The sequence below is a fragment of the Streptomyces sp. NPDC126503 genome, from assembly GCF_040302405.1.
GTDB lineage: Bacteria > Actinomycetota > Actinomycetes > Streptomycetales > Streptomycetaceae > Streptomyces > Streptomyces gulbargensis.
This window is the reverse complement of sequence record NZ_JBEORS010000001.1, coordinates 507,418-564,348: the sequence shown is the minus strand read 5'-3', so window position 1 is coordinate 564,348 and position 56,931 is coordinate 507,418. Positions and strand designations below refer to the sequence as shown.

Here is a 56,931-nt window from a genome sequence, read left to right as displayed (position 1 = left end):
GAGGCCTTCGCCCCGCCCACCCGCTGCCACTCCCGCGCGGCCACCCCACCGGCCACGGCCAGCACGACGCCACCGAGCGGCCGCTTCTTCGTCCACCGCGCGACGGCATAACCCCCGACGAGCCCGGCGGCGGCAACGGCGGAGGAGGGGATGCGGGACATGGGGTGCCTTTCTTCGGACCACTGGTGAAAAGAAGCCTAACGGTTTCCTTTCACCCCGCAGCAATGCTCGAGTAACTCACGACGTCTGCAGGGATCTCGTGCTCCAACTCCCAGGTGATCGCCATCGGGCGGCTCCCCTCGTGCGACAGGTACCGAGCAGGACCCAACAGCATCCACGGTTCCGCACCGCCGAGATCCGTGGTCTTGTACCGGCGGGCGAACAGCAGCACCTGACTTCCTTGCTGGACGTGCTTCTGATAGCGCTGCCCCGTCGGTGAGGTCTCGGAGGTCTGGTTCTGGGACTCCCAATGAAATCGGGTGCTGCTCAGTGCGTAGTCGTGGTATCGAGTCTGCGGAGCGAAATCCTTTTCATCCTTGTGGAGCGTGATGAGTAGGGCATCCGTGGCCACGGATTCACACCACTTCACACCCTCGCGGAAATCGGCTGGCATGAAGCCGCCGACCGCCGACTGCCCGAGGGCAGGCAGGATCTCTTCGCGGCTGTACGACGCGTGGACGGTGAGAGGTACGTCTACCAGTGCCCCGGTCAGGGGGATCGGCACATGTTCGGTGTGCGCGAGGTTGTAGCCCAAGATCTGGCGAAGTTCCTCCCGTACTACGGAATTTTCCCGTAGTACGGCGAAGCCTTCGTCGTAGTGCGTGAATCCCTTACGGGTCCACCCGCCCAGTGGCCAGAACTGGAAAAAGAGCATGCGTGCATAGGCCTGTTCCAGCGGGGTCAGTGCGTCATACGAGGGCAGGTCGTCTTCGAGTAGACGGGTGTACTGGGCAATGCGCTGCGGGTCATCTACGTGAAGGAAAGCCGGCATGCGCTTGAGGAGCGCTGACTCGTCGACGGGTGGAGCGCTGGTCAGGAGGTTGGCCCGACGCAGCAGACCCGTCCAGGAGTTCCCGTTCCCGCGGTAGAGCTCCTTGATTTCTCGACCGCTCTCCTCCAAGTATCGAGCCAAGGAAACTTCCGCGTAACTGCGAACTTCGCGAGCCAGTGCGACGACGTTGACGCCGATCTGCTCCCTGATGTTGGCGAGGACGATGCTCTTCGCCTTCTCCTCCAAGACGATGTGGCAGCCAGAGGGAAGCTGGGGAAAGTCGTTCTCGATGTGGTCGAGCAGACGCTTTCTCGTCAGATTGGTGAGGGCGCGGAACTGGTTCTCGAAGCGAAACTCCTTGCGATGCTGTCCGATGAAGTCGAGAACGGTCAGCACCGCCTTGTTCTCACTGCGCCGCAGTCCGCGCCCGAGCTGCTGGAGGAAGACCGTCGCGCTGGAGGTGGGGCGCAGGAGGAGCAGGGTATCGACGTCGGGGATGTCGACCCCTTCGTTGAGGAGGTCCACCGAGAAGATGACCTGGAGGGCGCCGGAGGCCAGATCGCTGAGTGCCTGTTTCCGCTGGTCCGCGGGGGTCTCCCCGGAAAGGGCGACGGCCCGGAGCCCAGCGTCGCAGAAGTACTGTGCCATGAACTGGGCGTGGGCCACGGTGACGCAGAAACCGAGGGCGCGCATGGTCCCCGGGTCGGCGACCTTCTCCTGGACAGCCTTCACGACGAGTCGGGCCCGGGCGTGATTTCCCGTGAGGACGTTGTCGAGTCCGGTGCGGTCGTAGGTGCCGCCCTTCCACTGGACGGTGGTCAGATCGGTGGTGTCGCTGATCCCGAAGTAGTGGAAGGGGCTCAGAAGATCGTTCTCCAGTGCTTCCCAGAGGCGCATTTCGGCGGCGATACGACCGTCGAAGAAGGCGTCTTGGATGGTGACGCCGTCCATGCGTTCGGGGGTGGCAGTGAGACCGAGGAGTTCCTGGGGGATGAAGTGGTCCAGGACGCGGCGGTAGGTGGCGGACGTCCCGTGGTGGAACTCGTCGATGACGATGACGTCGAAATGATCCGGGGCGAGCTGCTCCAGCGTCTGCGGTCGTGCCAGGGATTGAACGCTCGCAAAGACGTGGGTCCAGCGCTCCGGGATCTGGCCCTCGTGGAAGGACTCACCGAAGTTGGCGTCGATCAGGACGTCTTGGTAGGTGCGGAGGGACTGCTGCAGGATCTCCTTGCGGTGCGCGATGAAGAGAAGGCGCAGATCACGACCGTACATCTTCCGCAGGTGCCGATAGTCGAGCGCTGCCATGACTGTCTTTCCTGTCCCCGTCGCGGCCACGAGCAGATTGCGGTGCCGGTCGTGGACGACGCGTTCCACCTCCAGACGCTCCAGCATGTCCCGCTGATGCGGAAAGGGGCGTACCTCCAGGCCGGAGAGGGTGAGGTGCCGGGGCGATGCGTGGGAGGACGCACCGCCGGCAAGTCCGAGGGCTTCGTCGAGTCGGGCGTGATCCTGGTCGGGGTCGTACGTCTCGAAGGCGGCGTCGCTCCAGTAGGACTCGAAGGTCCCTTCGAACTTCCGTAGTGCGTCGGGTGTGGCGACGGAGGAGAGACGCACGTTCCACTCCAGCCCATCGAGGAGTGCTGCCTTGGAGAGGTTGGAGCTGCCGACGTACGCCGTGTCGAATCCTGTGTCACGCCGAAACAGCCACGCCTTGGCGTGCAGCCGAGTTGACCGTGTTTCGTAGTTGACCTTTACCTCGGCACCGAATTCCCGGACGAGGCGATCCAAGGCACGGCGTTCGGTGGCGCCGATGTACGTGGTGGTGATGACACGAATCGGTATGTTCCGCTCACGGGCGGAGGCGAGAGACTGCTCGATGATGCGCAGGCCGTGCCACTTCACAAAGGCGCAGAGGAGGTCGATGCGGTCGGCAGTAGCAATCTCGGAGCGGAGTTCGTAGCCGAGGCTCGGGTCGTCGGGGGCGTTGGTGATCAGCGCAGTGTCCGACAGAGGTGTGGCCGGGCGGATGGCGTGGGCGCCCGGGGCTTCCTCGCGGGCGAGGGCGAGGAGCTGTTGCGGCCCTTCGGAGACGTTCTCCACCCAGTGGCGGGCCCCGTCGATGGTCGCGACGGAATCGAGAATCCGATTGGCGGCCGCCACCCGATTCTCAGGCGGGAGGCCACTCAGAACCTGCCGCACGGTCGCTGCCACGTGACGGGCGAGGATGTGCGGCGCGGACTCCGCGCCCACGGGGCTCGTGATGGGTTTCCAGCCCAGTCGGGCCAGCTCGGCGAGCTGATGCTCCATCCGTACGGTGATGAGCTGCTCATACAGCCCCGACGACGGGGGCGCCTCACTGTCGAACTGACCCACGGCTCGCTCCTCGTTCATGGTCACCAAGGTCTGGTTCTACCAGGAGCCACGGACAGCAAGTGCCGGTTTTGAACGGTTGAGCTCCCGTCAGGAGCACGGGGTGGGTAGAAGGTGACGTTCTTGCGGTGCATTGTGATCGGCGTCACCGCCGAAAGTGATCGCGTGGGGTTAACGTCCGCGGATGTCGCTTCGTGACCTCCTCCAGGAAATTGCTGCCCTCTACAACCCCGTCGGTACGACCTCTACGAGCCGTGCCGACTGCGCATTGCTCTGGGGGATCAAGGACCTTCAGGACCTGGCCCTGCCTCGGTACTGTCGCGCAGAAGGCTTCGCGGGGAAGGGGAACATGGCGCGGGTTCCCTGGATCGGCGTGTTCCACGAGAAGATCAACACCAATCCGCACCAAGGCGTCTACCTGGCGTACCTCTTCGACGCCGACCGTGCGACGGTGACTCTCTCGCTCCAGCAGGGCGTCACCGTCTTGTCGCGCAAGGACCGCTACGGAACCGGTCAAGAACTTCACCGGTACTTGCAGGAGCGAGGCGACGCGTACCGGCGCGCCCTGCCTCCCCACCGACTCGAGGGTTGGCAGGACGATGTGCGGCTGCACGCGGACCAGTGGCGCCCCCGTGCGTACGAAAAGGCGAACATTGCCGCCCGCCGGTACGAGGTGGCCCATCTGCCCAGCGACGTGGAGCTGGCACGCCACCTTCAGGAAGCGGTCGAGCTGCTTTCGCACGCGGCGGTCGTGGACCGCTACGCCGCGGACCTGGAGTTTCCGACCACCGGTGAGCCGACCGTTTCCTACCTCGCCGGGCACGGGGGCAAGGACGAGCCCGACGTCCCCTTCCTTCCTGGCAACAGTGAGGACTACTTCGTCACCGTGAATGGAGGAACGGACCGCCGGCGGCGGGAGCACGAGACCTTGTTGGCGGCGTTCGCGGCGCACGCGACGGCCCGTTCCTTCGAAAGCCGCAACGTCTCCATCGGGGACAGGGACCTCGTCCTGCGCAGAAACGATTCCTCCACCGAGTGGCTCGTCGAGGTCAAGCAGATCCCCGACGGCGGACACCGTGGAGCCGTACGCGCCGCAGTAGCTCAGCTGCTGGAGTACCGCCACGCGTACTACCGACTCCGTGACCGAGAGGACCCCCACCTCTTGGCCGTCTTTAGCGCCCCCATCGGTGATTTCGGCCCGTACTTGGAAACGCTGGGCATCGCGGCGATGTGGCCGATCGACGACAAGCCCATGTGGTGGGCCGGGACCCCTTCAGCCGCGCAGTGGGGTCTTCTCCCGGTGACGGGCTAAACGCCCCCGGGCCTCCGGCTACTCCGCCCCGTGGCACTTCCCGTACGTCTCCCCCGACCCGCACCAGCAGGCCGCTGTGCGGGCGGGGGGCCAGGGGGTGGCGCGGCCGCGGGCGGCGAGGGTGGTGGCGTACTGGGGGAGGAGGTCGGCGTTGGCGGGGGAGGAGGCCTCGGAGGCGGCGAAGGCCTCGTAGGAGGGGACGGTCGCCGGGACGATGCCGAGGTTGGGGGTGCCGGCCTGGGCGAGTTCGCGGAGGGAGGCCTCGATGTCGGTGAGGTGGGCACGGTACGTGGGGTACTCGGCCTCCAGCTCCGGGTAGGCCGCGAGGAGCTCGTCGAGTTCCGCTTCCGGCCAGTGGAGGACGGCGACCGGGAAGGGGCGGGAGAGGGCCGTGCGGTAGGTGCCCAGCTCCGAGCGGAGGCGGGTGATCTCGGCCTGCAGCTCGGCCGGGTCCGAGGAGCCGAGCGACCACAGGCGCTTCGGGTCGTGCAGCTCGTCCAGCGGGACCTCGGCCGTGTGGAGGCGGTCCGCCAGGTCGTCCCAGTCGTCGTGCGGGAGGGCCAGCATGCGGCGCACCCGGTGGCGGGTGGTGAGCAGGGACCGGGTGGCGTGCGGGAGGTCCTCCGCGGCGGGGCGGGCCGCGAGGAGGCCGGCCCCCTCCGTGAGCGTGGCCTGCGCCGCCTCCAGCTCGTCGTGGGCCTCCAGCGTCTCCGCCGCGATCTGCCACGGCGCCGCGTCCGAGGGCTGCTCCCGGCGCAGGCCGTCGATGATCGCGCGGGCCTCCGCCTCGTGGCCGTACTCCCACAGGTTCGCCGCCTTCAGCGCCCTGATCAGGTGCGGTTGCGCGGGCGTGCCGGCCAGGAGGGAGTCGTAGAGCGTCGACGCGCGCGGGCGGTCGCCCGCCAGCTCCAGGTGGGCCGCGGCCTGGAGCAGCAGGGGCTCGCGGTCGCCGGGGTACTGCGTGGCGGTACGCAGCAGGCGCTCGGCTTCGGTGATGTGGGCTGCAGGCGTGTCGGGGCGCATGTTCTCACCGTACTGCTGTACGGGCCGCGAGAGTTGGCGCCCCCGCGCTTCTGGCGCCCGGCGGACGGGGTACGGCGCACCGTGTGCGGGCGCGGTGGGAACTTCCGGGCGCCGCCGCGCGTCCACAGGGGCAGGGGGCCACGCGAACGGGCCCGCGAGGCGACCAGGGGGTGGGGAACATGGCCGGGAGGGCGCTCCTGCGCGTCGCCGCGCCGCTGTTCTGTCTGCTCGCCCTCGCCGAGCTGTTGTTCTCCGACGGGGCCGCGTTCTCCACCGCCGTGGCCCTCGCCGCGACCGCCGTCCTCTGCGCGCTCACCGGGGCTCGTACGGCTCCGGCCGTACCGCCGACCCGGATCCGTACCGTCCTGCGCGACCGCGAGCGCCGCACCGCCTTCCTGCCCCAGCGCGATCCCGACGCCGCGGGCCGGCGCAGACCCCGGGCTCCCGGCCGTCCCCTCCCGACGGCCGCGTAGGGAGCCCGCCGGAGGGGCCCGGGACACCGGAAGGCCCCGCCCCGCACCGGAAGCGCCGAGACCCCGGAGATGCCGAGGTCCCGGAGATTTCGAGGTCCTCCCCTCAGCCCCGCGGGGGCTCACGCGGAACCGTCATGCCGAGAACCGTTCCTCGCCCGGCACGACGAGATCCCACGGAGGGCTTCTCCATGTCCGCGTTCCTCGATGTTTTCGCCACCCTCGTCCAGCGGCTCGCCGAGCTGCTCCAGCCCCTCTTCGCCTCCGCCGCCACCGCCGCCGCGATCGTCCTCTTCACGGCGCTCGTACGGCTCGCCGTCCACCCGCTCTCCCGCGCGGCCGCCCGCGGCCAGCAGGCCCGCACGCGGATCGCCCCGCAGCTCGCCGCCCTCCGCAAGCGGTACGCCAAGAACCCCGAGCGCCTGAAGAAGGCGGTCATGGACCTGCACGCGAAGGAGAAGGTGTCGCCCTTCGCCGGCATCCTGCCGAGCCTGTTCCAGGCGCCCGCCTTCCTCCTCATGTACCACCTGTTCGCCGGTGACCGGATGGCCGGGCACACGCTGCTCACCGCCCCGCTCGGCGACAGCTGGACCGACGCCCTCGCTCACGGCGGCCCCTTCGGCCCGGCCGGGCGGGTCCACCTCGCCGTCCTCGCGCTCACCGCCGCCGTCGCCGTCGTCAACTACCGCCGCACCAAGCGACAGCTCGCCGAGCAGCCGCTCGACCTGGGGCAGCCCACGCCCGGCGCCGGCGCCGTCACCAAGGTGATGCCGCTGCTCTCCTTCGCCACGCTCGTCACGGTCGCCGTCGTCCCGCTCGCCGCCGCCCTCTACGTCCTCACCAGTACCGCCTGGACCGTCGCGGAACGGGCCTTCCTCTTCCGCGCGGAGAGCGGCTCCGGCTCCCGGTCCGCACCGGCCACGGGCGGCCCGGCTACTCGCGCGTAAGGGTCCAGGGTGTGAACGGGGTCTTGCAGAGTGACCGGTTCTCTTGGAGGATCGGCCAATCCTCCGATGGCCGCACTCCATCGGCCGGGGCACCTCGGGGCCCGCCTCCCGGGCCCACCTCGACCACAAGGAGAAGACCATGAAGCTGCTGCGTGTCGGCCCGGCGGGGGCCGAGCGTCCCGCCCTGCTCGACCAGGACGGAACCCTCCGCGACCTGTCCGCCCTCGTCGACGACATCGACGGCAGTCTCCTCGCCGACGCCTCCGCGCTCGACCGGATACGGGCCGCCGCCGGTGCCGGAGTGCTGCCCGCGCTCGACGCGACCGGCCTGCGGATCGGCCCGCCGGTCGGCCGGATCGGCAAGGTCGTGTGCATCGGGCTGAACTACCACGGCCACGCCGCCGAGACCGGCCAGGCCACCCCGGCCGAGCCGGTCGTCTTCCTCAAGGCCGCCGACACGGTCGTCGGTCCGGACGACACGGTCCTCGTCCCGCGCGGCTCCCTCAAGACCGACTGGGAGGTCGAGCTGGCGATCGTCATCGGCCGCACCGCCCGCTACCTGGAGACCGACGAGGAGGCCCTCGCGCACGTCGCCGGATACGCGGTCGCCCACGACGTCTCCGAGCGCGAGTTCCAGATCGAGCGCGGCGGCACCTGGGACAAGGGCAAGAACTGCGAGACCTTCAACCCGCTCGGCCCCTGGCTCGTCACCGCCGACGAGGTGCCCGACCCGCAGTCGCTCGGGCTGCGCCTGTGGGTCAACGGCGAGCTCAAGCAGGACGGCCACACCTCCGACCAGATCTTCCCGGTGGCGGAAGTGGTCCGGTACGTGAGCCGGTTCATGACCCTCCACCCGGGCGACGTCATCAACACCGGTACGCCGGCGGGCGTCGCCATGGGGCAGCCGGAGCCCAAGCCGTACCTGCGGCCGGGCGACGTGGTGGAGCTGGAGGTCGACGGCCTCGGCCGCCAGCGCCAGGAGCTCAAGAGCGCCTGAGAGGGCAGGGTGCGGCGGCTGGGCGCGACCGTGCGTCCTCCGCCGGCCGGGCGTTCGCCCGTACGGCCGGACGGCTCGCCGTCCCGCGCGCGGAATCGGCGCGCGCCCCGCGCGAGGCTCCGTTCGTTTTGTCCGTTCTTCTGCATATTGCGATGTATGGATAGAACGAAGACCGTACGGGGAGGGCGGCGGACTCCGCGCCGTACGACCGCCTCCGCCGCCCTCGCCGTGGCCGGTGCGGCCGCCCTCGTCGGAACCCTCGCCGCCACCGGGGCCGCCGATCCGCTGCCGGGCGGGCTCGGGCCGTGCAAGCCGGGCAACTGCCCCTCCGCGTACCCGGACGTCAACAACGGCCGGGTCGACCACCGCGACAACAACATCAACGTCTTCGTCGGCGGTGACTTCCGTGTCCGCGAGGCGGCGGCGGAGGCCGAGGGGAAGGTCGTCGTCCTCGGTGACTTCGACCAGAAGAAGCGGGCCGGGGCGTCCGCCGTCTACAACGTCGGTGTCGCCGGCGTCGGCTCCCGCGTCCCGCCCGACGACGGCAGCGACTTCCTCACCGTCGGCAGGAACCTCACGGTGGCCGGCGGACAGCGGCTGCTCGCCGAGGAGGGCGCGGTCCACGGCGTCGTACGGTACGGGGGCACCCTCGCCGGCACCGTCGCGCCGGCCCCGGTCCAGGACGCGACCGCCGCCGGACCGTACACGGACCTGCGGGACCGGCTCACCGCGGCCAGCCGGTGCTACGCGTACGTGGACGGGCGCTCCCGCCCGGCCACCGGCACCGCCGTCAACCACGACTACGAGACCCTCTTCACGGGCGACGGCACCTCGGCGCTCCAGGTCTTCACCGTCGACTTCGACCTGGAGTCGGCGCGCGGCGGCCAGCAGGGCATCCGCTTCGACCGGATTCCGGCCGGGGCGACCGTCCTGGTGAACGTGCTCGGCGCGGACCGGACCGTCGACTCGTTCATCGGCGGGCTGCCGTACGGCCTGCGCGAGCGGGTGCTGTGGAACTTCCCGGACGCGACGAAGGTGACGTTCGAGGGCACGGCCCAGTTCGCGGGCAGCGTGCTGATCGGCAACCAGGCCAGTGCCGCGACCGTGACGATGCCCGGCATGAACGGCCGTTTCTTCACCACGGGGGACCTCACGCACGCCTCGGAGCCCGGGCGCGGCGGCGGACAGGAGCTGCACGCCTATCCGTTCGACGGCGACCTGCCCTCGTGCGGGAAACCGGTCCCGACCCCCACCCCGACGACCCCCACGCCGGACGTCCCCACCCCGACGACCCCCACGCCGGACGTCCCCACGCCGGACGTCCCCACGCCGACCGAGCCGACCCCTACGGCCCCGACCCCGACGCCGACCGAGCCGACCCCTACGGCCCCGACCCCGACGCCGACCGATCCGACCCCCACCACCCAGGCGCCCCCGGACCCGACCCCGACCCCGACCCCGAGTCCCACCGACCCGACCGGCGGCGGTTCCGGAGGTGACTCGGGCGGTTCCGGAGGTGACACCGGCGGCTACGGGGACACCACCGGCGGCGGGGGCCACGGCCCGGACGGCGAGCTGCCGGAGACCGGCGCCGGCGCGGGGGAGGTCGTCATGGGTGCCACCGCCCTGGGCCTGGCCCTCGCCGGTGGCGCGCTCGTCGTCGTCAGCCGTCGGCGCCGGCGTCGCCGTACGAGCTGAGGAACCGTTCCAGCGCCTCGACGACCAGGGCGTGGTCCTCGGCCTGCGGCAGCCCCGAGACCGTGACCGAGCCGATGACGCCCGCGCCCTCGACCGCGACCGGGAACGAACCGCCGTGCGCGGCGTACCGGTCGGGGTCGAGGCGCGAGGACTGCTCGAACGTCGTCCCCTTGGCCCGGAAACGGGCACCGACCAGGAACGAGCTGCAGCCGTACCGCTCGACCACCCGCCGCTTCCGGTCGATCCAGGCGTCGTTGTCGGCGCTCGACCCCGGCAGCGCGCAGTGGAACAGCTGCTGCGGCCCGCGCCGGATGTCGACGGCCACGGGCGCCCGCCGCTCCCGGGCCAGCCGGACGAGCAGGCTGCCGAGCGCCCAGGCGTCCTCGTACGTGAACCGGGGGAGGACCAGGCGTGCCTCCTGGGCCTCCAGGGCCGCCACGTCCGGGACCCCGGGGGCGCTCACAGGGTCACCGTCACGCGCTCGCGGGCGGAGCGCCGTGCCGCCTCCAGGACGTCGAGCGCGGCGGCGGCCTCGTGCGCGGTGACCGGGTTCGGGCCGGTGCCGCGCAGGGCGGCGGCGACGGCCGCGTAGTACGCCGGGTAGTCGCCGGGCAGCGACTCGACCGGTGTGCCGCCGCCGGTCAGCGGGGACTCGCCGGCGCCGAGCCGGCCCCACAGCTCCTCCGGTTCCCTCCCCCAGGCGGGCGCGTCCGGCCCGGGCCGCAGGCCCTCGCGGAGGGCGGCCTCCTGGGGGTCGAGCCCGTACTTCACGAAGCCCGCCTTCCGGCCGAGGACCCGGAAGCGGGGGCCGAGCTGGGCGGTGGTGGCGCTGACGTACAGGTGGGAGCGGACGCCGTTCTCGTGGGTGACGGCGATGAAGGTGTCGTCGTCGGCCTCGGCGCCCGGGCGGCGCACGTCCGACTCGGCGTAGACGGTGACGGCCGGGCCGAAGAGAGCGAGGGCCTGGTCCACGACGTGGCTGCCGAGGTCGTACAGGAGCCCGCCGACCTCCTCCGGGGCGCCGGACTCCCGCCAGCCGCCCTTGGGCTGCGGGCGCCAGCGCTCGAACCGGGACTCGAAGCGCTGGACCTCGCCGAGGGCGTCCTCGTCCAGGAGCGCCCGCAGGGTGCGGAAGTCGCTGTCCCAGCGGCGGTTCTGGAAGACGGAGAGGAGCAGGCCGCGCTCGTCGGCGAGGGCGGCGAGGCCGCGCGCCTCGGCGGCGGTGGCCGCGAGCGGCTTGTCCACGACCACCGGCAGGCCGGCCTCGAGGGCGGCCTCGGCCAGGGGGACGTGGGTCTTGTTGGGGGAGGCGACCACGATCAGGTCCAGCGGGTCGGCCCCCTCCTCCCACAGCCCCTCGGGGCGGGCCGCGACCCGGACGCCGGGGTGGGCGGCGCGGGCGGCGGCGGCGCGCTCCGGGTTGCCGGTGGTGACGGCGACGAGGTCGAGGTCCGCCGAGGCGGCGATCAGCGGCGCGTGGAAGACGGAGCCCGCGAGGCCGTAGCCGACGAGGCCGACGCGGAGGGGGCGGGGACCGTGGGGGGAGTACTCACGCCCCGGGCCCGTGCCAGTGCCTGTACCAGTCATGCCCCCCACTTAAGCAACGCTGTTGCCAAACTGCAAGCGCAGGCGACAATGGGCGTGTGAAGAAGGATCTCGGCCCCGCGGGAGCCAACCTGCCGGCGCTGCGCAGCCACAACGCGGCGCTCGTCCTCGACCTGCTCCGGACGGCGGGCGGGCCGGGCATCAGCCGCCTGGAACTGGCCGACCGGACCGGCCTCACCCCGCAGGCCGTCAGCAAGATCACTGCCCGGCTGCGGGCGGAGGGACTGGTGACGGAGGCCGGCCGGCGCGCCTCGACCGGCGGCAAGCCCCGGACCGTCCTGCGGCTCGTGCCCTCCGCCGGGCACGCCGTCGGCGTCCACCTCGACCGCGACGAGCTGACCGTCCTCCTGGCCGACCTCACGGGCGCCACCGTGGCCGAACGCCGCCGCCCCCTGGACCTCGGCTCGGGCGCCGGGCCGGTCCTCGACGCCGTGGAGTCGGAGGTACGGGCCCTGCTGAACCGGGGCCCGGCTACGGACCCCACCGGCCCCACCGGCCCCACCGACCCCACCGGCCCCACCGGCGGCGCGGGCGGGGTGGCCGGGGCGGCCGCGGCCGGCGGCGCTCCGGGAGCCGTGGTCGGGATCGGGGTCGCGATGCCCGGGCCGCTGGACCACCGGGCCGGGGTGCCGGGGCGCGTGACCGGTTTCCCGGAGTGGGACGGACATCCGGTACGGGACGAACTGGCCCGGCGCCTCGGGCTGCCCGTCGTCCTCGACAAGGACACCAACGCCGCCGCGCTCGGCCTCGCCCTGCGGCCCGCCGCCCCCGGTTCCTTCGCGTACGTCCACCTCGGTACGGGTCTCGGCGCCGGGCTCGTCCTCGGCGGCGCCCTCCTGCGCGGGGACCGCACCGGGGCCGGTGAGCTGGGCCACCAGACCGTGCGGCTCGACGGCCCTCCGTGCGGCTGCGGCGGACGGGGGTGCCTGGAGGTCCTGTGCCTGGCGGCGGTGGCGCGGGGCGACCTGGGCGAGGCCGCCCGGATCCTGGGGACGGGCGCGGCCAACCTCGTACGGCTCCTGGACATCGACCAGGTGCTCCTGGGCGGGCGCGTGGTCCTCGGGGCGCCCGGGGCGTTCGAGGACGGGGTGCGGGCGGTGCTCGCCGGGCTGGGGCTCCCGGCCCCGGTCACGGTGGCGGCCGGCCCCCGGGCCGTGGCGGAGGGTGCTGCCTGGCTCATCCTTGGTCCGATCTTCGGACAATAGGCTGATCGGGCGGACTCGGCGGGCCGTCCGGGGGTGTCGCGCGGTGTCGCTCCCGGGACCGCCCCGGCGCGCCTGGCAGCGTCGCGGCCGACCCGTACGTCCGCCGAGCAGCAAAGGCGCCCGTCCCATGGCACCCGCACCCCCGCGACTGCGCAACGCCCGAGCCCTGCCGCGCCCCGGCCCCCGCCCCGGAGCCCCCGCCCGGCCCCGTACCGCCGGGCTCAGGGCCCCCCTCGTCACCCTCGCCCTGGCCCTCGCGCTGCCCCTGTCCCCGGGGCTCGCCGCCGCACACCCGGCCCCCGCGCCCCCTGCCCTCCCCGGCCCGTCCGCCGTTCCCGCCCCCCTCCGAGCGCCCGCCGTTCCGGCCCTCCCGGGGCCGCCCGCCGTCCCCGCCCCGGCCGCTCCCGACTGCGGCGCGGTCGCAGGGGGTGACTTCCCGCTGGTGTCACGGCTGCACGCCGGCCCCGCCACCTACCCGGCCGGCGGCCCGCTCCAGGGCTGGAAACTCGATCTCACCAACACCACGGCCGCGCCCTGCACCGGCATCCACCCCGTTCTCGTCCTCACCGACCGCCGGCGGGCCCTGCGGCCGGAGCACATCCGGTTCGAGTTCCACGACGCCCGGGCCGACCGCTGGCATCCGGTCGCCTTCGAGGTGACCGAGGAGGCCGAGAACGTCGGCGCGTTCAGCGGGTTCCCCGGCTTCCAGGGCTTCACGGTGCCACCGGGCCGCACCCTCACCGTCCCCGTACGGCTGGCCTTCCGCGCCGACACGGCCCCCGACGAGGTCGTCGTGAACGCGGCCGTGGTCCAGCGGCGCGGCGCCGACGGGGACTGGGTCGGCCAGTCCGGGGACTACCGGCTCGCCATCGGCCCGGCGCGGTCCCCCTCCGCCCCGCCGGCCGACCCGGGGCGGACGCCCGTGCCGCCCTCCGGCGAACCCTCCGGAGCCGCCCCGGACGAACCGGCCTCCAGTCCGCCTTCCGACCCGTCCTCCACCGTCTCCCCCGTCCCCTCCGTCCCCCCGTCCCCCGGGGACGGTCACGACCCGAGCCGGGAACTCGCCCTGACGGGGCGGGAGTACGGTCTCCTCCTGGCCCCGCTCGCCGTCGCTCTGGCCCTCGCCGGCGCGTTCCTGGTCCGAGGGGCCCGCCGCCGTCGCCACCCCTGAGCCCGCGCCTCGGGAGCCCATCGCCCGAGCCCGGAAACCCCCGTGGCCGGCCCCGGCCCCGGCCGCCTTCGACCCGCACCCCCGGGCCACGTGCCGTACACCCTCCCGTTCACCCCCGTCTGCGACCATCGGCCCGTGAATCCCGTGAACCACCAGACCACCCCCGGCGCCCCCGTCCGCTCCGGCGTCCCGGAGCACGGACGGGTGCCCAAGTACTACGCCGTCAAGGCCCGGCTCTCCGCACTGATCGACGAGTTGGGCGACGGCGGCCTGCTGCCCACCGAGCGCGACCTCGCCGTCCGCTACGGGGTCTCCCGCGAGACCGTCCGGCAGGCGCTGCGCGAACTCCTCCTGGAGGGCCGGCTCCGCCGCCGGGGCCGGGGCACGGTCGTCGCGGGGCCCAAGCTCGAACAGCCCCTGTCGCTGGCCAGTTACACCGAGGGGGTGCGCCGCCAGGGCCGCCGTCCCGGCCGCGGTCTCATCTCGCTCGACCGCTTCCCCTGCACCGAGGCCCTCGCCCCCGAGGTCGGGGCCGCGCGCGGTGAACCCGTCTGGCACATGGAGCGGGTGCTGCTCGCCGACGACGAGCGGGTCGGCCTGGAGAGCACGTACGTCTCCGTGGCCCGCGCCCCGCGCCTGGACGCCGACTTCGACCCCGACTCCTCCTTCTACGCCTATCTGCACGACCGGCTCGGCATCGTCTTCGGCGACGCCGACGAACGGATCGAGACGGTGCTCGCCACTCCCCGCGAGGCCCTGCTCATCGGCACTCCGCCCGCGCTGCCGATGCTGCTCCTGCACCGTCTCTCCCGGGACACCGACGGCCGCCCCCTGGAGCGCGTCCGCACCCTCTACCGCGGCGACCGCTTCAGCTTCACCACCCGCCTCGGCCGCCAGGACTGAGCGGGCCCCGGCACCCGCCCCGCCTCCAAGGTCACGGCAAGGTAACGGGTCTGGTCCAAGCTTGGCGGGTCGTTCACCGTCCCGTCGCCCGCCCGATCGGTCCAGGACACCGGCCCCCAGGACCGTTTCGGCCATGAAGGTGATCGTCGTAGGAGCCGGCGTGGTGGGAACCATGCACGCCTGGCACGCAGTGGAACGCGGCCACGAGGTCGTACACATCGAGCGCGAGGCGGAGGCGCGCGGCGCCTCCCTCCGCAACTTCGGCCAGATCTGGGTGAGCGGCCGCGCCGCGGGGGAGGAGCTCGACACCGCCCTGCGCGCCCGCGACCTGTGGGAGGGCGTCGGCGCCCGCGTCCCCGGGCTCGGCTTCCGGGCGAACGGCTCCCTCACCCCCGTGCGCAACGACCTCGAACGGGCCGTCGCCGAGGCCGCCGTGGCCCGCCCCGACGCCGCCGCCCGCGGCTACAAGCTGCTCACCCCGGCCGAGGCGCGCGCCCTCAACCCGGCGTTGCGCGGCACGTTCGAGGCGGCCCTGTGGTGCGAGCGCGACGCCGCCGTCGAGCCCCGCACCGCCCAGCTCGCCCTCCGTGAGGCCCTCCTCGCCACCGGCCGCTACACCTTCCTCGCGCACCGCGAGGTCCGGGACGTGGTGGGCGAGCACGCCGTCCGCGACGACCACGGCGAGGTGCACAGCGGCGACGCCGTCGTCCTGTGCACCGGAGCCTGGCTCTCCGGCCTCGTCCGCGAGGTCGCGGGACCCGTTCCCGTCCGGCGCGTCCGCCTCCAGATGATGCAGACCGAACCGCTCGGCGAGCCGCTCACCACCTCCGTCGCCGACGCCGACTCCTTCCGCTACTACCCGGCCTACGCCTCCGCGGCGCTCGACGCCCTCGACGCCGGACAGCCCCAGGACCCCACCGCCGCGGCCCACCGGATGCAACTGCTCATGGTGCAGCGGCTCGACGGCGGACTGACCATCGGCGACACCCACGAGTACGAGCACCCCTTCGCCTTCGACACCCTCGAAGACCCCTACGAGCACCTCGCCCGGGTCGTCGAGTCCTTCCTCGGCCGCCCCCTGCCGAAGATCCGGCGCCGCTGGGCCGGGGTGTACGCGCAGTGCGCCGACACCACCCGGGTCGTGCACCGCCAGCGGGTCCGCGACGGCGTGTGGCTCGTCACCGGACCCGGCGGACGCGGCATGACCTGCTCGCCCGCCATCGCCGAGACCACCGCGAACGAACTGGGCTGGTGACACCCATGACCTCCCCGCACACCCCCCGGCCCGCGCGCCTCGTCGTCCTCGACATGGCCGGCACGACCGTGGCCGACGACGGCCTCGTCGAAACCGCCTTCACCGCCGCCGCCACCCGCCTCGGCGAGGACCCCGCCCCGATGATCGACCACGTCCGGGCCACCATGGGCGAGTCGAAGATCTCCGTCTTCCGCCACCTCCTCGGCGGCGACGAGTCCCGCGCCCAGCAGGCCAACCGCGCCTTCGAGGAGGCCTACGGCGCCCTCGTCCACGAGGGCAGGATCGCCCCCGTCCCCGGCGCCGCGGACGCCGTCGCCGCGCTGCGGGAGCAGGGCAGGACCGTCGTCCTCACCACCGGCTTCGCCCGCGTCACCCAGGACGCCATCCTCGACGCCCTCGGCTGGCACGGCCTGGCCGACCTCACCCTCTGCCCCGCCGACGCGGGCGGCCGCGGCCGCCCCCACCCGGACATGGTCCTCACCGCCTTCCTCCGCACCGGCGCCGCCGAGGACGTCCGGGAGATCGCGGTCGCCGGGGACACCTCGTACGACATGCTCAGCGGCGCCCGCTCCGGCGCCGGAATCGTGGCGGGCGTCCTCACCGGCGCCCACGACCGGGCGGCGCTCACCGCGAACGGGGCCACCCACGTCCTGCCCTCCGTCGCGGCGCTTCCCGCCCTCCTCGCGGAGCACGACTCATGACCAGCGGCATCCGTTTCGCGGACGTCTCCGTCCGCTACGGCACCACCACCGTCCTCGACTCGCTCGACCTCACCGTGGAACCCGGCGAGGTCATGGCCCTCCTCGGCCCCTCCGGCTCCGGCAAGACGACCGCCCTGCGCGCCGTCGCGGGATTCGTCCACCCCGCCTCCGGCCGCGTCTTCATCGGTGACCGGGACGTCACCGACCTGCCCCCGTACAAGCGGGGCATCGGCATGGTCGTCCAGAGTTACGCCCTCTTCCCGCACCTGCGGGTCGCGGACAACGTGGCCTTCGGCCTCAAGGCCCGCAAGGAGCCCAGGGCCGAGATCCCCGGGCGGGTCGCCGAGGCGCTGGAGATGACCGGCATGGCCGCGTACGCCCGCCGCTACCCGCGCGAACTCTCCGGCGGGCAGCAGCAGCGCGTCGCCATCGCCCGCGCCCTCGCGATCCGGCCGGACGTGCTCCTGCTCGACGAGCCGCTCTCCGCGCTCGACGCCCAGCTCCGCTCGGGGATGCTCGCCGAACTCGCCCGGCTGCACCGGGAGCTGCCCGGTGTCTCCGTCCTGTACGTCACCCACGACCAGGTCGAGGCGCTGACGCTGGCGGACCGGATCGCCGTCATGGACCGGGCCCGCCTCCAGGACTGCGGCACCCCGCAGGAGCTGTACCGGCGGCCCCGCACCGAGTTCACCGCCTCCTTCGTCGGCAACGCCAACCTGCTGCCCGTGCGCGTCACCGCCGCTGGGGTCACCCTCGCCGGCCGGCCGCTGGACGTCCCCGTCCCCGCCACCGGGGCCGCCCCCGGCGCCACCGCCACGCTCTGCGTCCGCCCGCACCTCGTCGGCCTCGGCGAGGGTCCCAACGCGCTCCGGGGCCGGATCACCGAGGTCCAGTGGCGCGGCGCCACCCACCGGCTGTACGTCGACGTGGCCGGCCACCGGGTCAAGGCCGACGTACGGGAACTGCGGGAGACCCCGGCCCTGGACTCCGAGGTCACGCTGCACTTCGCGCCCGAGGACGCCGTCCTGCTCGCCGCGGGGGTGCACGATGGCTAGCCGGGGCGCCGCGCCCGAGGCCCCCGCCGCGCCCCAGGCACCCGCCGCGCCCCAGGCACCCGCCGCGCCCGAGGCATCCGCGCCCGGCTCCCGCACCACCTCCCGCGCGGTGCCCGCCTGGGTGTGGGCGCTGCCGCCCGTCGCCGTCCTCGCCCTCCTCTTCCTCTACCCGCTGGCGCTCGTCGTCCAGGAGTCCCTGGTACCGGGCGCGTACGCGCAGGTCTTCGCCTCCGCCGCCTTCCGCGACGCCCTCGTCACCACCGTCCTGCTGGCCCTCGGCGCCACCGCCGGCTGCCTGGTCCTCGGCTTCGTCCTGGCCCTGGTCATCGCCTTCGTACCGTTCCCCGGCGGCCGGGCCGTCGCCCGGTCCGTCGACGTCTTCCTCTCCTTCCCGTCCTTCCTGATCACGCTCGCGCTCCTCTTCGTGTACGGCACGGTCGGCATGGCCAACGGGGTGTGGACCGGCTTGACCGGCGCCGCCGAGGGGCCGTTCCGGTTCCTCACCACGCCCTGGGGCGTCCTCCTCGCCGAGATCACCTACTTCACACCGTTCGTGATGCGTCCGCTGCTCGCCGCCTTCGCCCAGCTGGACGGCGCGCAGCTGGAGGTGGCGTCCTCGCTCGGCGCCCGGCCGGCCCGGATCGTGCGGCGGGTGATCCTGCCCGAGGCGCTCCCCGCGCTCGCCGCCGGCGGCAGCCTCGTCCTGGTCATGTGCCTCAACGAGTTCGGGATCGTCCTCTTCACCGGCGCCAAGGGCGTCACGACCCTCCCGACGCTCGTCTACTCGAAGGCCATCCTCGAATCCGACTACGCCGCCGCGTGCGTGGTCGCCGTCGTCAACGTCGCGGTCTCCGTGGGCCTCTACGGCCTCTACCGGGTGGTGAGCAAGCGTGCTGGTGCATAGCCGGACGGGCCGCTGGGCGCTGTGGGCCCTCTTCGCGGTCCTCTTCGTCCCCCTCTTCGCCCTGCCCCTCCTCGTCATCCTGGCCGCGTCCTTCTCCACCCACTGGTCCGGCGCGTTCCCCTCCGGGCCGACCGCCGGGCACTACACGGCCGCCGTGCGCGGCACTTCGCTCCAGGCCCTCACGACCAGCCTGGTCACCGCCGTCACCGCGAGCCTCCTCGCGCTCACCCTCGGCACCTGGGCCGCGCTGGCGGCGCAGTCCCTGCGGGCCCGGGGCCGCCGCTTCCTCGACGCCCTGTTCGTCCTGCCGCTGGCGGTGCCGTCCGTGGTCGTCGGCCTCGCCGTCCTCGTCGCCTTCTCCCGGCCGCCCGTGCTCCTCAACGGCACGCCGTGGATCGTGATCCTGGCGCACACCGTGCTCGTCACGGCCTTCGCCCACCAGTCGGTGTCGGCCGCCCTCCGCCGCCTCGACCCCGCGTACGAGCAGGCGGCGGCCGGTCTCGGTGCCCGCCCGGCGTACGTCCTCCTCCGGGTGAAGCTGCCGCTGCTGCTGCCCTCCCTGGGCGCCGCCGCCGGGCTCTGCTTCGCCCTGTCGATGGGCGAGCTGAGCGCCACGATGATGCTCTACCCGCCGGACTGGCTGCCGCTGCCGGTGCTCGTCTTCACCGCCACCGACCGGGGTTCCCTCTTCACCGGCTCGGCGCTCGCCGTGGTCCTCATGACGACGACCCTGCTGGTCCTGCTCGCCGTCTCCCGCCTCCGTACCAAAGCGTCCTACCGCTGAAGCGTCCCCCGCCGATTTCCCAGGAGAGAACGACGTCATGCTGACGCCCGCCCCCCGGCAGACCGCCCTCCCGCAGAACGCACGACCCCGGACCGCCTTCCCGCGGACCACCCGGCCGCGCGCCGCGCTCGCGCTCGCCGTCCTCCTCACCGCCGCCCTCACGGCCTGCGGCGGCCCGTCCTCCGCCTCCGACGAGAAGGTCGTCACCGTCTACAGCGCCGACGGCCTCAAGGGCGAGAAGGGCGACGGCTGGTACGACAAGGTCTTCGCCGACTTCGAGAAGGAGACCGGCATCGAGGTGAAGTACGTCGAGGGCGGCTCGGGCGAGATGGTGCAGCGCGCGCTGCGCGAGAAGTCCCACACGCAGGCCGACGTGCTGATCACCCTGCCGCCCTTCATCCAGCAGGCCGGCTCCAAGGGCCTGCTCCAGGCGTACGTCCCCCGGGGCGCCGAGCAGGTCGCCGGCGCCGACAAGGCCGCCGACGGCACCTGGACCTCCGTCGTCAACAACTACTTCGGCTTCATCCACAACAAGAAGGAGCTGCCCCGGGCCCCGAAGACCTGGGAGGAACTGCTCGACCCGGCGTACAGGAACAAGCTCCAGTACTCCACCCCGGGCGTCGCCGGCGACGGCACGGCCGTCCTCATCAAGGCCATGCACGACTTCGGCGGCCAGGAGCCGGCCATGGAGTACCTGAAGAAGCTCCAGGCCAACAACGTCGGCCCGTCCTCCTCCACCTCCAAGCTCGCCCCCAAGGTCGACAAGGGCGAACTGCTCGTCGCCAACGGCGACGTCCAGATGAACTTCGCCCAGGCCAGGTCCATGCCGAATCTCGCCATCTGGTTCCCGGCGAAGGCCGGCGGAAAGCCCACCACCTTCGCCCTGCCCTACGCGGCGGGCCTGGTCCACAAGGCCCCGCACGCCGAGAACGGCAGGAAGCTCCTGGACTTCATGCTCGGCGAGAAGGCCCAGCGCCAGGTCAGCGCCGTCGGCGGCGGTTTCCCCGCCCGCAAGGACGTCAGGCCGGCCGACGCCAACGCCGTCCGGCTCGCCCGGCTGATGGAGGGCGTGGAGGTCTTCGAACCGGACTGGGCCGACATCGGCGAGAACCTGACGGCGTACGTCGACGCGTGGAAGACGGCCACCGACAGCTGACCCCGCCGGAACCAAGAGTTCACCGCACGGCCCTGGAACCCCTCCGCGGATCGCGAAAGGATAACGGGTACGGACCGACGCCCCTGCACCAGCAGGGGCGTTGGCGTGCGACCGCTCACCCGCCCGCTCGCCCCCCTTCCCGGAGGACTCCGACATGCCGATCGACGGCACCCCCGCCGGAACCGCTTCCCCCATCCCCTGCCGTACGGCCCCGACCGCCGAAGCCCTTTCCCCCGCCGCCGCCGGTGGCGGCACCGTCTCCCGGCGCACCGTGCTCGCCGCCGCCGGGGCCACCGCGGCCGTCGCCGCCACCTCCCTCGCCACCGCCCCCGGGGCCCGCGCCGCCGCCGCGCCGGTGCTCCCCGACGGCACCAGCAAGGACAAGGTGCTCGTCGTCGGCATGGACGGCCTGCGGTACGACCGGATCGACGCCGCCCAGGCGCCCACCCTCAAGTCCCTCATGGCGAACGGCACGTTCGGCCGCTCCCTGCTCTACGCCCACCCGATGGCCGCGACCTCCTCGGGACCCGGCTGGTCCACGATCTCCACCGGCGTCTGGCCCGACAAGCACGGAGTGAAGGACAACACCTTCACCGGCAAGAACTACGCCCGCTACCCCGGCTTCCTCGCCCGCCTCCACCAGATCCGGCCCGCACTCTCCCTGTACGCCGCCGTCGACTGGCCCGAGCTCGACACCCACGGCACGGTCACCCCGGGCGCCGACGCCAAGCTGGTCTACGACAACAACTACGCCGTCAACGACAAGGTGATCACCGACATCACCGAGGACGTGCTGCGCCACCAGAACCCCGACGTCCTCTTCGTCTACTTCGGCGAGACCGACGCCGCCGGCCACTCCTACGGCGCCGCGAGCCAGAGGTACCTCGACGCCATCGCCGTCCAGGACGCCCACCTCGGCCGGCTCCTCGCCGCCATCAAGGCCCGGCCCGCGTACGCCACCGAGCGCTGGACCGTCATCGTCACCACCGACCACGGCCACACCGACGCCGGCGGCCACGGCGGTTCCGCCGTCGAGGAGCGCCGCACCTTCGTCCTCGCCCAGGGCCCCGGCATCGCGGCCGGCGCCCGCCCCGTCGACACCCGGCTCGTGGACGTGGCCGCCACCGTCTTCCGCCAGCTCGGGATCGTCCCCGACCCGGCCTGGGGCCTGGACGGCAAGCCCATCCAAGAACGCTCCACCGACCCCTTCGACAGCCTGTACGGCTCGCTCACCGGCCGCGTGGACGAGACCGGCATCCCGAGCGGGGTCCTCGGCTTCACCCACACCCCGCCCAGCGGCTGGTCCGTCATCAACAACGCCATGGGCACCGGCGGGGTGACCGAGTGGCGCGGCTGGGCCTTCGCCACCGACGAGTTCTGGTCCCGCTCCCAGCGCGACCAGTCCCGCGAGCTCAACGTCCGCTCCCGGGGCGTCTTCGCCGTCGCCGACTCCGACGAATGGGCCGACAAGTCCTTCTCCGGTACGTACGACTCGACCCTCGTCACCCCGGCGTACACGGTCTCCGGCGCCACCCGCGTCACCCTGGCCTTCACCACCCACTACCGGCAGGAGGGCGCCCAGACCGCCCAGGTCCTCGCCTCCTTCAACGGCGGCACGCCCACCCTCGTCACGAGCTACACCGCCGACGTCGTCTCCCAGCCCCAGTCCCTCACCGTCGCCGTCCCGGCCGGCGCCTCCAGCGTGAGCTTCCGCTTCCGCTACACCGGTGCCAACAACTGGTACTGGGTGGTCGACGGGGTCAAGATCACCACTTCCTGATTACCCTGGGGGCGTCGCCACAGCGCAGTCGCGGCGCCCCCAGCACACCGCCCGTCCCGGGCCCGCACCGGACGCGCCGATCGGACGACGGACCGATCGGACCGGACGGACGGCCCGGACGCACCCGTACGGCAGGAGTCCCGCACCCATGGCAGAACGCAAGCCGATCGAATCCTGGCTCACCGACATGGACGGCGTCCTCATCCACGAGGGCGTGCCGATCCCCGGCGCCGACGCGTTCATCAAGAAGCTGCGGGAGACGGGCAAGCCCTTCCTGGTCCTCACCAACAACTCCATCTACACCGCCCGCGACCTGCACGCCCGCCTCGCCCGCATGGGCCTGGAGGTGCCCGTCGAGAACATCTGGACCTCGGCCCTCGCCACCGCGAAGTTCCTCGACGACCAGCGGCCCGGCGGCACCGCGTACGTCATCGGCGAGGCGGGCCTCACCACCGCGCTGCACGACATCGGCTACGTCCTCACCGACCACGACCCCGACTACGTGGTCCTCGGCGAGACGCGCACCTACTCCTTCGAGGCCATGACGAAGGCCGTCCGCCTCATCAACGCGGGCGCCCGCTTCATCTGCACCAACCCCGACGAGACCGGCCCGTCCCTGGAGGGCCCGCTCCCCGCCACCGGCTCCGTCGCCGCGCTCATCACCAAGGCCACCGGCAAGGACCCGTACTTCGCGGGCAAGCCCAACCCGCTCATGATGCGCACCGGCCTCAACGCGATCGGCGCCCACTCCGAGACCAGCGCCATGATCGGCGACCGGATGGACACCGACATCCTCGCCGGCCTGGAGGCCGGCATGCAGACCTTCCTGGTGCTGACGGGCCTGACGACCCAGGCGGAGATCGACCGCTTCCCCTTCCGCCCCTCCACGATCGTGGACTCGATCGCGGACATCGTCGACCGGGTGTGACGCGGGCGGGCCGGGCCCGCCGGGGGTCCTCCTCCGGCGTACGGGACGACTTCTGCGGATGCGAAACGCGCCGATCCGGGTGACCCTGCCAATCAGGAGGTCACGATGCGTTCTGGTCCCATTGCCCTCGGTGCCGCCGGAGCGGCCCTGGTGCTCACCCTCACCCCGATGTCAGGCGCCGCCCAGGCCCACGACGGGGTGAAGGTCACCGTCACTCCCGTCGCCGCGGCCCCCGGCGCCGACGTCGACGTCCGCGTCGAGGGGTGCCGGGGCACCACCGGCGCCGCCCGGTCGCAGGCGTTCGTCGCCGACGCCGAGCTCACCGGCCGGGACGGCGGGAAGTTCCCGCTCGCCGGTGGTGCCACGGTGAAGTCGGGGCTGCGGGAGGGCACCTACAAGGTCGGCGTGACCTGCGACGGCCACGACCACCCCGACGCGGGCGTGGTCCGCGTCCGGTCCGGGCGCCCCCCGCACGACCCCACCCACCAGCCGACCCACCGGCCGCCCACCCACGAGCCGACGCACGAGCCGGCCCCGCGGCCCAGCCACCACGCGACGCCGATCGCCCCCGTACGGGCCGGTGGCGGCGGCACGGCCGCCTTCGCCGCACCGGCGGCCCCCGGCATGGCGCAGACCGCCGACGAGAGCGGCCTCGGCACCCCGTACACCCTGCTCGGCCTCGGCATGGCCGCCGTCGCCGCCGTCGCCGTCGCGTTCCGCAGCTCCCGCCGGCACCGCACCGACGGCCGTACGGGCGGCACGGGTGCCGGCCCGGGCGCGGACTGACCGTGGCCGCCGCGAGCCGGCCGGTCACGGGAGTCGCCTGGGCGGTCCTCGTCCTCGGCCTCTGGCTCTGGAACCGGGAGGCCGGTGAGGGCCCCGGCCGCAGCTCCGGGCCGGTCACCGGCGACATCGCCGCGGTGGGCCGCCCCTACGGCGCGGAGCTGCCCCCGGCCCACGCGCCGATCACCCCCGCCGAGCCGCGCCGGCTGGAGATCCCCTCCCTCGGCATCGCGGCCCCGGTCGTCCCGCGCGGCCTCGACGCGGCGGGCGCGATCGACCCGCCGCCGTACGAGACCCCCGGCACGGTCGGGTGGTTCGCCCCCGGCACCCGGCCGGGCGTCGCGGGCGCCGCGCTGTTCGTCGGCCACGTCGACACCGAGACCCGCCCGGCCGTCTTCTACGGCCTGAGCGCGGCCCGCCCCGGAGCGAAGGTCCGCATCACCCGGACGGACGGCACGGTCGCGGAATTCACGGTCGACGACGTCCAGGTCTTCCCCCGCGACCGCTTCGACCCCGCCAAGGCGTACGGCCCCCGCGACCCCGACCGCCCCGAACTCCGCCTGATCACCTGCGGCGGCACCTTCGACCGGGCGACGGGCACGTACACGGCCAACGTGGTGGTCTCCGGCTACCTGACGGCGACGGAGAAGGCGCCGGCCGACGACTGACGACGGCTTCACGCACAGGGTCCGCTCCGCAGCACACCGCAGTGGCCGGGTGGCATCGAAAAGGGACGGAAGAGACGAAAAAGCCCCTCGCTCTCGCGAGGGGCTTTCTCCGTCGGTGCGCCGCCAGGGACTCGAACCCCGGACCCGCTGATTAAGAGTCAGCTGCTCTAACCAACTGAGCTAGCGGCGCCTGCTGACAGGGATAACTCTACCTGACGTGAAGGTGTGCTCCTGACCGATACCGGTCGTCCCCGGCCTGTCGGATGGTCGTATCGAGCCTTCAATCCGTCAAAATGCGATTTGTCCAGACAGTTGAGACACTGGCGCCCAACCGAGGCCCAAAAGATCTTGACGAGTGTGGAGGGGAATCGCATGAGCGTGCCGGTCTTCGAGGAAGTCGAACCCGCGGCCGACTGTGGCTGCCCGGGCTGCGCGCGGCAGCGGCGTGACCTCGCCCTTGGCCTGCCCGTCCGGCTGGGCGGCCACCCGGCGGCGCACGGCCCCCGCCGCGCACTGGTCCTGGTGACGGCGGCCGGTGTGGTCCTGGGCGGGGGAGGGGCCACCGCGGCGGGTGCCCTGTCCCCGTTGGCGGAACCGTTCACCCCGGCGGACGTCACGGACACCGCCGGCCCTGCCCGTCCCGCCGGCCCCGGCCACCGGACGGAGGCCCGCGTCCCGGCCTTCCCCGGTGCCGCGTCCCCCGTCCGCCACGAGCCGGCCGCCGCCGGAGAACCGGCCGTCCCCCGCGAGCGCGCCGCCCCCACCGTCCCCCCGGCCGACGGGCCGGAGACCCCGCAGGGCGGGCGCGAACCGCTCCACGGAGCGCCCGGCCCCGGCTCCCAGCCGTCCCCCGGTTCCCTCCCCTCCACCAGCCAGATCTCCACGGAGTCCCTGAACACGACGACCCGCGCGGAGATCATCAACCGGGCCAAGACGTGGGTCGCGGCGAAAGTCCCGTACTCCATGGAGAAGTACTGGACGGACGGCTACCGCCAGGACTGCTCCGGCTACATCTCCATGGCCTGGAACCTGCGCAGCAACGAGTGGACCGGCAGCCTCGACCGCTTCGGCACCCGCATCGAACGCGCCGAACTCCAGCCCGGCGACATCCTGCTGTTCCACAACCCGGCCAACCCGACGCGCGGCTCGCACGTCACGATCTTCGGCGGCTGGACCGACTACACCCACACCGCCTACGTCGCGTACGAGCAGACCAAGCCGCACACGCGGAAGCAGGCGACGCCCATGGCGTACTGGGAGAACTCCGACCGGTACGTCGCCTACCGCTACAAGGGCGTCGTCAGCGGCGGCACCGGCGGCGGATCGACCCCCACCACCCCCACGCCCCCGCCCCCCGACCCGGCCACCCCCACCCCGCCCGCGGCGACGCCCTACCCCGGCACGGCGATGTTCGGGCCCGGCGCCCGCAACCCCTCCGTCACGCGGCTCGGCAAGCTCCTGGTCGCCCGTGGCGGCAAGAAGTTCTACCGCGTGGGCCCCGGCCCGCGCTGGAGCGAGGCCGACCGCCGCGCGACGCAGGCCTTCCAGCGCGCGCAGGGGTGGAAGGGCAAGGAGGCCGACGGTCTGCCCGGCCCCCACACCTGGCGGCTGCTCGTGTCCGGCGGCGGCAGGAGCATCGGCGGTTCGAGTGGTTCGGGCGGTCCGAGCGCACATGCGACGGGGTTCCCCGGGCGTGGCTACTTCCGTCCGGGCCAATCCAACGCATATGTGGAGAAGCTGGGCAAACAACTGGTGAAGCGGGGCTTCGGCAAGCACTACCTGTCGGGACCCGGTCCGCGCTGGACGGAGGCGGACCGCCGCAACGTCGAGGCGTTCCAGCGGGCACAGGGCTGGCGCGGCGGAGCGGCCGACGGCTACCCGGGCCCGGAGACCTGGCGGCGTTTGTTCCGATGACCCCGAGAGCATGAGGTGGACCCGAATGACGGCATCGACCCCGAACCCGCCGGACTCCGGCGCGGCGGCCTCGCGTGACGCCGCGCGCACGGCCAGACGCCTGACGGACGGCACGCTTCCCCGTACGTCCCCGGCCCGCGCCAACCCCCCGGGCCCGACCCCGCCCCCGTCCGCCGCGGGACCCGGGCCGTCCGCCCCGGACCCGGCGCCCCCGGCCGCCGCCACGGTCGTCCCCGCGCCCCCCGAACCCCCGACCCACGTCCGCCTCGTCACGGCGGGCGCGGCGCCGTCGTCCGTCCTCGCGGAGGGGCGCCCGGACACCCGCCCCGGTGCCGGGGCGGCCACGCTCACGCCGTCGTCGGCGGACCCGGGGCCCGGCGCGGACGGTGCCCCGGCGGGTGGAGAGCCCGTGGCGCCCCGGGGGGACGGGGACTCCGCCGCGCGCGCCCCCGGATCCCCCGCGCACGCCCGGCCCACCGGAGCCGGCGGCGCCACCGCGCCCGCGTCCGGCGCGGGAGGTCACGGCGGCCCCCTCCCCACCGACCCGCCCGCCCGGCAGGACGCGGGCCCCGGAGCCGGCGACCGGACGGTCCCCGCCGGTGTCACCGCCCCGGAATCGGGCCGGTCCGCCGGCCCCGCCGCGCCGGACGCGCTCGCCGGGAGCGACGGCGTTCCCGCACCCGCCGACCCCCTCGCCCGGCCGGGCGAGGAGGAAGCCGCCACCGGCCCGGGTGCCCCCGCCACGGCGCGAGCGGCCGGAACCCCCGGCGAGCGCGCCGCCGGGACGCACGACGCCGGGCCCGCCGCCGTGCCGGGCGAACCGGCCGTCACGGGTCCCACCGGCGTCCGGCCGCCCGGCCCGGGCGCACCCGAGGCCACCGCCCCCGCCGACCGGCGAGGCCCGGCCCACGCCAAGGGCACGCCCGCCGGGCCGGCCGGTCCCGACGTACGCCTCGCGGGCCCGGCTGCCGGCGAGGCACCCGCCGACCGGCGGGCCCCGGCCCACGCGAAGGGCGCACCCGCCACCTCGGCCGCCTCCGGCGACGGGCCGTCCGGCTCGGCCGGCCGCCCCGGGACCACCGATCCGGCCGTCCCCCACCGCCCCGCCGCGCGCGGGGCGACCGCCTCCCCGGCCCCTGCTCCCGACGGCCCCGCCCCCCGCCCCGGCGGGGTCCAGGGCGCCACCGCGTCGCGGGTCGGGGCGCGCGGGGTCGCCGAGGGGCCGGCGGAGGACGGGGCCAAGGCGCCGGCCGCCGCCGATGTGCCCGTGTTCAAGCCGGAGTACGAGCTGCCCGACCTCGGGCCGATCACCATCGCGGGCGTCGGCACGGCCACCCCGAGGCCGGTGCGGCGCAAGAACGTCATCGGGACGGAGACCACCGGTTCCATCCCCGTGCACCTCCTCTTCCGGGACACGACCGGCCCCGCCACCGGCTCCTCCGTCCCGGTGGACGACGACGGCGGGCCGGACACCGTCGCCATGGCACCGCCGACCGGCACCGCCGGCTTCCGGGGCCGCCGCCCGCGCACCGCCACCCCGCCCGGGGACACGGAGGGGCGGGAGAAAACGCCCGCCGCCCGTCCCGCCCGCCCCGCGCCCACCGCCGACCCGGATCTCGTCGAACGCCCCGCGTCCGTCCTGCCCGGCTGGCTGGGGATCGCCGGCGGGGCCCTCGCGCTCGCCGCGTGCGCGGCCGTCGTGTGGTGGACCGGAGTCCTGCCCGGTGAGCTGGAGCGGATGCTGCGGCTGCCGCACCGCCCGTACCACGGCATCCACCTCGGCCAGTGGGGGCTGCTCGCCCTCGGTGTGGTGCTCACCCTGTTCGCCTTCGGCGGGCTCGGCCGCGGCCGGGTCGGGTACGCCTGGGTGCTGACCCTGTTCGGCGACTACCGCGGCACTGTCCGCCGTACCGGTCTCGTGTGGATCAGCCCGCTGCTGCTGCGCCGCCGGGTCGACGTACGGCTGCGGCACTGGCGCAGCGAGCCGCTGCCCGCCGTGGACGCGAAGGGGACCGCGCTGGACGTGGTGGTCCTGGTGGTCTGGCGGGTACATGACACCGTCCGGGCGGCGCTCGGGGTGGACGGCCACGAGGAGTACCTGAGGGCGCAGGTGGAGGCGGCGATGGCGCGGGTGCTCTCGCAGCTGCCGGCGGACGCCTTCCACGAGGACGCGCCGACGCTCCGGGACGCGGAGGCGGTCGGGGAGGCGCTGACGCGGATGCTGTCGGCGGAGTGCGCCCCGGTCGGTCTGGACGTCTTCTCGGCGCAGCCGACGCGGATCGAGTACGCCCCCGAGGTGGCGGCCGCGATGCGGCGGCGCAGGATCGCGGCGATCGACGCCAAGCACCGGGACAGCGTGCTGACCTCGGTCGTGGACGCCGTGGACGACGTGGTCCACCGGCTGACCAGTCGTGGTCTGGTCGAGCTGGACGACTACGAGCGCAAGGCGCTGGTGAAGGATCTGACGGTGGCGTTCTACACCGGTCGTACGGGGCCGGGAGAGGGTGCGTGAGCAGCCGCTCCCGTCCTCTCCGCCGGTATGGACATGTTCAAGTTTCGTCTTTACCTTGATACTTGGTCTAGACCGGAACCAGTGTCACCGCACGCGTGCAGCACAGCCCACAGAACACCCCCACGTTCTCCTGGAGCGACAGCATGCGCAAAAAGACAGGGGTGGTGGCCGTGGCGCTCGGCGTCGCAGCCGCCTCCCTCCTCGCCACCAGCACCGCGAACAGCCACGGCTACACCGACTCGCCGATCAGCCGTCAGAAGCTGTGCGCCAACGGCACCGTGACCAACTGCGGCTCCATCCAGTGGGAGCCGCAGTCGGTCGAGGGGCCGAAGGGCTTCCCCACGGGCGGACCCGCCGACGGAAAGATCTGTTCCGCCGGGGTCACGCATTTCGCCCAGCTCGACGACCCCCGGGGCGGCACCTGGCCCGCGACACGGCTCACGGCGGGGCAGAGCCACACCTTCCGCTGGCAGTTCACGGCGCGCCACCGCACCACCGACTTCCGGTACTACATCACCCGGAACGGCTGGGACCCGAGCCAGAAGCTGACCCGGGCCGCGCTGGACCCCCAGCCGTTCCTGACCGTCCCCTACAACAACCAGCAGCCGCCGTCCACGCTCTCGCACTCCGGGACGATCCCGGCGGGCAAGACGGGCCGGCACCTCATCCTGGCGGTGTGGACGATCGCGGACACGGCGAACGCGTTCTACGCCTGCTCGGACGTGCAGTTCTGACGGTACGCCGGTCACCGGACGCCCCCTGAAGGACCGGGGGCGCGTACGGAGCCGGGCGGGAGGCCGGGGCGCGAGCCGCACCCCGGCCTCCCGCGCGCACTCCCGGCGCCCGGAGCATCCCGCCCCCGCCCCACCCCCTGGGGTAGGGCCGACCCCACCCCCCGTCCGCCCTCCACCCCCATGGCCCCGCCTCCCCCCACCGCCTAGCGTGGGCGCCCATGGGCATCCGTACCCCCTGGCAGGCGATGACCCGGCCCCGGTACCCCCTCGGGCCGTGGCCCTGGCGGGCCGCCGCCTACCTGGGGAGCGGGGCGCTCGTCGGGGCCGCCGCCTGTCTGGTCCTCGCCGTGCTCGTCCTCGGCTCGCTGCTCCTGGTGGGCCTGCCGTTCCTGCTGCTCGCCGGTGTCGCCGTCGGTGCCCTGGAGCGCCGGCGCCTGCGGCTCGCCGACCTCGCGCCCGCCCGCGACCCGCACCGGCTGCCGGAAGCGCCCGGTCTCGCCGCCTGGCTGCGGCGGCGGGCGGGGGAGCGGGCCACCTGGCGGGAGCTCGCGTACGCCCTGCTCCTCGCCACCGTCCTGTGGCCGCTGGACCTCCTCGCGCTCGCCGCCGGGCTCGGCCTGCCCGCCGTCCTGCTCACCACCCCGCTCCAGCTGGCCGCCGACGGCCACGAGACCAAGGTCGTCAAGGCCTACCTGGTGACCTCCTATCCGCAGGCCTTCGCCACGGCCGCCCTCGGCGCCGTCCTCCTGGTGCTCCTCGCCTATCCGCTCGGCGCGGTCGCCGGGGCCCGCGCCGCCCTCGCCCGCGCCCTGCTCGCCCCCCGCGCGTCCGCCCCGGACGGCGCGATCGGCGAGGTCATCGCCTCCCGGGCCCGGCTCGTCGACGCCTTCGAGGCCGAGCGCCGCCGCATCGAGCGTGACCTCCACGACGGGGCCCAGCAGCGGCTCGTCGCCCTCACCATGACCCTCGGGCTCGCCCGGCTCGACGCCCCGGCCGGTCCGCTCGCCGACCAGCTCGCCCGCGCCCACGAGCAGGCCGGGCAGGTCCTGGCGGAACTGCGCGAGCTGATCCACGGCATCCGCCCGCAGGTCCTCACCGACTACGGGCTCGGCCCGGCCCTCGCCGACGCCGCCGACCGCTCCGCCGTCCCGGTCGACACGGACCTGGACCTGCCCCGGCTGCCGGAGGCCGTGGAGAGCGCCGGCTACTTCGCCGGCTGCGAGGCCCTCGCCAACGTCGCCCGCCACAGCGGTGCCACCCGGGCCCGGCTCACCGCCCGTCTCACCGGCGGGACGCTGCGCCTGGAGGTCGAGGACGACGGCCGCGGCGGCGCCGACCCGGCCCGCGGCTCGGGGCTCACCGGGCTCGCGGACCGGCTCGCCGTCCTCGATGGCACACTGACGATCACCAGCCCGCCCGGCGGGCCGACCCTGCTACGAGCGGAGATCCCGTGCCCGTCGCCGACCGCCCCCTGCGCGTCGTCCTCGCCGAGGACGGCGTCCTCCTCCGGGAAGGTCTGATCGGGCTCCTCGCCCGGTTCGGCCACGAGGTCGTCGCCGCGGTCGGGGACGCCGGCGCCCTGCGCGAGGCCGTCGCCGCGCACGACCCGGACATCGTGGTGACCGACGTACGGATGCCGCCGGGATTCCAGGACGAGGGGCTGCGCGCGGCGGTCGCCCTGCGGGCCGAGCGGCCCGCGCTGCCGGTCCTCGTCCTGAGCCAGTACGTGCAGCGCAGCTACGCCGCCGACCTCCTCGACACCGGCGAGGGCACCGGCGTCGGCTACCTCCTGAAGGACCGGGTGGGGCAGGTCGAGGAGTTCGTGGAGGCCCTCGCCCGGGTCGCCGCCGGGGGCACGGTCGTCGACCCGGAGGTCGTACGGCAGCTGCTGCGCCGGCACCGCGATCCGCTGGAGGCGCTGACCCCGCGCGAGCGCGAGGTCCTGGCGCTGGTGGCCGAGGGGCACTCCAACGCGGAGATCGCCCGGCGCCTGGTGGTGACCGAGGCGGCCGTCGGCAAGCACATCGGTAACATCCTGGCCAAGCTGCGCCTGCCCCCGGCCGAGGACACCCACCGCCGGGTCCTCGCCGTCCTCACCTACCTGCGGGCGTGAACCGGCCGGGAGCCGGGCCCCGGCACCGTATCCGCGACACGAAGAAGCCCCCCGCTTCCGCGAGGGGCTTCTTCCGTCGGTGCGCCGCCAGGGACTCGAACCCCGGACCCGCTGATTAAGAGTCAGCTGCTCTAACCAACTGAGCTAGCGGCGCCTGCTGACGAAGAAAATACTACCTGCTCCGGCGGGGTGCTCCCGACCACCCCCGGGACGCGGTCCGGCCCCGGCCGGGGAACACCCCCGGCGGGACGCCCACCGGCCGGATCCGGTCAGATCGCCAGCGACAGCACCACCGGTGCCGCCCTGCGGTTCAGGGTGTCCGCCGCCGAGCGCAGCCGGTGGGCGTGCTCGATCGGCAGCGACAGCGCGAGGCAGCCCACGGCGGAACCGGCCGTCAGCGGGACGGCGGCGCAGACCGTGCCCACCGCGTACTCCTGCAGGTCGAGCACGGGGACCGTCGGCGGCTGGCTGTCGAGCTTGGAGAAGAGGACCTTCTCGTTGGTGATCGTCCGGGAGGTCAGCCGGGCGATCTTGTGCCGGGCGAGGTGGTCCCGCCGGCCGTTCTGGTCGAGCTGGGTGAGCAGGCACTTGCCGACCGCGCTGGCGTGCGCGGCCGAGCGGAAGTCCACCCACTCGTTGACCTTCGGGGTGCGCGGGCCGTCGGCGAACTGGGTGATCTTCACCTCGCCGTCGATGTACCGGCTGATGTAGACGGCCGCGCCGACGGAGTCGCGCAGCTCGGTCAGGGTCTCCTGGAGCTTGGCCTCCAGCGCTTCGCGGCGGGTCAGGCCGGAACCGAGGAGGACGAGGGAGTCCCCGATCACATAGGCGCCGTCGGCGACCTGCTCGACGTATCCCTCGCGGCGGAGCATGAGCAGCAGGGAGGACAGGTGGGCGACGGGCAGACCGGTCTCGCGCGCGATCTGGACGTCCGTCACCCCGCCACCGTGCCGTGAGACCGTCTCGAGGACGCGCAGGGCGTATTGCACCGAGTGGAACGGTGCGGTGGGCTCGGGCTTCAGCGCCACGGTTTCCCCCTACCAGGTTGTGACCGCAAGCTTCCGTACCACGATAGCCGCCAAGGGCCGTTTGCGGGGCGGCTGTCGGCGAGAATGCTGCGGAGGACCCGGGCCGTACGCTGGGGCGCTCCACCCTGGCATATGCCACTGTCATGAGTGATCCCCAGACCCCGAGGTCAGCGCGGTGCGGACGGGTGTTCGGCTCCGTGTCGGGCGTGTGGAGGCGGGAAGATTTTTTGTGGAGGGACGGGCCCCTGCCGCTCCTCCCCGGTGGCCGGAAACCACCCCGCGGGCCCTCCCCGCGCCGGAGCGGGGAATAAGCGGAGACGCCCTCCTGTTCTGGACCGGGGTAAGACGCACAGGTGCCGAGGAGGATCCAGACGGTGAGCGACAGCATTCGAGGAGAGGCGCGGGGGACCGCACCCGTACCCCTGTCCGTCCTGGACCTGGTGACCGTCGGCAGCGGGCGCACCGCGAGCCAGGCGCTCGCCACGAGCGTCGAGCTCAGCAGGCTGGCCGAGCGGCGCGGCTTCCACCGGCACTGGGTGGCCGAGCACCACTCCATGCCGGGCGTCGCCTCCTCCTCGCCGGCCGTGATCCTGGCCCACCTCGCCGCCCACACCCACCGCATCCGGCTCGGTTCCGGCGGCGTGATGCTGCCCAACCACGCCCCGCTCGTCGTCGCCGAGCAGTTCGGCACCCTGGAGGCGCTCGCCCCGGGCCGCGTCGACCTCGGCCTCGGCCGAGCGCCCGGCACGGACGGCGCCACCGCCGCCGCGCTGCGCCGCACCGACCGCCTCCACGAGGGTGCGGACGACTTCCCCGAGCAGCTCTCGGAGCTGACCCGTTTCCTGGACGACGACTTCCCGGACGGCCACCCCTACGCCCGCATCCACGCCGTGCCGGGTCCGGTGCAGGGCCCGAAGGGCCGCCCCCCGGTCTGGCTGCTGGGCTCCTCCGGCTTCAGCGCCCGCCTCGCCGGGCTCCTCGGGCTGCCCTTCGCCTTCGCCCACCACTTCTCCGCCCGGAACACCCTCCCGGCGCTCGACCTCTACCGCGAGTCCTTCCGGCCCTCCGCGGTGCTCGACGCGCCCTACGCCCTGATCGGCGTGGCCGCGCTCGCCGCCGACGAGGCGAAGGAGGCGCACCGGCAGGTGCTGACCGGCGCGCTGTCGATGCTGCGGCTGCGCACCGGCAGGCCCGGACTCATCCCGACGCCGGAGGAGGCGGAGGCGTACGCCTTCGGGCCCGCCGAGCGCGAGTTCGTGGACGACTGGCTGGGGAACGTCGTGTACGGCACCCCGGACGAGGTGCGGACGGGCCTGGACGACCTGCGGAAGCGGACAGGCGCGGACGAACTGATGCTGACGGCCAATGTCCACGGCGGCGAGGCGCGGCTGCGCAGCTACGAGCTGATCGCCGACGCGTACGGGCTGCCGCGACTGCCGGAGCGGCCCCCGCTGTCGTGAATCCCGCCGTCCGCCGGCCACTTTCTTCGGTGCGGTGGTTCCTTCCGGGACCGCCGCCGCGCCCAACCTAAGTGAACCTTAAACCGCTCGTCACCGATGGTGGCGGGCGGTTCTTTTCTGTGCTGCGCGTCTTTGACAAGGGCTTTCCCGCGTGAATTGGTCTAGTCCTCAATCTGGTTCAGACCATTGACGCGCCGTTCACGCGCCGGTTAACACTTCTCCCACTCCAGTACGGCACAGCCCAGTACCCCCAGTACCCCCCGGAGGCCGCACGTGCACCCCCGCAAGCCCTTGATCGCCGCGCTGCTCAGCTCGGCCCTCGCCGCCGGCGCGCTCGCCGCCACCGCCGGCCTCGGCTCCGCCCAGGCGGCCGGCACGACGACCGCCGCCTCCGCGGGGAACGTCCGCATCGCGTACTACGACCAGTGGAGCGTGTACGGCAACGCGTTCTACCCCAAGCACCTCGACACCCGGGGCATCGCGAGCAAGCTGGACGTCATCAACTACTCGTTCGGCAACATCCACCCCACCAACCTCACCTGTTTCATGGCCAACAAGGCCGCGGGTGACGACAACAACCCCAACGCGGGGGACGGTGCGGGCGACTCGTACGCCGACTACCAGAAGTCCTTCTCGGCGGCGGACAGCGTCGACGGCGTCGCCGACAAGTGGGACCAGCCGATCGTGGGCGTCTTCAACCAGTTCAAGGAACTGAAGGCGAAGTACCCCCACCTGAAGATCAACATCTCGCTCGGCGGCTGGACCTACTCCAAGTACTTCCACGACGCGGCGAAGACCGACGCGAGCCGCAAGAAGCTCGTCTCCTCCTGCATCGACCAGTACATCAAGGGCAACCTGCCCGTCGAGGGCGGTTTCGGCGGCCCCGGCACCGCGGCCGGGATCTTCGACGGCATCGACATCGACTGGGAGTACCCCGGCTCCTCCGGAGGCCACCTGGGCAACCACTACGGCCCCGAGGACAAGCAGAACTTCACCCTCCTGCTCGCCGAGTTCCGCAAGCAGCTCGACGCGCACGGCGCGGCCAACGGCGGCAAGAAGTACCTGCTGACCGCCGCCCTCCCGGCCGGCCAGGACAAGATCAAGCACATCGAGACGGACAAGATCGGCGCGTACCTCGACTACGCGAACATCATGACGTACGACATGCACGGCGCCTGGGACGGCGACGGGCCGACGTACCACCAGTCCCCGCTGTACGCCTCCCCGGACGACCCGACCGACGTCATCGCCCCCGGCACCGAGAAGTACGGCATCGACGCGGCCATCGACTCCTGGATCGACGGCAGCCCGGCCTACGGCATCGCGGGCGGCTTCCCCGCGAACAAGCTGACCCTCGGCTACGAGTTCTACTACCGCGGCTGGAAGGGCGTCCCGGCCGGCACCACCAACGGCCTCGCCCAGCCCGCCACCGGCGGCTCGGCCGCCCGCCCGCTCAGCCAGCAGCCCGGCATCGCCCACTACAAGGAGCTGGGCGGCATCGTCGACAACCCGGCGACCACCTTCTGGGACGACCGCTCCAAGTCCTCCTACTTCTACAAGGACGGCGAGTTCTTCACCGGCCTGAACCAGAAGTCCATCCAGGAGCGCGTGAACTACGGCAAGCAGCGCGGCCTCGGCGGCGCGATGATGTACTCGCTGCTCGGCCTGGACGACAAGGCGACGCTGCTGACGCAGATCAACGACGCGCTCGGCGCCACCACCACGCCGCCCACCACTCCGCCGACGACGCCTCCGACCACCCCGCCGACCACGACCCCGCCGACGACGCCGCCCACCACCCCGCCGCCGTCCGGCAGCTGCACCGCCCCGGCGTACAAGGCCGGCACCGTCTACACCGCGGGCAGCCTCGTCTCCCACAAGGGCCGCACCTGGAAGGCCCAGTGGTGGACCCAGAACGAGGAGCCGGGCACGACCGGCGAGTGGGGCGTCTGGAAGGACCAGGGCGCCTGCTGACTCCCTGATCCGGCCTGACAGACACGCCACTCCTGATCCGGCCGGGGCATCCCGCCCCGGCCGGCCCCGGGGCCCGAACGGCTCCCTATGATCGCTGCCCCCGCCCGGAATGTCCCTCCGGCCGGGGGCAGTTCCATGCCCGGAACCACCCAGCGGCCCGTACGCGCGCGTGGCCCCGGACCGGGCGCCGGCACCGGCCCCGTGCCGGGTCAGACCCGCAGGGGCTCGGTCCCGCCGATCAGCTCCGCGATCCGGTCGGGGGCCACCGCCCGCGAGTACAGCCAGCCCTGCCCCGTGTCGCAGCCGATCCGCCGCAGCCGGCTGGCCTGCCCCGAGGTCTCCACGCACTCGGCGGTGACGGTCAGCCCGAGCCGGTGCGCCAGCTGCACCAGGGCCTCCACGATCAGCTCGTCCGCCGGGTTCGCGTGCTCCTCGTCCTGGAAGCCGCGCACGAAGGAGCCGTCCAGCTTCAGGACCGAGACGGGCAGACGGCTCAGATAGGCCAGGTTGGAGTAGCCGGTGCCGAAGTCGTCGATGGCGATCCGCACCCCCATGTCGCTCAGCGCCTGGAGCGCCTGGAGCGGCCGGCCCGCCGAGCCCATGACGGCCGACTCGGTCAGCTCCAGCTGGAGCAGGTGCGGGGCGAGCCCGGTGTCCGCGAGGATGCCGGCCACGTCCGCCACCAGGTCGGAGTCCCACACCTGACGGACCGCCACGTTCACGCTGACGAAGATCGGGCGCTCGCGCGGATGGTCCTTCTGCCACTGACGGGCCTGCCGGCAGGCGGTGCGCAGCACCCACCGGCCCAGCTCCACGATCGAGCCGTCCTCCTCCGCGATCCCGATGAACCGATTCGGCGCGAGGACCCCGAACTGCGGATGGTTCCAGCGCACCAGCGCCTCCACCCCGCGCACCGCGCCGTCGGTCAGCCCGACCAGCGGCTGGTACTCCAGTGTGAACTCCCCGCGCTCCACGGCGGGGCGCAGCGTGGAGGAGAGCGACTGCCGGGTCATGCGGTGGGCGTTGCGCTCCGGGTCGAAGAGGGTCCAGCGGGCCTTGCCGTCCGCCTTCGCCCAGTACAGCGTCGTGTCGGCGGCCTGCATGAGGCCGGTGGCCGTCGTGCCGTGGGCCAGGCGCTCGACCACACCGATCGAGGCGGAGACCGAGAGCCGCTGGCCGCCCAGGTCGAAGGGCCGCTGGAGCGCCCGCAGCACCGACCGCGCCAGGTCGGCCAGTTGTTCCGTACCGGTGGAGTCCTCGACCAGGATCGCGAACTCGTCGCCGCCGAGCCGGGCCACGAGATGGCCCCCGTGGCGGGTGTAGCCGTCGCTGTCGGCGCATTCGGTCAGCCGGGCGGCGACGGCGGCGAGCAGCCGGTCCCCGACGCGGTGGCCCAGGGTGTCGTTGACCGCCTTGAAGCCGTCCAGATCCAGGTAGCAGAGCCCGATCCGCCCTGTTCTGCCATACCCGTACGACCGGTACGACGCGTGCGACGACTCCCACGGGTCCGGGTCGTCGCCCCGGGCGTCCCCGTCCGCGCGGGTCTCCGGGAGGTCGTGGGGGTCCAGGGCGTGCTCGGCGTCCTGGGCGGCTGTCTCCAGGGCGGCCGAGAGCCGCTCGAAGAAGAGGGTGCGGTTGGGCAGCCGGGTCACCGGGTCGTGCATCTGGAGGTGGCGCAGGCGGGCCTGGAGTTCCCGCCGGTCGCTGATGTCGGCGATGGAGAGCAGGACGCGGCGGCTGTCGGGGACCGGGGAGACGGTGACCTCGGCCCACAGGGACCGGCCGTCGGGATGCTTGAGGCGGCGCGTGCAGCGGAAGCGGTTGCGGTGGCCGCGCAGCACCTCGCGGTAGGCGTGCCAGGTGCGGCCGTCGGAGGCGAGGTCGACGAGGTCGGCGGCGGCCTGCCGGCGCAGGGAGGCGGCCTCGGCGCCGAGGAGGGTGCCGAAGGAGTCGTTGGCGTCGACCACGACGCCGTTCTGGTCGACGACGGCCATCGCGAGCTGGGCGGCGCGGAAGGCGGCGCTGTAGTCGCGGAGTTCGGCCTCGCGGCGGCGCGCGGCCCGGTCCTCCGGGTCCTCCCGGGGGCACTCGGGAGGGTGCGCGGGGCGGTGCTCCGGCCGGCGGTCGGTCCGGCGCTCGGGAGGGCGTACGGCGGAGGGCTCGGCGCGCGGCTCGGCGTACGGGACGGTGCAGGGGTCGACGTGACGCTCCGTGAGCGTGGGCTCGGCGGGCGTCACGCCCGGCGGCTCAGGATGCACCGGTCCTTCGGGGGTTCCGCTCACCGCTCGCTCCCGTAGTGCAGTCGGGCCGTTCACATGTGGTCGGGATGGTCGGCCAAGGAAAGTGAGCCGATCATAGAGGCAGGCCGGGGGGCCCTTCCAGCTCCCGGGGCCCCCGCGGGGGCCCCGGGAGCTGTGAGGCTCCCCACCGTCCGGCCCTGCCCGATCGTTTCTGCGCGGGTCTGACACGGGTCGATGACGACCTGATCGAATGTGACTTTCCGTGAACTGTTCTCCGCTCGTGTCGCGTCGACCGCGCGAGGCGCACTCACCCGACCGGGGCAGCGGAAACATGCGAAACCTCGCAAACCACCACAAGGTGGGTGGGGTGTCCCGCATTCCCGAACCGGAGGTCCACGTGAGGGCTCAGCAGCCACCCGGGGGAGTGGAACGCGCACGGCTGCGCGCCGGCGCGGCGGCCTTCACCGCCCTCACGGCGCTCGCCGCGACGGGGCTGGTCGCGGGCCCCGCCTCCGGGGCGCCCTCGGCCGGACCCTGCGCCCTGCCCCGTACCGCCGCGCACCACTCGCTCGGCCTCGACACCTGGAACGACTCCTATCCGCGCCCGGCCCGCACCCTCGACGCCGTCATGGTGTTCCTGTCGTTCCCGGACGCCACCCCGCTCACCACCCCCGCCGAACTGGCCGCCGACCACTTCCCCGCCACCAGCGACTACTTCGCCCGCTCCTCCTACGGCCGCTTCACCCTCCGCCCGCACGCCCAGGCCACCTGGACGCCGATGCCCCGCGAGTCGACCGCCTACGCCATACGGCGGGACTGGGACCCGGGGAAACGCGCCGCCTATCTGCGGGACGCCGTCGCCGCCGCCGACGAGGCCGTGGACTTCTCCCGGTACGACATCGTCTACCTGGTCGCCGACCCCGACGCGCCCGGCGTGGACTCCGACGCCACCAAGGTCGTCAACCTCGAACGGCCCCTGAAGGTCGACGGCACCGGCATCGAACGGGTGGTCACCGTCTTCGAGCGCCATCCGCCCGACCGGAACGTCCTCGCGCACGAGACCGGGCACGTCTTCGACCTGCCCGACCTCTACCGCCGGCCGGCCGACGGCAAGGGCGACTGGGACACCCACGTCGGGGACTGGGACGTCATGGGCAGCCAGTTCGGACTCGCCCCCGACCTCTTCGCCTGGCACAAGTGGAAGCTCGGCTGGCTCACCCGCGGCCAGGTGACCTGCGTCCAGGGCGCCGAACCCCGGGTGGTCAGCCTGGAGCCGGTCGCCGCCGGGCCCAGCGCCGGCGGCAGCGTCGGCACCCGGCTCGCCGTCGTCCGCACCGGCCGGGACAGCGCCCTCGCGATCGAGGCCCGCGCCGCCACCGGCAACGACGCCGACACCTGCACCGAGGGCGTCCTCGTCTACCGGATCGACGGCGGGGCGGCCTCCGGTGACGGCCCGGTCGAGGTGGTCGACGCCCACCCCGCCACCGAGGCCTGCTGGGAGCGGTCCGTGTACCCGCCGCTCGCGGACGCCCCCCTGGAGGAGGGCGAGGCACTCACCGTGCCGGGTACGCCGGTCCGGGTGGAGGTCGTGGAGCGCACCGGCACCGGTGACTGGACGGTCAAGATCAGCCCGGCCGCGACCCGCTGAACCCCGCTCCGGCCGCCCCCGGAGCACGAAGAAGCCCCCCGCTCGCGCGAGGGGCTTCTTCTGTCGGTGCGCCGCCAGGGACTCGAACCCCGGACCCGCTGATTAAGAGTCAGCTGCTCTAACCAACTGAGCTAGCGGCGCCTGCTGACGTCGTAGACATTAGCACCCGGACCGGCGGGAGGAAAAATCGATACCCGCACGTCGGCGGCGGAGGCCGCCCGGACGGCCCGCACGCACGCCCAGAGCACGACCTCGGGTCCCGGCAGCCACGGGTGCCGGGTGTCGGGCGCCACCAGCCAGCGCGGCCCCGCCGTCCCGGCGGGCGCGAGGGGCGGCACCGTCACGGCGTCCCCCACCCCCAGGCAGAGCGGCCGGGGCACCGCGTCACCCCACTCCTCCCAGTCCAGGAGCGCCGGTAAACGCTGGGCCGTCCCGGGCGCGGCGAACAGCAGCATCCGCCCCCGGTGGACGGCGACCGGCCCCGAACCGGGCCCTTCCTCCCACAGGCGGTCCAGCATGCGGCGCCCGAAGACCGGGTCCACGTTGACGACGTCGAAGAGCGACCCGCAGGGCAGGACGGCCGGGGAGGCGGGCCGCGCCTCCCAGCGCTCCAGCGCCGCGTGGCCGTCCTTGGCGGCCGAGGCCAGCCAGGCGGCCCCGGCGGCGGTCACCCGGGCGGTCTGGTGGCGGCCGTCGTCGCCCTCGCGCAGAAAGCGGAAGATGTCGTGCGGGGTCTCGTCTCGCAGCCAGGTCGTCATGCCCCCACATCTACCGGCGGTGACGATGGGGTCGCCGAGAGTTCCGGAAATCCCGGACAGGAGCCCCGGCGGGGCGGTACCGTACGCCCCGCATATGCCAGACGGCCGGTACCTCCGGACCGGTCCGCCCCCGCGCCCGGCGCCGGAGCCCCGCTCGCACGTCCGGGCCACCGTCCCGGACGGCGCCGGACCCAGGCTCGTACGCCCCGGCCCGCGCCCGGCGCCGGAGCCCCGCCCGTACGGTCCGGGCCCCCGCTCAGTCCTCCGCCGGGCGCCCGTTCGTACGGATCAGGTCGCGGCCGAACTCGATCATCTTGCGGGCGTAGTCCTCCGTCCACTCCGCCCGCTCCGCCACGGCCGCCACCGTCAGCCGGTCGAACCGCTTCGGGTCGGCCAGCTGCGCCGCCGCCACCGCCTGGAACTCGATCGCCCGGTCCGTCGCCGCCCGGAAGGCGAGCGTCAGCTCCGTCGCCCGGGCGAGCAGCTCCTTCGGATCCTCGATCGACTCCAGGTCGAAGAAGTGCTCCGGGTCGGCGGTCGCCTCGGCAGGCTCGAAGATCAGCGGAGCCGGCCTGAGCCGCCGCTGACCGCTCCGTTCCGCGGATTCCGCCATCGCACTTCTCCTCCTCGCGCACACGGACGGCCCGGAACCCCGGGCCGTCCTCCATTGTCCCGCGCCCCGCAAGAGCGCGTCATGGCCCACGCTCCCGGCCCCGCCCTCAGGGCGTCCAGCTCACCCGGTGCTCGGCCAGGTGCGAGAGGACCGCGTGGTTCGCCTCCCAGCCGTCCGGGAACTTCACCGTGACGCCCAGCTGCACCGGCTCCGTCGACGGATGCTCGTCCAGCAGTTCCGCCACGCCCGCCCGGCACACCACGACGCACGCGTGACGGTGGCGCGAGGCCAGAACGCACAGACGGCCCGTCTCCAGGTGGAAGGCGGTCGCGTCCGGGCGCCCGGAGAGCGGGTGGAGCACGACCGTCACGTCGTACTCGCGCCCCTGCAGACGGTTCGCCGTGTCCACCGTCACCCCCGACACGCCCAGCTCCGTGAGCGCCGCCCGCACCGCCGCCGCCTGATCGCGGTGGGCGGTGCCGACCGCGATCCGGTCCGGGGTCAGCGGCACCGGGTGCTCCGACCGCTCCGAGACCGCCGCCCCACCCCGGTCCAGGAGCCGCCGCACCACCAGCGCGACCGCGCCGACCGCCTCCGGGTCGGTGCGCGGGGTGTGCCGGGCCGGCAGTTCGAGCAGCCCCCACCCGGAGGCGGCGGCCTCGTCCAGGACCCGGTCCGGGCCCGAGCCGTCCGAGGGCACCCCGAAGGACAGCCGCCGGTCCCCGTGGCCGGTACCGCTGCGGAACGGCGTGTACGGGTAGAAGGCGTCCGACACCAGCGGCGCCGCAGAGGCGGGCAGCCGCCAGGACACCGGCAGCCGGTGCTGCGGCAGCTCCGGGTTGTGCGCGAGCAGGGTGGAGACCGCCGAGGCCGACGGGTCGTACGAGAGCCCCGCCCACTGGTCCGCGCCCACCACCGAGAACGGGTCCAGCTGACCCGGATCGCCCACGAACAGCGCCCGCTCGAAGAGGCCCGCCACCGCGAGCAGCGCGTCCGAACGCATCTGGTACGCCTCGTCCACGATGGCGTGCGACCACGGCTCCACGTTCTTCACGTGCGCCCACTTGGCGGCGGTCGAGATCACCACCGGCAGCCCGGTCAGCTCGCCGGGCTTCGCCGACTTCCGCACCTGCGGCAGGTCGTCGAGCGCCTTGTCGTACGCGTCGCGGTCGTTCGAGTGGAGCCGGCCCACCTCCAGGTCCGGCTGCTTCTCGGCCAGCCGCAGCACCAGGTCGTCCACCTGGGCGTTCGTCTGGGCCACCACCATCAGCGGCCGTCCGGCGGCCGCCAGCTCCAGGGCGGCCCGCACCACCAGGGTCGACTTGCCGGCGCCCGGCGGGGAGTCGACCACCACACCCCGGGCGGTGCCGTGCAGGGTGTCGGCCAGGATCGCGGACGTCGCCCGCGCCGCCTCGGCGCCGGGATCGAACAGGGTCACAGCAGGTCCTCGGGGGTCACGGCGTCGGGCAGTTCGGCGGTGTCGGCACCGGCGGGCGGACCGCCGTGCGTCCAGGGCGTCTCGTCCGGGTCCGGCAGCCCCGGCCCCACCCGCTGGTCGTGCTCGAACAGGGTCCAGGCCAGCAGCTCGCCCTTCTCCGGCACCGAGCCCTCGGCCGGCTCCTTCGACCGGCCCATCCGGTCAAGGAGCCGCAGCACCAGCGCCCCGTCCTCCTCGTACCGGACGAACTCCGCCGACTGCGGCTTGCCCTCCAGGGAACGGAAGACCTTCACCCCCTCGGCCAGGTGCGGCCGGTCGTCCGTGCGGACCGTGAGCAGCGGGCGCGGCGCCGGACGCTTCGACTCCGTCCACGCCATCGTCACCTCCACCACCTCGGCGGCGAACGCCTCGCCCGCGAGCCGGCGCCCGGCCAGGACCAGCGGATCGTCCAGTGCCTCCTGCGCCTCCAGCTGCGCCTGCGCCCGCTCCCGGGCCGCGAGCTTCGCCGCCGCCGCGACCGCGCTGTCCCGGCGCGGCTGCGGCGGCTCGCCCGCGGCGACCCGGTCCCGGTGGGCGGTGAAGGACCAGCGGTCCCCCGTCCAGCGCTCGGCCACCCGGGCCCCCTCCGGCAGCCGGCGCAACAGCCCGAGTGCCCGCCACACCGCGTCCCAGACCGGCTCCAGCTGGGAGGCGACGAGGCGTCGCAGCTCCCGCTCGGCCCGGTGCAGCTCGGCGAGACCGCTGTCGGCCGCCTCGCCGTCCTCGGCCGCGCCGAGCGCCTGCCGGGCCCGGTCGTAGCGCTCGATCGCGGGCGCGAGCAGCCGGTTGTCGAAGGCCGGGTCGGTGGCCGGTCCGGCCGGCGGGCAGAGCAGCCGGCCCTCCGCGTCCCGTCCCAGCTCGGCCCGCAGGGCCGCCTCGGCGCCCGACTCCCCCTCCGGCGGGTCGATCCAGGCGAGCAGCGCGCCCAGGTGCTGGTCCTCCAGGGAGGACTGGCCGGTCGCCCAGTGCCGGCCCAGCAGGTCGGTCGCCGCGAGCAGCAGCGAGGAACCGGGGACCCGGGCCCGCTCCCCGTAGTGGGTCAGCCATCGCCCGAGCAGCGGCACGCGCGGCGGCGCCGGGAACGGCGCGTCCGGGTCCTGCTCGGCCGTCCGCCGGAAGCGCATGGACCGGCCGAGGAGCCGTACGTACTCGATGCCCGCCCGGCTCGGCACGATCAGCTGCGGCGCGTCCGCGCACAGCTCGACCTCGACCCTGGTCCGCTTGCCGGTCGCGGGATCGGTCTCGTTCCGCTCGACGATCTCCACGGCGTCCGTGTACGTGTCGAGGTACGGCAGGACCTCCTCCGCCAGATCGGCGAGGAACGCGAACCGCAGCTCCCGGTCCCGGGGCTGCGGCACCACCAGGAGCCGGGGCCGCTCGGGGTCGGTGCCGACCAGGGCCCCGAGCGGGGCGCCCGCCTCACCGGCGGTGGTCAGCGGGACGAGGACGAGCGGCCGGCCGGACAGGTGCCGGTGCCGGACGGTGGCCAGGGGCTGTGCCCGCCCGGTCTCCACCGCCTCCATCCGGGCCAGGGTGGCGATCAGCGACACGCGGCGGCCCCCGTCCCCGCGAGGGCCTCGTCGCGCAGGGCCCGGGCCCGGCGCAGGGCCGCCACCGCCGGGTCCCGCGGGTCGCCGTCCTCGCCGCGCGCCGCCGCCAGCACGGCGCCGACCGTGGTCAGGCCGCCGAGCTCGCCCCGTACCGAACGGCCCAGGGTCTCCACGGCGCCCGCCTCACGGGCCCGCGCCCGGCAGTGGAAGGCCAGCTCGCACGCGGCCAGGCACTCGGGGGCGTACGCGTGGGGCACGCACTCCACCGCCTCCGCGAGCTCCGCCGCCGAGCGCTCCGTCACGTCGAACCCCGTCCCCTCCGGCAGGGCGCCGGCGATCTCCTCGATGCGGGTCAGCCGGGCCAGCTGGCGGCGGGTGACCGCCCGCTGCTTGCGGACGTCCACCCGGGAGGCCGTGGGCGCGTTGGAGAAGTCCCGGGGGCAGACCAGCAGCACCGTGTGCGCCACCTCCGCGCCCTCGGTCACCGCTGCCGTCCGCTCCAGGGCCAGCACGTACACGGCGGCCTGGCGGGCGGCGGCGCCCACCTTCGCCGCGTCGGCCGCGCCGTCGATCATGGGGAAGGACTTGATCTCCACGACCGTCCACCGCCCGTCGGGGTGGACCAGGACCGCGTCGGGCTCGAGGTACACGGGCGAGCCGGCCACCTCGAGGACCAGCATCGGATGGTCGAGCAGCGACCAGCCGCCGGCGGTGGTCGCCTCCCGCAGCGCGAGCGCCGTCCTGGCCGCCCGCCCCTGCGGCCCGGACGCCGCCAGATCCGGTACGGAGACGGCGCCGGGGTCCTCCACCCCGAGCAGGCGCAGCAGTTCGCGCCCGCCGTCCGCCTTGACCTTCGCCTCGAAGGAGTTGCCCCGCACGATCGCGAACTGCGACTGCCCGAACGGCGCCGGCGAGCCGAGCTTCGAGGCCAGGGCCGCCTTGTCGACACCCGCCCCGTCGAGCAGGGCGCGCCGGCGGCAGCCGGGATTGGCGGCGAGCGCCGCCAGCGCCCGCGCGTCCAGCGGGCGCGGCGCGACCGCCGGTCCGCGCAGCTCGGCGAGCAGCTGCCGGAGGGGTGGCTGCGGCGATCGGGACGGGCCGTGGTCCAGGGAAGTGCTCACCCGTGGAAGTCTCGCATCCGCCACCGACAACCGGGGGCGGTTCGGCCATGAGCCGCCGCCGTGACGGGGTGCGGGGGCCCGGCCCGGCGGGAGCCGCGACGGCCTGGGCGATGATGGAGGGGCATCCCTTGAACCGTGAACCTCTGGAGAGCCCTTCCATGGCACCGCGCATCCTGCTCGCCCGGCACGGCCAGACCGAGTGGTCGCTTCTCGGCCGGCACACCGGCAGGACCGACATCCCGCTGCTCGACGAGGGCCGGCGCGGCGCGAAGCTGCTCGGCGAGCGCCTGCACCGGGGGCCGTGGCAGGGCCTGCCCGGCGTCGAGGTGCGCACCAGCCCGCTGGTCCGGGCGAGCGAGACCTGCGCGCTCGCCGGCTTCGCCGACCGGGCCGAGCCGTGGGACGCGCTGATGGAGTGGGACTACGGCGCGTACGAAGGGCTGACGCCCGCCCAGATCCACGAGCGCCGGCCCGGCTGGCTGATCTGGCGGGACGGCGTCCCCGAGGGCGAGACGCTGGAGCGGCTGTCGGCCCGCGCCGACGAGATCGTGGCCTGGGCACGCTCGGCCGACCGGGACGTCCTGGTCTTCGCCCACGGCCACATCCTGCGCTCGATCGGCGCGCGCTGGCTGGGCGAGGACGTCTCCTTCGCCTCCCGCATCCGCCTCGACCCGACGAGCCTGTCGGTGCTCGGCTGGGCGTACGGCGCCCCGGCGATCGAACGCTGGAACGACACCGGCCACCTGGAGCGTTAGCCGCAGGGCTCCGGGCCGGGACCTGCCCGGGCGGACCGGGAAGCGCGCCCCCACCCCCTCAGTACGTGGCCAGGACCCGGCGGGTGTCGGCGAGGAGGCCGTCGATGCGGGCGGAGGCGATGCCCGCCAGGGACTCCTCGACGCGGCGGGCCTCCGCCTCCGCCTCGTCGGGACGGCCCGCGCGGGCCAGGTTCCCGGCGAGCTGCGCGCGGTAGAGCGCGAGGTTGCGGGCGAAGTGCGGGTTCTGCAGGACGGTGGCGCGGTGGGCGTGGCGGGCCGCGCGGCCCCAGTCGCCCAGCGCCGACCAGCAGTGCGCCTCCAGCGCCTCCCGTTCCGGTTCGCCGAAGAACGACATCCACTCGGGGTCGTCGTCGGCCGTGCCCCGCTCGAAGTGGGTGTGGGCGCGGCCGAGGGCCTCCTCGCAGGCCGACCGGTCCCCGAGGCAGGCCCAGGCGGCGGCCTCCCGCAGGCAGAGCAGGGAGAGCAGCCGGGCCGAGCCGAGCGGCCGGGCCGCCCGCAGGCCGGCCTGCGCCGCCCGGACCGCCTCGCGGTGCCGCCCGGTGTCCCGGGCCAGGAAGGACGTGTTGCAGAAGGCGTGGGCCTCGAGCGCCGCGTTCCCGGAGACCCGCGCGGTGGCGAGCGCCTCGGCGTAGTGGGAGCGCGCGTCCTCGTGGCGGCCCGAGTCGTGCGCCAGCCAGCCCACGGAGAGGGACAGTTCCCCGGCGCCCGCGTACAGCCGGTCCTCGGTGGAGCGGCGGGCCGCGGTCCCCGCGTCCAGCAGGGCGTAGGCGCCGCGCAGCGGCTGCGCGGCCACCTTGTACAGCCCGTCGCCGCCGTGCCGGTCGTCCAGCAGCCGGATCTGGCGTACGGCCTCCTCGACGGCCCGCGCCTCGGCCTCGCCGATCCGGTGGCCGCCGCCGCGGGGGGCGGGGATCGCGACGGCCGTGCCGCCGAGTCCCAGCGAGGCGGCCGCCAGGGCGGCGGTCCCGCTCGTCATGAATGCGCGACGCAGCACGTCGCTCTCCTCATCGTTCCGGGTCGTGACGGCGGGGGGCGGTGGCACCGCGGCGGTGAGGGCCCGCCGTCGGCCGCGCACCGCCTCCCGCGCGGAGAAGCCCAGGTCGGCGAGGGTCAGCCCGGGGAACATGTGCAGGAAGACCCGCTCGTACGCGTAGTTGGGGCAGCGGATCTCGCCCGCCTCCACGCGCCCGATGTAGCGGGCGTCGCACGCGACCTGTTCGCCGATCTCCCGCGCCGCCCGGCGGACCGCGGCGGCGAACTCCGCCGGAGAGTGCTGTCCGCGGAGCCGCCGGAAGGCGAGATTGGGAACTGCCCGTGACATGGCCATGGCCGAGCCCTCTCCTGGTGCTGCCGGGTGTTCCGGCGGCAAGAACGTACCCGCTGTGACCGGATGCGTACGTTGAGTTTGGCCACAAAGCGGATATCTCGCCCGCGATCTGCCATGAACTGCCATCCTTTGCGGCGGCGTGCCGCCGTAGCCGTTGACGCGCACGGGCGTTGAACCGTATGGAGAGACGGAACGCGTCTCCTCTGGAGCGAGGAGGGGTCCCCCATGTCGGAGATCGGATCGCAGTCGGCCGCCGCCCGGCCCGCGCCCGCCCCGGAGACCGGCGCGGCGCCCCCCGCCACCGGACCCGCCGGCCCCTGCGACCTGGTGACCGTGCCCGTGCGCCAGGGCCTGGAGGCCGTCGACATCCTGCGGCGCGGCGGCGCCCCGGTGGTCGGGCCGGTGCTGCACGACGGGGCCTGCGACACCCTCGGCTTCCTGGTCCCGCCCGGGACGGCGGCGGCCTGGGACATGCCGGGCAGCGCGTGTACGCAGACCTCCGGCCGGGGGCTGCGCCTCCCGGAACTGCCCGAACTGCCCGAGCCGGCGGGCGACGCCCCCCGCCCGGCGGGCTGGCTGCTGCCGCCGGGGGACAGCGGCACGGTCACCGACCCGGCGGTCCTGCGCGAGGCCCTCGGACAGGCGGCCCGCATGATCGAAGCGGCCGACGGCTGCCGCTGACCCACCCGGCGCCCGCCCCTCGCGGGACCCCGCCGACGGTGGCCGCCGCACCGCCCGCCGCCACCGCCGCACCCTCCGCCGCCGCGGGACGTCCCACCGCTGACGCCCCCGCTCCGCCCGTACCGGCCCCGGGTCACCGACCCGTCCCCGGCCCGGGCCCTTCGTCGTGCCCGGACGCGGCGCGCCCGCGCCCCGGGGGTCCGCCGCCTCCTGGGTCCCGGCACCGCCCGGGCGCGGATAATGGGGCCGTGGCCAGGAACAAGCAGCGGGACCGGGCGGCCGGAGCCGCGTCCGTCGTCGAGACCGTCGACGGCGGCCTCGCCGAACTCATACCCGACCGGGAACGGCCCCGCGCCTGGACGCTGCTCATCGACGGCGCCCCCCAGTCGCACGTCGACCTGGACGACCCGGCCCACCTCTCCTTCGAGTACCAGCGGCGCCTCGGCCACGTCGCCGACCTCGCCGCGCCGCCGAACCGGCCGCTCCAGGCCGTCCACCTCGGCGGCGGCGCCTTCACCCTCGCCCGGTACGTCGCCGCGACCCGGCCCCGCTCCACCCAGCAGATCGTGGAGATCGACGCGCCCCTGGTCCAGCTGGTCCGGCGCGCCCTGCCGCTCGACCCCGGGGCCCGCGTCCGCGTCCGGTCCACCGACGCCCGCGCCGGGCTCGGCAAAGTGCCGGACGGCTGGGCGGACCTGATCATCGCGGACGTCTTCAGCGGTGCCCGTACCCCCGCCCACCTCACCAGCACCGAGTTCCTCACCGAGGTGCGCAGGGCCCTGCGGCCCGGCGGCCTGTACGCGGCGAACCTCGCCGACGGCCCGCCCCTGGCCCACCTGCGCGGCCAGGTCGCCACCGCCGCGCGCGTCTTCCCCGAACTGGCCCTCGTCGCCGACCCGACCGTGCTGCGCGGCCGGCGCTTCGGCAACGCGGTGCTGGTCGCCTCCGACCGGGAACTCCCGGTCGCGGAGCTGACCCGCCGGGTCGCCGGCGACCCGCACCCGGGCCGGGTCGAACACGGCCGCTCCCTCACCGACTTCACCGGAGGGGCGGCCCCCGTCACCGACGCCGGGGCCAAGCCCTCGCCCGTACCGCCGCCCTCCGTCTTCCGGTAGGACGGGAGGACGCCCCGGCGGGACGCCCGCTACGCCCGCCGGTCCTCGATCTGCACGCGGGGCGCGGTGTCGTGCCACACGCAGAACACCGACTGCTCCCGGCCGTCGCGGGTGAACGTGACCCGGATCCAGGACGGTTGCTTCCACACCTGCATGCGCCAGCCGGACGCGGGCGTCGCGGACACCAGCTCGGCGGAGGACCTCCCGAGGTCGAAGGTGACCCGGCCCCCGTCCACGGTGTACCCCTGCGCGCGGGACGGCGGCGCGGTCGTCGGCGACGGGGGCGGGGTCGCGGACGGCGGGGGAGCCGACGAGGGCGTGCGGGCGCCCGCTCCGTCCCGGGACGGCTCCGGTGTCGCCGGGGTGGAGGAGACGGGCGACGGCGGCGGGGGAGAGGAAGGAGGCGGGGAGGGGCGGTGGGTGGAGGACGCCCGCGGGTCCTCGCCGCCGGTGCCGACGGCCGGCAGGGGCAGAGCCCGGGGCGGGTCGTAGGCGGTGCCGGCCAGCACCGCGTGCACCCCCCACCAGGACAGGGTGACCGCCGCGCCGGTGGCGAGCGACCAGGCCAGGGCGTGAACGAGTCCTCTTCGCATCCGGGCCATACTGCACCACCCCGCACCCGCGCGGGCGGGAGGGTGGACGCGCGTACCGGGTCCCCCGGATGGCGTACGGTGCCGCCCATGGCAAGTGTGCTCGTGGTCGAGGACGATCCGTTCGTGCGCTCCGCCCTCATCAGGCACCTGACGGCGCTGCCCGCGGAATCCCACACCGTACGGAGCGTCGGCACGGCTCTGGAGGCGCTGCGCGAGGTCGCCCATGTCCGCTTCGACGTCGTGATCCTGGACCTCGGACTGCCCGATCTGGACGGGTCCGAGGCGCTGAAGATGCTGCGTGGCATCACCGACGTACCGGTGATCATCGCGACGGCCCGGGACGACGAGGCCGAGATCGTACGGCTCCTCAACGCGGGCGCCGACGACTACCTCACCAAGCCCTTCTCGGTGGACCACCTCTCGGCCCGGATGGCCGCGGTCCTGCGCAGGGCGCGGGCGGGGGCCGGGGAGGTGCCCCCGTCGCGGGTGCTCGGCGTCGGCGGGCTCACCGTCGACCCGCTGCGGCGCCAGGCCCGACTGGACGGGACCGCGCTCGATCTGACCCGGCGCGAGTTCGACCTGCTGGCCTACCTCGCCGGGCGGCCCGGCGTGGTCGTCCCGCGCAAGGAACTGCTCGCGGAGGTGTGGCGGCAGTCGTACGGGGACGACCAGACCATCGACGTCCATCTGTCGTGGCTGCGCCGCAAGCTGGGTGAGACGGCGGCGAACCCCCGCTACCTGCACACCCTGCGCGGGGTCGGGGTGAAGCTCGAACCGCCCCGGGAAGCCGGACCCGGGGCGGGAACGGACGCGGACAGCGGCGCGGAGCCACAACCGTGAGATGGGCCCTCGTCAAGGTGGCCCTCGCCGTCACCGTCATGGTCGTCGTCGCCTTCGCCGTCCCGCTCGGCCTCGTCGTGGCGGAGATGGCCCGCGACCGGGCCTTCTCCAACGCCGAGCGCAAGGCCGCCGGGCTCGCCCCGGTCCTCGCCATCACCACCGACCGCGCCGAACTGGAGAAGGCCGTCGCCACCACCGAGGACGGGACCGCCGGGCGCCTCGCCGTCCACGTGCCCGGTGCCGGGCCGGGCGGGCGGGCCCTGGAGATCGGCACCCGCCGGGCCGGCGCGGCCGACCTCGCCGCCACCCGCGCGCTCGGCCGCGCCTCCAGCACCGAGGTGCCGGGCGGCTTCGCGCTGCTCCAGCCCACGGCGGTCGGCAGCGGCCAGGTCGCCGTCGTCGAACTCTTCGTGCCCGAGGACGAGGTCAGCAACGGGGTCGCCACCGCGTGGCTCGTCCTCGCCGGGGTCGGCGCCGCCCTCGTCGTCGGCTCCGTCGCCGTCGCCGACCGGCTCGGCGTCCGCATGGTCCGGCCCGCCCAGCGCCTCGCGGGCGCCGCCCACGACCTGGGGGAGGGGAAGCTCGGCGCCCGCGTGCCCGAGGAGGGGCCGCCCGAACTCAAATCGGCCGCCGTCGCGTTCAACGCCATGGCCGACCAGGTCGTCCAGCTCCTCGCCAACGAACGCGAACTGGCCGCCGACCTCTCCCACCGGCTGCGCACCCCGCTCACGGTGCTCCGGCTCAACGCGGCCTCGCTCGGCTCGGGGCCGGCCGCCGACCAGACGAGAGCCGCCGTGGAGCAGCTGGAGCGCGAGGTCGACACCATCATCCGTACGGCCCGGGAGGCGAAGCCGCAGACCCAGGCCACCGGGGCCGGCGCGGGCTGCGACGCGGCCGAGGTGGTCCGCGAACGCATGGGGTTCTGGTCGGCGCTGGCCGAGGACGAGGGCCGCCGGGTCCGGGTCGCGGGCGTGGACCGCCCGGTCCGCATCCCCGTCGCCCGGCCCGAACTCGCCGCCGCGCTCGACGCGCTCCTCGGCAACGTCTTCCGGCACACCCCGGAGGGCACCGCCTTCTCCGTCGACCTGCACAACGGCGAGGACGCCGTCATCGTCCTCGTCTCGGACGCGGGCCCGGGCATCGCCGACCCGGCCGCCGCGCTCGCCCGCGGCAACAGCGGGGAACGGGCCGGTTCGACCGGGCTCGGTCTGGACATCGTGCGCCGCATGGCCGAGTCCACCGGCGGTGACGTCCGGATCGGCCACTCGGTGCTCGGCGGCACCGAGGTCCGGATCTGGATCGGCCTCGGCACCCGCCGGGCCGGTGGTTCCGGTGGCCGGCGCGGCAACCGGCCACGGCGCCGCGGCCGCCGCCTCCCGGCGGGCACCCGCGGGGCCTGACCAGTCCGCCGGCCCCGGGCTCCGACCCGGCGCCTCCCGTCCGGTGCCGGCGCGGCTCGAGGACGGCCGACCTTTCGCGGACCCTAGCCGCGCCTTAAGCGGACCCTAAGAAACCGCCCGGGGCCGCCGGGACGCTCCCGCCAGGCCCCCGCCCCCGCTAGCCTGCCGCCGTACCCGTCGAAGACCCCGCCCGCGCACCCGTACACACCGAAACCCCGCCCCCGCACCCGTACACACCGAAACCCCGCCCCCGCACCCGTACTTCCTCCCCGCACCGCCCCGAGCCGCCGCCACTCCTCCCCCCTCCCCCCACGCCGCGCGCCCCGGCCGGTACCACCCCACCGCCGGCCGGGGCGCGCTCCCGGTCCCGCTCAGCCGGCCGCGCGCGCGGTCCTCCACTCCTCCTCGTAGTCGTCGAAGATCCTGCGCAGCTGGTGGCCGATCTTCAGGTAGTCGAGGTCGTCGAGGTTGGCGAGCGAGACGCGCACGGACCACTCGGGGCCGTCGAAGCCGCCGCCGTTCAGCAGGACCACACCGGTCTGTTCGGCCAGCCGGAACAGCGGGTCCACCGGCTCGTAGTTCTTCACCAGGAAGTCCGCGAAGTCCTTCCCGTGCACCCGCTCCGCCTCCGCGAGCAGGTCGAGCTCGACGTAGTACGCGGCCCGCAGCGGATCGTCGGCGATCTTCATCCGCGCGCCTTCGAGGAGCAGGCCCAGCCGCCGGCGCACGATCCCCCGGATCCGCTCCTTGTACGCCCGGCCCTCCTCCAGGAGGTCGAAGAGGGAGAAGAGGACCATCATCACCTGCTGCGGGAGGGAGAGCCCGGCGGTGTGGTTCAGCGCGACCTGGCGCGAGTCGGCGACCAGCCGGTCGATGAAGCGGATCTTCTCCGGCTCCAGGCTGAGCGTGCCGTACCGCCGGTTCAGGCGCTCCTTCTCGGCCGCCGGCAGGTTCGCCAGCATCTCGTCGACGACGTTGTCGTCGTTCAGGCCGATGACGCCGAGGCGGTGGCCGGTGCAGCCGTAGTGCTTGGAGTACGAGTAGACGAGGAGCGTGTTGCGGGGCAGGTCGGCCGCGAGCGAGCGGAAGCCCTCCACGAAGGTGCCGTACACGTCGTCCGTGACGATCAGCAGGTTCGGGTTGCGGGTGGCGACGATCTTCCGCAGGTGCGTCCTGACCGGCTCGCCCAGTGCCAGGGACGGCGGGTTGGACGGGTTGACGACGCAGACCAGCTTCACCGACGGGTCGGCCAGCTTCTCGATCTCCTCCTCCGGGTAGCGCCACTCGCGCACCCCCGTCTCGGCGAACCGGGAGGCCTCGACGTGGACGACGTCGAACGCGTACGTGTCCAGCTCGGGGATCTCGATGTACGGGGTGAAGACCGGCACCATCAGCGCGATCCGGTCGCCCTTGCGCAGGATCCCGTTCTTCGTCAGGGAGTCGAAGATGTAGCACATGGCGGCCGTGCCGCCCTCGGTGGCGAACAGCGACAGGTTCCCGGCGGGCGGCCGCCCGCCGAACATCTCGTCGGCCAGGTAGCCGCGTACGACCTGCTCGGTGTGGGTGAGGATGCGGTCCGGTACGGGATAGTTGTCGCCGATCGAGCTGTCCGTCAGCTCGTGCACGAACGCGTCCTTGTCGAAGCCGAAGCGTTCCACCGCGTACTCCACGCACCGCCGGAGCAGGTCGATGCCCGGCAGGTCGGGGTGGCGCCGGACGAAGGCGTCGAAGCGGGCGCCCGAGCCGGCGGGCTCCGGCATGCCGCCGAGGTCGTCGGCGGTCCACACCCGGCGGGACTCCGAAAGGGCGAAGTGGCCGAGCGCCAGGAAGGCCTCCCGGGGTCCGGTCGCGACCCAGTTGGGGTTGCCGCGGCCCGCGTTGAGCATCTGCGTCTGCGAGGTGCCCTTCTGGCCCGGCTCGCCGTCCTGCGCGGCCTGCGCGATCCGGATGAACGTGTCCTTCAGCTCGAACGGCGAGAGCCGTGCGAACGACCGGATCTGCTCACGGGTGAAGGTGGTCTTGGGCACGGCGGGGGGTCCTTTCCGTCCGGAGGAGGAGGTCGGTCGTCACCTGGCGGTCCTCTCACGCTCCGAGGACGCCGACGAGCAGCGGACCGGTCAGCGGGAGCAGGAAGTTCGAGAGCGTGTACGTGATCGTGTAGCCGAGCATCGGGACGGAGCTCTGGGCGACCTGCGTGACGGAGGTGATCGCCGGGGTGGAGCACTGCTGGCCCGCGATGGCGCCGATCAGCAGGGGCTTCTCGATCTTGAGCAGCTTGCGGCCGACGATCAGCGAGACGGTGGCCGGGAGGAGGACCATCGCGATCCCCGCGAACGGCAGCAGCGCGCCGTACTGCTTGAGCAGCGGCCAGGCCTGCGGGCCGGACACCAGGCCCGTACAGGCGATGAAGACGGCGAGGCCCATGTCCTTCAGGGTGGTCGCGGCCTGCGGGGGGAAGGCGCCGAAGGTCTGCGTGCGGGAGCGGAACCAGCCGAAGAGGAGGCCGGAGACGAGGCAGCCGCCGCCGGTGCCGAGCGACAGGGGGACGTCCCCGAAGCGGACGACGACCTGGCCGAGGAGCGAGCCGCAGGCGATGCCGAGCCCCAGGTAGATGAAGTCGGTGGCGTCGTTCCTGACGGTCGCCCCGATCTTCGCCGCCAGCTTGCCGAGGCCCGAGCGGGAACCGACCAGGGTGAGGACGTCCCCCCGGTGCAGGACCGTCTCGGGGGTGGCCGGCAGGTTCTGGTCGCCGCGCAGGACGTCCGTCACGTACACGCCCCCGGAGGCGAACTCGGGGTGCTCCCGGGTGAGGGTGTCGATCGACGTGCCGACCGCGGCCTTGTCGGTCAGGGAGACCTGGGTGGTGGCGAGCGGGGTGTCGAGACCGGGGACGGCCGGGGTCTCCGGGCCGATGATCCGGCCCGCCTCGATGATGTGGGAGCGCCGGCCGACGGTGAGCACCAGGTCGGACAGGGTCAGCGTGAAGCCGGGCGGGGGAGGGGTGAGAACCTTGCTGCCCCGCTTGACCGCCTCCACGGTGACCCGGCCGCCGAGCCGGTGCTCCAGATCGGCGACGGTCGTCCCGTCCGCGTGGGTGACGAGGAACGTACGGCCGACCAGGCCCGGCAGCGCCTCGCGCTCGTCGGCCTCGAGCCCGCCGCCGGACCCGCGCATCTTCTCCCACAGCTCCCGGGAGGCGTCGCGGAGGTTGATCCGCAGCATCATCGGCATGACCTGGCTGGTGTAGATCACGATGGTGATGAGGCCGAACAGGTAGCAGACGGTGTACGCGGTGGCCACATGGCCCTGGTACTGGGTGATCTGCTGCTGCGTCAGGTCGGAGAGCTTGCCGATCGCCTCCGTGGCCGTACCGACGACCGCCGACTCGGTGGCGGCTCCGGCGAGGATGCCGGAGGCGGTGCCGACGTCCAGGTCGAAGGCCTTGGCGAGGCCGAGGGCGATGCCGACGACGCAGACCACCTCGATGAGGCAGAGGGTGAAGAACCGCAGGCTCCCCCGGTTGAGGTGGGCGAAGAACTGCGGGCCCGCCATGTAGCCGAGCGCGAAGATGAACAGCGCGAAGAAGATCGTCTTCACGTCGTCGGAGACGGTGACCTTCGTCCAGGCGCCGAGCAGCAGGGCGACGATCAGGGTGCCGCAGATGCCGCCGAGCGTGAGCGGGCCGACCCGGAGCCTGCCGAGCAGATGACCGGCGGCCAGGCAGAGGAAGAGGGCGAGTTCGGGGTGGTCGCGCAGGACTCCCATGCGGCCTCACTTGGGCCGGGGGAGCGCACCCGCGAAGGGGGCGGATGAGGAGATCTCGGGCATAAGGGGAAGCTAACAGGGGGCCCGGGGAAGTGGATCATCCCCGCGCCCGTTCGGGTGAGCGGTTCCGGACCCCCGAAGGAGGCCCTAACCCTTCACCGCGCCCCGCATCACCCCGCCCACGATCTGCCGCCCGAACACCGCCAGGACCACCAGCAGCGGCAGGGTCCCCAGCAGCGCCCCCGCCATCACCACCGACTGGTCCGGCACGTGCCCGCGCCCGAGGCCCGTCAGTGCCACCTGCACCGTCGGGTTCCCGGTCTGCGTCAGGACCAGGACCGGCCAGAAGAAGTCGTTCCACGCCGCCACGAAGGACAGCATCCCGAGGACCGCCGCCGCCGGGCGCGCCGCGGGCAGCACCAGGTGCCACAGCACCCGGACCGTCCCCGCCCCGTCGACCCGCGCCGCCTCCAGGAGTTCGCGCGGCAGCGCCCGCCGCAGGTGCTGGCGCATGAAGAACACCCCGAAGGCGGAGACCAGCGCCGGCAGGATCACCGCCTGGAGGCCGTCGGTCCAGCGCAGC

Annotated in this window: 48 protein-coding genes and 3 tRNA genes (2 of these 51 cut by a window edge); 31 read left to right on the top strand and 20 right to left on the bottom strand. The window is 73.9% G+C overall.

What is annotated here, in order from left to right; genetic code table 11:
* Together ABTY40_RS02595 and ABTY40_RS02590 are read right to left on the bottom strand one after the other, a co-directional pair.
* A protein-coding gene (locus ABTY40_RS02595; protein WP_352057803.1) for a hypothetical protein crosses the window boundary here: on the bottom strand, window positions 1–161 show its 5' portion. Its footprint begins 142 nt before the window's first position; 161 of the gene's 303 nt are visible here — the first part of the coding sequence; the start codon lies at window positions 159–161; its stop codon lies beyond the left edge, outside the window.
* 50 nt (window positions 162–211) lie between these two features.
* Entirely contained in the window at window positions 212–3,385 is a 3,174-nt protein-coding gene (locus tag ABTY40_RS02590; RefSeq protein WP_502990464.1) for a DEAD/DEAH box helicase, read from the bottom strand.
* Between the two features lie 163 nt (window positions 3,386–3,548).
* Between ABTY40_RS02590 and ABTY40_RS02585 the strand changes: the two genes are divergently transcribed.
* Complete coding sequence (locus tag ABTY40_RS02585) at window positions 3,549–4,676, top strand: MrcB family domain-containing protein (RefSeq protein WP_352057802.1); 1,128 nt, start codon at window positions 3,549–3,551, stop codon at window positions 4,674–4,676.
* An 18-nt stretch (window positions 4,677–4,694) separates the two neighbouring features.
* Here the strand turns inward: ABTY40_RS02585 and ABTY40_RS02580 are convergent, their stop codons facing one another.
* Window positions 4,695–5,699: an SEC-C metal-binding domain-containing protein gene (locus ABTY40_RS02580; protein ID WP_352057801.1), complete on the bottom strand. Its 1,005-nt coding sequence runs from the start codon at window positions 5,697–5,699 to the stop codon at window positions 4,695–4,697.
* Between the two features lie 179 nt (window positions 5,700–5,878).
* On the opposite strand from ABTY40_RS02580, the gene ABTY40_RS02575 reads away from it, so the two are divergent.
* From ABTY40_RS02575 to ABTY40_RS02560, 4 genes are all read left to right on the top strand, one after another.
* Window positions 5,879–6,172: a DUF6412 domain-containing protein gene (locus ABTY40_RS02575; RefSeq protein ID WP_352057800.1), complete on the top strand. Its 294-nt coding sequence runs from the start codon at window positions 5,879–5,881 to the stop codon at window positions 6,170–6,172.
* A 188-nt stretch (window positions 6,173–6,360) separates the two neighbouring features.
* Window positions 6,361–7,116: a YidC/Oxa1 family membrane protein insertase gene (locus tag ABTY40_RS02570; RefSeq protein ID WP_352057799.1), complete on the top strand. Its 756-nt coding sequence runs from the start codon at window positions 6,361–6,363 to the stop codon at window positions 7,114–7,116.
* Between the two features lie 139 nt (window positions 7,117–7,255).
* On the top strand, window positions 7,256–8,113 hold the full coding sequence (locus ABTY40_RS02565; protein ID WP_352057798.1) for a fumarylacetoacetate hydrolase family protein: 858 nt from the start codon (window positions 7,256–7,258) through the stop codon (window positions 8,111–8,113).
* A gap of 156 nt (window positions 8,114–8,269) precedes the next feature.
* The gene (locus tag ABTY40_RS02560) at window positions 8,270–9,811 is read left to right on the top strand and encodes a choice-of-anchor A family protein (protein ID WP_352057797.1); all 1,542 of its coding nucleotides are present in this window, start codon (window positions 8,270–8,272) and stop codon (window positions 9,809–9,811) included.
* Here ABTY40_RS02560 and ABTY40_RS02555 read toward each other — a convergent pair.
* Both ABTY40_RS02555 and ABTY40_RS02550 read right to left on the bottom strand, forming a co-directional pair.
* Window positions 9,777–10,274 carry a heme-degrading domain-containing protein gene (locus ABTY40_RS02555; RefSeq protein ID WP_352057796.1) on the bottom strand — a complete coding sequence of 166 codons (498 nt, stop codon included), beginning with the start codon at window positions 10,272–10,274 and terminating at the stop codon, window positions 9,777–9,779. The two genes, ABTY40_RS02560 and ABTY40_RS02555, sit on opposite strands and share 35 nt — an antisense overlap.
* Window positions 10,271–11,398, bottom strand: coding sequence for a Gfo/Idh/MocA family oxidoreductase (locus tag ABTY40_RS02550; RefSeq protein WP_352057795.1), 1,128 nt, complete (start codon window positions 11,396–11,398; stop codon window positions 10,271–10,273). Before ABTY40_RS02550 ends, ABTY40_RS02555 begins: the two co-directional genes overlap by 4 nt.
* 56 nt (window positions 11,399–11,454) lie before the next feature.
* On the opposite strand from ABTY40_RS02550, the gene ABTY40_RS02545 reads away from it, so the two are divergent.
* The 13 genes from ABTY40_RS02545 to ABTY40_RS02485 all read left to right on the top strand — a co-directional run bounded on the left by ABTY40_RS02545 (window position 11,455) and on the right by ABTY40_RS02485 (window position 24,709).
* Window positions 11,455–12,621 carry an ROK family transcriptional regulator gene (locus tag ABTY40_RS02545; RefSeq protein ID WP_352057794.1) on the top strand — a complete coding sequence of 389 codons (1,167 nt, stop codon included), beginning with the start codon at window positions 11,455–11,457 and terminating at the stop codon, window positions 12,619–12,621.
* Window positions 12,622–12,748: 127 nt separating this feature from the next.
* Window positions 12,749–13,792, top strand: a complete 1,044-nt coding sequence (locus ABTY40_RS02540; RefSeq protein ID WP_352057793.1) for a hypothetical protein — start codon at window positions 12,749–12,751, stop codon at window positions 13,790–13,792.
* Window positions 13,793–13,927: 135 nt separating this feature from the next.
* Entirely contained in the window at window positions 13,928–14,695 is a 768-nt protein-coding gene (locus ABTY40_RS02535) for a GntR family transcriptional regulator (protein ID WP_352057792.1), read from the top strand.
* 133 nt (window positions 14,696–14,828) lie between these two features.
* Window positions 14,829–15,950 carry a TIGR03364 family FAD-dependent oxidoreductase gene (locus ABTY40_RS02530; RefSeq protein WP_352057791.1) on the top strand — a complete coding sequence of 374 codons (1,122 nt, stop codon included), beginning with the start codon at window positions 14,829–14,831 and terminating at the stop codon, window positions 15,948–15,950.
* A 5-nt stretch (window positions 15,951–15,955) separates the two neighbouring features.
* The gene (locus ABTY40_RS02525; RefSeq protein WP_352057790.1) at window positions 15,956–16,651 is read left to right on the top strand and encodes a phosphonatase-like hydrolase; all 696 of its coding nucleotides are present in this window, start codon (window positions 15,956–15,958) and stop codon (window positions 16,649–16,651) included.
* Window positions 16,648–17,706, top strand: a complete 1,059-nt coding sequence (locus ABTY40_RS02520; RefSeq protein ID WP_352057789.1) for an ABC transporter ATP-binding protein — start codon at window positions 16,648–16,650, stop codon at window positions 17,704–17,706. Before ABTY40_RS02525 ends, ABTY40_RS02520 begins: the two co-directional genes overlap by 4 nt.
* The gene (locus ABTY40_RS02515; protein ID WP_352057788.1) at window positions 17,699–18,610 is read left to right on the top strand and encodes a 2-aminoethylphosphonate ABC transporter permease subunit; all 912 of its coding nucleotides are present in this window, start codon (window positions 17,699–17,701) and stop codon (window positions 18,608–18,610) included. The genes ABTY40_RS02520 and ABTY40_RS02515 overlap by 8 nt, the downstream gene beginning before the upstream one ends.
* Window positions 18,597–19,394 (top strand): ABC transporter permease, encoded by a 798-nt coding sequence (locus ABTY40_RS02510; RefSeq protein ID WP_352057787.1) that lies wholly within the window; start codon window positions 18,597–18,599, stop codon window positions 19,392–19,394. The genes ABTY40_RS02515 and ABTY40_RS02510 overlap by 14 nt, the downstream gene beginning before the upstream one ends.
* Before the next feature lie 37 nt (window positions 19,395–19,431).
* Window positions 19,432–20,550 carry a 2-aminoethylphosphonate ABC transporter substrate-binding protein gene (locus ABTY40_RS02505; protein WP_352057786.1) on the top strand — a complete coding sequence of 373 codons (1,119 nt, stop codon included), beginning with the start codon at window positions 19,432–19,434 and terminating at the stop codon, window positions 20,548–20,550.
* 154 nt (window positions 20,551–20,704) lie between these two features.
* On the top strand, window positions 20,705–22,330 hold the full coding sequence (locus ABTY40_RS02500; protein ID WP_352057785.1) for an alkaline phosphatase family protein: 1,626 nt from the start codon (window positions 20,705–20,707) through the stop codon (window positions 22,328–22,330).
* A gap of 148 nt (window positions 22,331–22,478) precedes the next feature.
* The gene (locus tag ABTY40_RS02495; protein ID WP_309055422.1) at window positions 22,479–23,258 is read left to right on the top strand and encodes an HAD-IIA family hydrolase; all 780 of its coding nucleotides are present in this window, start codon (window positions 22,479–22,481) and stop codon (window positions 23,256–23,258) included.
* Between the two features lie 105 nt (window positions 23,259–23,363).
* The gene (locus ABTY40_RS02490) at window positions 23,364–24,044 is read left to right on the top strand and encodes a hypothetical protein (RefSeq protein ID WP_352057784.1); all 681 of its coding nucleotides are present in this window, start codon (window positions 23,364–23,366) and stop codon (window positions 24,042–24,044) included.
* On the top strand, window positions 24,041–24,709 hold the full coding sequence (locus tag ABTY40_RS02485) for a class F sortase (protein WP_352057856.1): 669 nt from the start codon (window positions 24,041–24,043) through the stop codon (window positions 24,707–24,709). The genes ABTY40_RS02490 and ABTY40_RS02485 overlap by 4 nt, the downstream gene beginning before the upstream one ends.
* A 116-nt stretch (window positions 24,710–24,825) precedes the next feature.
* Here the strand turns inward: ABTY40_RS02485 and ABTY40_RS02480 are convergent.
* Window positions 24,826–24,899 (bottom strand) — tRNA-Lys (locus tag ABTY40_RS02480).
* Window positions 24,900–25,081: 182 nt separating this feature from the next.
* Between ABTY40_RS02480 and ABTY40_RS02475 the strand changes: the two genes are divergently transcribed.
* From ABTY40_RS02475 to ABTY40_RS02455, 5 genes are all read left to right on the top strand, one after another.
* Window positions 25,082–26,623 (top strand): peptidoglycan-binding protein, encoded by a 1,542-nt coding sequence (locus ABTY40_RS02475; RefSeq protein WP_352057783.1) that lies wholly within the window; start codon window positions 25,082–25,084, stop codon window positions 26,621–26,623.
* Window positions 26,624–26,648: 25 nt separating this feature from the next.
* Complete coding sequence (locus ABTY40_RS02470) at window positions 26,649–29,135, top strand: SPFH domain-containing protein (RefSeq protein WP_352057782.1); 2,487 nt, start codon at window positions 26,649–26,651, stop codon at window positions 29,133–29,135.
* A gap of 143 nt (window positions 29,136–29,278) precedes the next feature.
* On the top strand, window positions 29,279–29,869 hold the full coding sequence (locus ABTY40_RS02465; RefSeq protein WP_352057781.1) for a lytic polysaccharide monooxygenase auxiliary activity family 9 protein: 591 nt from the start codon (window positions 29,279–29,281) through the stop codon (window positions 29,867–29,869).
* Window positions 29,870–30,087: 218 nt separating this feature from the next.
* Window positions 30,088–31,389, top strand: coding sequence for a sensor histidine kinase (locus tag ABTY40_RS02460; RefSeq protein ID WP_352057780.1), 1,302 nt, complete (start codon window positions 30,088–30,090; stop codon window positions 31,387–31,389).
* A complete protein-coding gene (locus tag ABTY40_RS02455) occupies window positions 31,320–31,982 on the top strand; it encodes a LuxR C-terminal-related transcriptional regulator (protein ID WP_345281683.1) in 663 nt (220 codons plus the stop codon). Before ABTY40_RS02460 ends, ABTY40_RS02455 begins: the two co-directional genes overlap by 70 nt.
* Before the next feature lie 80 nt (window positions 31,983–32,062).
* Here the strand turns inward: ABTY40_RS02455 and ABTY40_RS02450 are convergent.
* Window positions 32,063–32,136: transfer RNA gene (locus tag ABTY40_RS02450), tRNA-Lys, on the bottom strand.
* A gap of 115 nt (window positions 32,137–32,251) precedes the next feature.
* Entirely contained in the window at window positions 32,252–33,010 is a 759-nt protein-coding gene (locus tag ABTY40_RS02445) for an IclR family transcriptional regulator (protein WP_352057779.1), read from the bottom strand.
* A 374-nt stretch (window positions 33,011–33,384) separates the two neighbouring features.
* Between ABTY40_RS02445 and ABTY40_RS02440 the strand changes: the two genes are divergently transcribed.
* A complete protein-coding gene (locus tag ABTY40_RS02440; RefSeq protein ID WP_352057778.1) occupies window positions 33,385–34,470 on the top strand; it encodes an LLM class flavin-dependent oxidoreductase in 1,086 nt (361 codons plus the stop codon).
* Between the two features lie 273 nt (window positions 34,471–34,743).
* Complete coding sequence (locus tag ABTY40_RS02435; protein ID WP_352057777.1) at window positions 34,744–36,444, top strand: glycosyl hydrolase family 18 protein; 1,701 nt, start codon at window positions 34,744–34,746, stop codon at window positions 36,442–36,444.
* Between the two features lie 209 nt (window positions 36,445–36,653).
* Here the strand turns inward: ABTY40_RS02435 and ABTY40_RS02430 are convergent, their stop codons facing one another.
* On the bottom strand, window positions 36,654–38,438 hold the full coding sequence (locus ABTY40_RS02430) for a putative bifunctional diguanylate cyclase/phosphodiesterase (protein ID WP_502990471.1): 1,785 nt from the start codon (window positions 38,436–38,438) through the stop codon (window positions 36,654–36,656).
* A gap of 613 nt (window positions 38,439–39,051) precedes the next feature.
* Here ABTY40_RS02430 and ABTY40_RS02425 point away from each other — a divergent pair.
* Window positions 39,052–40,332 carry a M6 family metalloprotease domain-containing protein gene (locus tag ABTY40_RS02425; protein WP_502990463.1) on the top strand — a complete coding sequence of 427 codons (1,281 nt, stop codon included), beginning with the start codon at window positions 39,052–39,054 and terminating at the stop codon, window positions 40,330–40,332.
* A gap of 67 nt (window positions 40,333–40,399) precedes the next feature.
* On the opposite strand, the gene ABTY40_RS02420 is transcribed toward ABTY40_RS02425, so the two are convergent.
* From ABTY40_RS02420 to ABTY40_RS02395, 6 genes are all read right to left on the bottom strand, one after another.
* A tRNA-Lys gene (locus tag ABTY40_RS02420) sits at window positions 40,400–40,473 on the bottom strand.
* On the bottom strand, window positions 40,464–41,090 hold the full coding sequence (locus ABTY40_RS02415; RefSeq protein ID WP_352057775.1) for a bifunctional DNA primase/polymerase: 627 nt from the start codon (window positions 41,088–41,090) through the stop codon (window positions 40,464–40,466). The genes ABTY40_RS02420 and ABTY40_RS02415 overlap by 10 nt, the downstream gene beginning before the upstream one ends.
* 256 nt (window positions 41,091–41,346) lie before the next feature.
* Entirely contained in the window at window positions 41,347–41,703 is a 357-nt protein-coding gene (locus ABTY40_RS02410; protein ID WP_309054908.1) for a DUF8844 domain-containing protein, read from the bottom strand.
* Between the two features lie 106 nt (window positions 41,704–41,809).
* On the bottom strand, window positions 41,810–43,141 hold the full coding sequence (locus ABTY40_RS02405) for an AAA domain-containing protein (RefSeq protein WP_352057774.1): 1,332 nt from the start codon (window positions 43,139–43,141) through the stop codon (window positions 41,810–41,812).
* Complete coding sequence (locus ABTY40_RS02400) at window positions 43,138–44,730, bottom strand: hypothetical protein (protein ID WP_352057773.1); 1,593 nt, start codon at window positions 44,728–44,730, stop codon at window positions 43,138–43,140. The genes ABTY40_RS02405 and ABTY40_RS02400 overlap by 4 nt, the downstream gene beginning before the upstream one ends.
* Window positions 44,721–45,851, bottom strand: coding sequence for a hypothetical protein (locus tag ABTY40_RS02395; RefSeq protein ID WP_352057772.1), 1,131 nt, complete (start codon window positions 45,849–45,851; stop codon window positions 44,721–44,723). The genes ABTY40_RS02400 and ABTY40_RS02395 overlap by 10 nt, the downstream gene beginning before the upstream one ends.
* 158 nt (window positions 45,852–46,009) lie before the next feature.
* Between ABTY40_RS02395 and ABTY40_RS02390 the strand changes: the two genes are divergently transcribed.
* The gene (locus ABTY40_RS02390; RefSeq protein ID WP_352057771.1) at window positions 46,010–46,606 is read left to right on the top strand and encodes a histidine phosphatase family protein; all 597 of its coding nucleotides are present in this window, start codon (window positions 46,010–46,012) and stop codon (window positions 46,604–46,606) included.
* 58 nt (window positions 46,607–46,664) lie between these two features.
* Here ABTY40_RS02390 and ABTY40_RS02385 read toward each other — a convergent pair whose 3' ends face one another.
* The gene (locus ABTY40_RS02385) at window positions 46,665–47,954 is read right to left on the bottom strand and encodes an NsdA family TPR-like regulatory protein (protein WP_352057770.1); all 1,290 of its coding nucleotides are present in this window, start codon (window positions 47,952–47,954) and stop codon (window positions 46,665–46,667) included.
* Window positions 47,955–48,179: 225 nt separating this feature from the next.
* Here ABTY40_RS02385 and ABTY40_RS02380 point away from each other — a divergent pair, with 225 nt between their 5' ends.
* Complete coding sequence (locus ABTY40_RS02380) at window positions 48,180–48,635, top strand: hypothetical protein (RefSeq protein WP_352057769.1); 456 nt, start codon at window positions 48,180–48,182, stop codon at window positions 48,633–48,635.
* Between the two features lie 248 nt (window positions 48,636–48,883).
* Window positions 48,884–49,750 carry a spermidine synthase gene (locus ABTY40_RS02375; protein ID WP_352057768.1) on the top strand — a complete coding sequence of 289 codons (867 nt, stop codon included), beginning with the start codon at window positions 48,884–48,886 and terminating at the stop codon, window positions 49,748–49,750.
* A 29-nt stretch (window positions 49,751–49,779) separates the two neighbouring features.
* Here the strand turns inward: ABTY40_RS02375 and ABTY40_RS02370 are convergent, their stop codons facing one another.
* A complete protein-coding gene (locus tag ABTY40_RS02370; protein ID WP_352057767.1) occupies window positions 49,780–50,352 on the bottom strand; it encodes a hypothetical protein in 573 nt (190 codons plus the stop codon).
* Between the two features lie 78 nt (window positions 50,353–50,430).
* Between ABTY40_RS02370 and ABTY40_RS02365 the strand changes: the two genes are divergently transcribed.
* Together ABTY40_RS02365 and ABTY40_RS02360 are read left to right on the top strand one after the other, a co-directional pair.
* The gene (locus tag ABTY40_RS02365; protein WP_352057766.1) at window positions 50,431–51,183 is read left to right on the top strand and encodes a response regulator transcription factor; all 753 of its coding nucleotides are present in this window, start codon (window positions 50,431–50,433) and stop codon (window positions 51,181–51,183) included.
* A complete protein-coding gene (locus ABTY40_RS02360; RefSeq protein ID WP_352057765.1) occupies window positions 51,180–52,583 on the top strand; it encodes a HAMP domain-containing sensor histidine kinase in 1,404 nt (467 codons plus the stop codon). Before ABTY40_RS02365 ends, ABTY40_RS02360 begins: the two co-directional genes overlap by 4 nt.
* A gap of 371 nt (window positions 52,584–52,954) precedes the next feature.
* On the opposite strand, the gene ABTY40_RS02355 is transcribed toward ABTY40_RS02360, so the two are convergent.
* From ABTY40_RS02355 to ABTY40_RS02345, 3 genes are all read right to left on the bottom strand, one after another.
* Window positions 52,955–54,610, bottom strand: coding sequence for a bifunctional aspartate transaminase/aspartate 4-decarboxylase (locus ABTY40_RS02355; protein ID WP_352057764.1), 1,656 nt, complete (start codon window positions 54,608–54,610; stop codon window positions 52,955–52,957).
* Window positions 54,611–54,665: 55 nt separating this feature from the next.
* Window positions 54,666–56,348 (bottom strand): aspartate-alanine antiporter, encoded by a 1,683-nt coding sequence (gene aspT / locus ABTY40_RS02350; RefSeq protein ID WP_352057763.1) that lies wholly within the window; start codon window positions 56,346–56,348, stop codon window positions 54,666–54,668.
* Window positions 56,349–56,495: 147 nt separating this feature from the next.
* Window positions 56,496–56,931 carry the 3' portion of a carbohydrate ABC transporter permease gene (locus ABTY40_RS02345; RefSeq protein WP_502990462.1) on the bottom strand. Its footprint extends 422 nt past the window's final position, so only the last 436 of its 858 coding nucleotides appear in the window; its start codon lies off the right edge, out of view; its stop codon occupies window positions 56,496–56,498.

Coding starts and splice junctions, on each gene's coding strand:
- ABTY40_RS02590 (WP_502990464.1), bottom strand. CDS start 3,385: ATGAACGAGGAGCGAGCCGTGGGTCAGTTCGACAGTGAGGCGCCCCCG.
- ABTY40_RS02585 (WP_352057802.1), top strand. CDS start 3,549: ATGTCGCTTCGTGACCTCCTCCAGGAAATTGCTGCCCTCTACAACCCC.
- ABTY40_RS02580 (WP_352057801.1), bottom strand. CDS start 5,699: ATGCGCCCCGACACGCCTGCAGCCCACATCACCGAAGCCGAGCGCCTG.
- ABTY40_RS02575 (WP_352057800.1), top strand. CDS start 5,879: ATGGCCGGGAGGGCGCTCCTGCGCGTCGCCGCGCCGCTGTTCTGTCTG.
- ABTY40_RS02570 (WP_352057799.1), top strand. CDS start 6,361: ATGTCCGCGTTCCTCGATGTTTTCGCCACCCTCGTCCAGCGGCTCGCC.
- ABTY40_RS02565 (WP_352057798.1), top strand. CDS start 7,256: ATGAAGCTGCTGCGTGTCGGCCCGGCGGGGGCCGAGCGTCCCGCCCTG.
- ABTY40_RS02560 (WP_352057797.1), top strand. CDS start 8,270: ATGGATAGAACGAAGACCGTACGGGGAGGGCGGCGGACTCCGCGCCGT.
- ABTY40_RS02550 (WP_352057795.1), bottom strand. CDS start 11,398: ATGACTGGTACAGGCACTGGCACGGGCCCGGGGCGTGAGTACTCCCCC.
- ABTY40_RS02540 (WP_352057793.1), top strand. CDS start 12,749: ATGGCACCCGCACCCCCGCGACTGCGCAACGCCCGAGCCCTGCCGCGC.
- ABTY40_RS02530 (WP_352057791.1), top strand. CDS start 14,829: ATGAAGGTGATCGTCGTAGGAGCCGGCGTGGTGGGAACCATGCACGCC.
- ABTY40_RS02525 (WP_352057790.1), top strand. CDS start 15,956: ATGACCTCCCCGCACACCCCCCGGCCCGCGCGCCTCGTCGTCCTCGAC.
- ABTY40_RS02520 (WP_352057789.1), top strand. CDS start 16,648: ATGACCAGCGGCATCCGTTTCGCGGACGTCTCCGTCCGCTACGGCACC.
- ABTY40_RS02515 (WP_352057788.1), top strand. CDS start 17,699: ATGGCTAGCCGGGGCGCCGCGCCCGAGGCCCCCGCCGCGCCCCAGGCA.
- ABTY40_RS02505 (WP_352057786.1), top strand. CDS start 19,432: ATGCTGACGCCCGCCCCCCGGCAGACCGCCCTCCCGCAGAACGCACGA.
- ABTY40_RS02500 (WP_352057785.1), top strand. CDS start 20,705: ATGCCGATCGACGGCACCCCCGCCGGAACCGCTTCCCCCATCCCCTGC.
- ABTY40_RS02495 (WP_309055422.1), top strand. CDS start 22,479: ATGGCAGAACGCAAGCCGATCGAATCCTGGCTCACCGACATGGACGGC.
- ABTY40_RS02490 (WP_352057784.1), top strand. CDS start 23,364: ATGCGTTCTGGTCCCATTGCCCTCGGTGCCGCCGGAGCGGCCCTGGTG.
- ABTY40_RS02475 (WP_352057783.1), top strand. CDS start 25,082: ATGAGCGTGCCGGTCTTCGAGGAAGTCGAACCCGCGGCCGACTGTGGC.
- ABTY40_RS02470 (WP_352057782.1), top strand. CDS start 26,649: ATGACGGCATCGACCCCGAACCCGCCGGACTCCGGCGCGGCGGCCTCG.
- ABTY40_RS02465 (WP_352057781.1), top strand. CDS start 29,279: ATGCGCAAAAAGACAGGGGTGGTGGCCGTGGCGCTCGGCGTCGCAGCC.
- ABTY40_RS02460 (WP_352057780.1), top strand. CDS start 30,088: ATGGGCATCCGTACCCCCTGGCAGGCGATGACCCGGCCCCGGTACCCC.
- ABTY40_RS02430 (WP_502990471.1), bottom strand. CDS start 38,438: ATGGCCGTCGTCGACCAGAACGGCGTCGTGGTCGACGCCAACGACTCC.
- ABTY40_RS02415 (WP_352057775.1), bottom strand. CDS start 41,090: ATGACGACCTGGCTGCGAGACGAGACCCCGCACGACATCTTCCGCTTT.
- ABTY40_RS02410 (WP_309054908.1), bottom strand. CDS start 41,703: ATGGCGGAATCCGCGGAACGGAGCGGTCAGCGGCGGCTCAGGCCGGCT.
- ABTY40_RS02390 (WP_352057771.1), top strand. CDS start 46,010: ATGGCACCGCGCATCCTGCTCGCCCGGCACGGCCAGACCGAGTGGTCG.
- ABTY40_RS02385 (WP_352057770.1), bottom strand. CDS start 47,954: ATGGCCATGTCACGGGCAGTTCCCAATCTCGCCTTCCGGCGGCTCCGC.
- ABTY40_RS02380 (WP_352057769.1), top strand. CDS start 48,180: ATGTCGGAGATCGGATCGCAGTCGGCCGCCGCCCGGCCCGCGCCCGCC.
- ABTY40_RS02370 (WP_352057767.1), bottom strand. CDS start 50,352: ATGGCCCGGATGCGAAGAGGACTCGTTCACGCCCTGGCCTGGTCGCTC.
- ABTY40_RS02365 (WP_352057766.1), top strand. CDS start 50,431: ATGGCAAGTGTGCTCGTGGTCGAGGACGATCCGTTCGTGCGCTCCGCC.
- aspT (WP_352057763.1), bottom strand. CDS start 56,348: ATGGGAGTCCTGCGCGACCACCCCGAACTCGCCCTCTTCCTCTGCCTG.